Annotated in this window: 46 protein-coding genes and 1 pseudogene; 31 read left to right on the top strand and 16 right to left on the bottom strand. The window is 27.2% G+C overall.

Going from position 1 to position 45,705, the window contains the following annotated elements:
* The first annotated feature begins 63 nt into the window (after positions 1 to 63).
* Both BP769_RS01600 and ppk1 read left to right on the top strand, forming a co-directional pair.
* Complete coding sequence (locus BP769_RS01600; protein ID WP_409198822.1) at positions 64 to 966, top strand: phosphatase; 903 nt, start codon at positions 64 to 66, stop codon at positions 964 to 966.
* A 5-nt stretch (positions 967 to 971) separates the two neighbouring features.
* Complete coding sequence (gene ppk1 / locus BP769_RS01595; RefSeq protein WP_413861871.1) at positions 972 to 3,140, top strand: polyphosphate kinase 1; 2,169 nt, start codon at positions 972 to 974, stop codon at positions 3,138 to 3,140.
* Positions 3,141 to 3,182: 42 nt separating this feature from the next.
* On the opposite strand, the gene hemL is transcribed toward ppk1, so the two are convergent.
* From hemL to BP769_RS01575, 4 genes are all read right to left on the bottom strand, one after another.
* Positions 3,183 to 4,448 carry a glutamate-1-semialdehyde 2,1-aminomutase gene (gene hemL, locus BP769_RS01590; RefSeq protein WP_413861869.1) on the bottom strand — a complete coding sequence of 422 codons (1,266 nt, stop codon included), beginning with the start codon at positions 4,446 to 4,448 and terminating at the stop codon, positions 3,183 to 3,185.
* A gap of 28 nt (positions 4,449 to 4,476) precedes the next feature.
* Positions 4,477 to 5,112, bottom strand: a complete 636-nt coding sequence (locus BP769_RS01585) for a cobalt-precorrin-8 methylmutase (RefSeq protein WP_413825780.1) — start codon at positions 5,110 to 5,112, stop codon at positions 4,477 to 4,479.
* 90 nt (positions 5,113 to 5,202) lie between these two features.
* Entirely contained in the window at positions 5,203 to 5,349 is a 147-nt protein-coding gene (locus BP769_RS01580) for a hypothetical protein (RefSeq protein ID WP_409198826.1), read from the bottom strand.
* A gap of 72 nt (positions 5,350 to 5,421) precedes the next feature.
* Positions 5,422 to 6,690: an NAD(P)/FAD-dependent oxidoreductase gene (locus BP769_RS01575; protein WP_413861867.1), complete on the bottom strand. Its 1,269-nt coding sequence runs from the start codon at positions 6,688 to 6,690 to the stop codon at positions 5,422 to 5,424.
* Between the two features lie 141 nt (positions 6,691 to 6,831).
* Between BP769_RS01575 and BP769_RS01570 the strand changes: the two genes are divergently transcribed.
* Positions 6,832 to 7,212 (top strand): hypothetical protein, encoded by a 381-nt coding sequence (locus BP769_RS01570; RefSeq protein WP_409198828.1) that lies wholly within the window; start codon positions 6,832 to 6,834, stop codon positions 7,210 to 7,212.
* 271 nt (positions 7,213 to 7,483) lie between these two features.
* On the opposite strand, the gene aspS is transcribed toward BP769_RS01570, so the two are convergent.
* The gene (gene aspS / locus BP769_RS01565; RefSeq protein ID WP_409198829.1) at positions 7,484 to 8,803 is read right to left on the bottom strand and encodes an aspartate--tRNA(Asn) ligase; all 1,320 of its coding nucleotides are present in this window, start codon (positions 8,801 to 8,803) and stop codon (positions 7,484 to 7,486) included.
* A 240-nt stretch (positions 8,804 to 9,043) separates the two neighbouring features.
* Positions 9,044 to 10,321, bottom strand: a complete 1,278-nt coding sequence (gene hisD, locus BP769_RS01560; RefSeq protein WP_413825778.1) for a histidinol dehydrogenase — start codon at positions 10,319 to 10,321, stop codon at positions 9,044 to 9,046.
* 392 nt (positions 10,322 to 10,713) lie between these two features.
* Between hisD and BP769_RS01555 the strand changes: the two genes are divergently transcribed.
* From BP769_RS01555 to BP769_RS01535, 5 genes are all read left to right on the top strand, one after another.
* Entirely contained in the window at positions 10,714 to 11,013 is a 300-nt protein-coding gene (locus BP769_RS01555) for a UPF0058 family protein (RefSeq protein ID WP_409198831.1), read from the top strand.
* 204 nt (positions 11,014 to 11,217) lie between these two features.
* Positions 11,218 to 12,594, top strand: coding sequence for a 2,3-diphosphoglycerate synthetase (locus BP769_RS01550; RefSeq protein WP_409198832.1), 1,377 nt, complete (start codon positions 11,218 to 11,220; stop codon positions 12,592 to 12,594).
* A gap of 27 nt (positions 12,595 to 12,621) precedes the next feature.
* The gene (locus BP769_RS01545) at positions 12,622 to 13,743 is read left to right on the top strand and encodes a sensor histidine kinase (protein ID WP_409198833.1); all 1,122 of its coding nucleotides are present in this window, start codon (positions 12,622 to 12,624) and stop codon (positions 13,741 to 13,743) included.
* A 52-nt stretch (positions 13,744 to 13,795) separates the two neighbouring features.
* A complete protein-coding gene (locus tag BP769_RS01540) occupies positions 13,796 to 14,383 on the top strand; it encodes a TetR/AcrR family transcriptional regulator (RefSeq protein WP_409198834.1) in 588 nt (195 codons plus the stop codon).
* Between the two features lie 59 nt (positions 14,384 to 14,442).
* Complete coding sequence (locus tag BP769_RS01535) at positions 14,443 to 15,705, top strand: YhgE/Pip domain-containing protein (RefSeq protein WP_413861865.1); 1,263 nt, start codon at positions 14,443 to 14,445, stop codon at positions 15,703 to 15,705.
* 29 nt (positions 15,706 to 15,734) lie between these two features.
* Here BP769_RS01535 and BP769_RS01530 read toward each other — a convergent pair whose 3' ends face one another.
* The gene (locus tag BP769_RS01530) at positions 15,735 to 16,172 is read right to left on the bottom strand and encodes a molybdenum cofactor biosynthesis protein MoaE (protein WP_409198836.1); all 438 of its coding nucleotides are present in this window, start codon (positions 16,170 to 16,172) and stop codon (positions 15,735 to 15,737) included.
* A gap of 123 nt (positions 16,173 to 16,295) precedes the next feature.
* Positions 16,296 to 16,841, bottom strand: coding sequence for a nicotinamide-nucleotide adenylyltransferase (locus BP769_RS01525; RefSeq protein WP_409199076.1), 546 nt, complete (start codon positions 16,839 to 16,841; stop codon positions 16,296 to 16,298).
* 136 nt (positions 16,842 to 16,977) lie between these two features.
* Between BP769_RS01525 and cofH the strand changes: the two genes are divergently transcribed.
* From cofH to BP769_RS01470, 11 genes are all read left to right on the top strand, one after another.
* Positions 16,978 to 18,102, top strand: a complete 1,125-nt coding sequence (gene cofH, locus BP769_RS01520) for a 5-amino-6-(D-ribitylamino)uracil--L-tyrosine 4-hydroxyphenyl transferase CofH (RefSeq protein WP_413825773.1) — start codon at positions 16,978 to 16,980, stop codon at positions 18,100 to 18,102.
* Between the two features lie 24 nt (positions 18,103 to 18,126).
* Positions 18,127 to 18,384 (top strand): hypothetical protein, encoded by a 258-nt coding sequence (locus BP769_RS01515; protein WP_409198838.1) that lies wholly within the window; start codon positions 18,127 to 18,129, stop codon positions 18,382 to 18,384.
* A gap of 104 nt (positions 18,385 to 18,488) precedes the next feature.
* Complete coding sequence (locus BP769_RS01510; RefSeq protein WP_413825855.1) at positions 18,489 to 20,198, top strand: ATP-binding cassette domain-containing protein; 1,710 nt, start codon at positions 18,489 to 18,491, stop codon at positions 20,196 to 20,198.
* A 20-nt stretch (positions 20,199 to 20,218) separates the two neighbouring features.
* Entirely contained in the window at positions 20,219 to 20,629 is a 411-nt protein-coding gene (locus tag BP769_RS01505; protein WP_409198839.1) for a universal stress protein, read from the top strand.
* A gap of 245 nt (positions 20,630 to 20,874) precedes the next feature.
* The gene (locus BP769_RS01500) at positions 20,875 to 22,374 is read left to right on the top strand and encodes a DUF2193 domain-containing protein (RefSeq protein WP_409198840.1); all 1,500 of its coding nucleotides are present in this window, start codon (positions 20,875 to 20,877) and stop codon (positions 22,372 to 22,374) included.
* A 45-nt stretch (positions 22,375 to 22,419) separates the two neighbouring features.
* Positions 22,420 to 23,184 carry an MIP/aquaporin family protein gene (locus BP769_RS01495; protein ID WP_409198841.1) on the top strand — a complete coding sequence of 255 codons (765 nt, stop codon included), beginning with the start codon at positions 22,420 to 22,422 and terminating at the stop codon, positions 23,182 to 23,184.
* Between the two features lie 173 nt (positions 23,185 to 23,357).
* Positions 23,358 to 23,516 carry a rubredoxin gene (locus BP769_RS01490; protein ID WP_409198842.1) on the top strand — a complete coding sequence of 53 codons (159 nt, stop codon included), beginning with the start codon at positions 23,358 to 23,360 and terminating at the stop codon, positions 23,514 to 23,516.
* Positions 23,517 to 23,545: 29 nt separating this feature from the next.
* Complete coding sequence (gene rd / locus BP769_RS01485; protein ID WP_409198843.1) at positions 23,546 to 23,704, top strand: rubredoxin; 159 nt, start codon at positions 23,546 to 23,548, stop codon at positions 23,702 to 23,704.
* A gap of 64 nt (positions 23,705 to 23,768) precedes the next feature.
* Positions 23,769 to 23,930, top strand: coding sequence for a rubredoxin (locus tag BP769_RS01480; RefSeq protein WP_409198844.1), 162 nt, complete (start codon positions 23,769 to 23,771; stop codon positions 23,928 to 23,930).
* A 36-nt stretch (positions 23,931 to 23,966) separates the two neighbouring features.
* Complete coding sequence (gene rd, locus BP769_RS01475; RefSeq protein WP_409198845.1) at positions 23,967 to 24,125, top strand: rubredoxin; 159 nt, start codon at positions 23,967 to 23,969, stop codon at positions 24,123 to 24,125.
* 30 nt (positions 24,126 to 24,155) lie between these two features.
* Positions 24,156 to 24,668, top strand: a complete 513-nt coding sequence (locus BP769_RS01470; RefSeq protein WP_409198846.1) for a ferritin — start codon at positions 24,156 to 24,158, stop codon at positions 24,666 to 24,668.
* A gap of 415 nt (positions 24,669 to 25,083) precedes the next feature.
* Here BP769_RS01470 and BP769_RS01465 read toward each other — a convergent pair whose 3' ends face one another.
* Positions 25,084 to 25,629 carry a DUF6431 domain-containing protein gene (locus BP769_RS01465; RefSeq protein ID WP_409198847.1) on the bottom strand — a complete coding sequence of 182 codons (546 nt, stop codon included), beginning with the start codon at positions 25,627 to 25,629 and terminating at the stop codon, positions 25,084 to 25,086.
* Between the two features lie 217 nt (positions 25,630 to 25,846).
* Between BP769_RS01465 and aroD the strand changes: the two genes are divergently transcribed.
* Positions 25,847 to 26,539: a type I 3-dehydroquinate dehydratase gene (aroD, locus tag BP769_RS01460; RefSeq protein ID WP_413861863.1), complete on the top strand. Its 693-nt coding sequence runs from the start codon at positions 25,847 to 25,849 to the stop codon at positions 26,537 to 26,539.
* A 28-nt stretch (positions 26,540 to 26,567) separates the two neighbouring features.
* The gene (locus BP769_RS01455) at positions 26,568 to 27,200 is read left to right on the top strand and encodes a S24 family peptidase (RefSeq protein WP_409198849.1); all 633 of its coding nucleotides are present in this window, start codon (positions 26,568 to 26,570) and stop codon (positions 27,198 to 27,200) included.
* 82 nt (positions 27,201 to 27,282) lie between these two features.
* Here the strand turns inward: BP769_RS01455 and BP769_RS01450 are convergent, their stop codons facing one another.
* A complete protein-coding gene (locus BP769_RS01450) occupies positions 27,283 to 28,254 on the bottom strand; it encodes a zinc metalloprotease HtpX (RefSeq protein ID WP_409198850.1) in 972 nt (323 codons plus the stop codon).
* Positions 28,255 to 28,475: 221 nt separating this feature from the next.
* Here BP769_RS01450 and BP769_RS01445 point away from each other — a divergent pair, with 221 nt between their 5' ends.
* The 3 genes from BP769_RS01445 (at position 28,476) to BP769_RS01435 (ending at position 32,991) form a co-directional block, all read left to right on the top strand.
* Entirely contained in the window at positions 28,476 to 30,353 is a 1,878-nt protein-coding gene (locus tag BP769_RS01445) for a PAS domain-containing protein (RefSeq protein ID WP_409198851.1), read from the top strand.
* Between the two features lie 125 nt (positions 30,354 to 30,478).
* Positions 30,479 to 31,426, top strand: coding sequence for a replication factor C small subunit (locus BP769_RS01440; RefSeq protein ID WP_409198852.1), 948 nt, complete (start codon positions 30,479 to 30,481; stop codon positions 31,424 to 31,426).
* A gap of 35 nt (positions 31,427 to 31,461) precedes the next feature.
* Complete coding sequence (locus BP769_RS01435; protein WP_409198853.1) at positions 31,462 to 32,991, top strand: replication factor C large subunit; 1,530 nt, start codon at positions 31,462 to 31,464, stop codon at positions 32,989 to 32,991.
* A gap of 32 nt (positions 32,992 to 33,023) precedes the next feature.
* Here the strand turns inward: BP769_RS01435 and BP769_RS01430 are convergent, their stop codons facing one another.
* Positions 33,024 to 33,671 (bottom strand): ATPase, encoded by a 648-nt coding sequence (locus tag BP769_RS01430; RefSeq protein ID WP_409198854.1) that lies wholly within the window; start codon positions 33,669 to 33,671, stop codon positions 33,024 to 33,026.
* A 65-nt stretch (positions 33,672 to 33,736) separates the two neighbouring features.
* Positions 33,737 to 34,609 carry a shikimate dehydrogenase gene (gene aroE, locus BP769_RS01425; protein ID WP_413861873.1) on the bottom strand — a complete coding sequence of 291 codons (873 nt, stop codon included), beginning with the start codon at positions 34,607 to 34,609 and terminating at the stop codon, positions 33,737 to 33,739.
* Between the two features lie 280 nt (positions 34,610 to 34,889).
* Between aroE and hisS the strand changes: the two genes are divergently transcribed.
* From hisS to BP769_RS01390, 7 genes are all read left to right on the top strand, one after another.
* A complete protein-coding gene (gene hisS, locus BP769_RS01420) occupies positions 34,890 to 36,176 on the top strand; it encodes a histidine--tRNA ligase (RefSeq protein WP_413861861.1) in 1,287 nt (428 codons plus the stop codon).
* 29 nt (positions 36,177 to 36,205) lie between these two features.
* Positions 36,206 to 36,619 carry a phosphoribosyl-AMP cyclohydrolase gene (gene hisI, locus BP769_RS01415; protein WP_409198856.1) on the top strand — a complete coding sequence of 138 codons (414 nt, stop codon included), beginning with the start codon at positions 36,206 to 36,208 and terminating at the stop codon, positions 36,617 to 36,619.
* 32 nt (positions 36,620 to 36,651) lie between these two features.
* Positions 36,652 to 38,523: a PINc/VapC family ATPase gene (locus BP769_RS01410; protein ID WP_413861859.1), complete on the top strand. Its 1,872-nt coding sequence runs from the start codon at positions 36,652 to 36,654 to the stop codon at positions 38,521 to 38,523.
* A 14-nt stretch (positions 38,524 to 38,537) separates the two neighbouring features.
* On the top strand, positions 38,538 to 39,284 hold the full coding sequence (locus BP769_RS01405; RefSeq protein WP_409198858.1) for a sugar phosphate isomerase/epimerase family protein: 747 nt from the start codon (positions 38,538 to 38,540) through the stop codon (positions 39,282 to 39,284).
* A 141-nt stretch (positions 39,285 to 39,425) separates the two neighbouring features.
* The gene (locus BP769_RS01400) at positions 39,426 to 40,514 is read left to right on the top strand and encodes a hypothetical protein (protein WP_413825764.1); all 1,089 of its coding nucleotides are present in this window, start codon (positions 39,426 to 39,428) and stop codon (positions 40,512 to 40,514) included.
* Positions 40,515 to 40,802: 288 nt separating this feature from the next.
* Complete coding sequence (locus BP769_RS01395; RefSeq protein WP_413861857.1) at positions 40,803 to 42,101, top strand: zinc-ribbon domain-containing protein; 1,299 nt, start codon at positions 40,803 to 40,805, stop codon at positions 42,099 to 42,101.
* 28 nt (positions 42,102 to 42,129) lie between these two features.
* The gene (locus BP769_RS01390; RefSeq protein WP_413861855.1) at positions 42,130 to 43,206 is read left to right on the top strand and encodes a hypothetical protein; all 1,077 of its coding nucleotides are present in this window, start codon (positions 42,130 to 42,132) and stop codon (positions 43,204 to 43,206) included.
* A 2-nt stretch (positions 43,207 to 43,208) separates the two neighbouring features.
* Here BP769_RS01390 and BP769_RS01385 read toward each other — a convergent pair whose 3' ends face one another.
* The 4 genes and pseudogenes from BP769_RS01385 to BP769_RS01370 all read right to left on the bottom strand — a co-directional run bounded on the left by BP769_RS01385 (position 43,209) and on the right by BP769_RS01370 (position 45,623).
* Positions 43,209 to 43,781 (bottom strand): glycosyl transferase, encoded by a 573-nt coding sequence (locus BP769_RS01385; RefSeq protein ID WP_413861853.1) that lies wholly within the window; start codon positions 43,779 to 43,781, stop codon positions 43,209 to 43,211.
* A gap of 291 nt (positions 43,782 to 44,072) precedes the next feature.
* Positions 44,073 to 44,375 (bottom strand): annotated as a pseudogene (locus tag BP769_RS01380) (transposase); the annotation flags it as partial.
* The gene (locus tag BP769_RS01375; protein WP_413861850.1) at positions 44,281 to 44,826 is read right to left on the bottom strand and encodes a transposase; all 546 of its coding nucleotides are present in this window, start codon (positions 44,824 to 44,826) and stop codon (positions 44,281 to 44,283) included. The pseudogene BP769_RS01380 and the gene BP769_RS01375, both read right to left, overlap by 95 nt.
* Before the next feature lie 26 nt (positions 44,827 to 44,852).
* Complete coding sequence (locus BP769_RS01370; protein ID WP_413861847.1) at positions 44,853 to 45,623, bottom strand: transposase; 771 nt, start codon at positions 45,621 to 45,623, stop codon at positions 44,853 to 44,855.
* Positions 45,624 to 45,705 lie beyond the last annotated feature (82 nt).

Here is a 45,705-nt window from a genome sequence, read left to right as displayed (position 1 = left end):
AAAATTTTTTGTAATTTTTAAATATAATATTGTACTATAATATTAATTATGATAGGTGAGAATTTGATTACTGGTATAGTTGATATAGGTTCTAATACTATACGTTTAAATGTTTATAATATAAATGAAGAAAATTTTGAATTAATGCTTTCAAAAAAGGTATCTGCAGGTTTAATTAATTATAAAAAAAACAAAATCCTCAATGAACAGGGGATTAAAATATTAATAAGTACTATTCAAGATTTTAAAAAAATTTTAGACTTTTTAAATATTAAAAATTATCATTTTTTTGCTACCGCATCTTTACGTAATATTAAAAATAAAGATAATGTTTTAAAACAAGTGAAAGATAAAACTGGAATTAGTATTGAATTAATTTCAGGTAAAGAAGAAGCGCAATTAAGTTTTCAAGGAGTTGTTTCATCTATTAAAGAGAAAGATGGAGTTTTAATAGATTTAGGTGGAGGCAGTACTGAAATTGTTATCTTTGAAGATTCCAAATCTAAATTAACTTTTAGTTTACCAATCGGTTCTTTAAGTCTTTTTAATAAATATGTAAATCATATGTTACCTACATATGAAGAAGCTGAAGATATTAGAGAAGAGGTATTTCATCAATTAAAAGTTTTAAAAGTCCCTCATTTAAAAATTAAGAATATGGTTGGTGTAGGTGGTACTATACGTGCTATAAAAAAATTATTAATATCTGAAGGTTTGCAAGATGAATCAAATAATTTAATATTTTCAAGTTTACTTAAAGAAGTAGAAAAAGACTTGAAACATAATGATAAAAAAACTTATATGAAAATTTTAAAAGTTAAAGCTTCACGTATACATACTTTAGTTCCTGGTTTAATTGTAATTGATGCAATATGTGATTATTTTGGTGTAAGGGAAATACAAGCTTGTAAATTTGGTGTTCGTGAAGGATATTTAAATTCTAAAATAATTAATGATAGTGAGTAATTTTAATGTCTAAAAAGAAGAATAAGAATAAAGGTTTTATTTGTTCATATACACAAAATCGTGAACTTTCCTGGTTGAAATTTGATCAAAGGGTTTTAGAAGAAGCAGAAGATCCGGATGTTCCTTTATTAGAAAAATTAAATTTTGTAAGTATTTTCACCAGTAATCTTGATGAATTTTATATGGTTAGATGTGGAACTCTTTATGATTTAACTTTAGTCAATGATCCTGATTATTATGATAATAAAACCGGGTGGGGTGCTCAAGAGCAATTAGATAAAATTTATGAAGAAACTGTAAAATTATACCAAAAACAAGATATAATTTATCATGATATACTAACAGATCTTAGTAAACACGGTATTGTAAATTTAAATTATAAAGATTTAACAAAAAAAGAAAAAACTTTTGTTGATAATTATTTCACTGAATTCATAATACCTGTACTCTCCCCATTGATGTTAGGTGATAATCAACCTTTCCCTCATTTAAAAAATAAAGCTTTAAATATTGTTTTAGAATTAAAGGATGAATATGGTATTTATCATGCGGTAGTTCCTATCCCTAATTCACTTCCTAGAGTAATTTATCCTGATGAGGGTATGAAAAATTTTGCTCCTGATAGAATTAGAAATCTTAAAAAAGCTCGTTTTATTTTACTTGAAAAAGTTATTTTAAAACATGTTGATGAGATTTTCAGTAATTATGAAGTAGCAGAAAAGGCAATAATTTCTGTAACACGTAATGCAGATATTAATTTATCTACTAAAAAATTAGATGATGATGAGGATTACAGACATCATATGAAAAGTATTCTTAAAAAAAGAAATCGTTTAGCACCTATACGTTTAGAAATTTATAAAAATGTTAATCCTTATCTTAGGTTAATGTTATGTAATTATTTGAATTTAAATTTAAATCAATCTTTTGTTTCAAACACTCCTCTTGAAATGTCTTATACTAAAGAAATTTTCAATAATGTTAGTCATGATTATTTTAAGGATTTATTTTATACTCCTTATACACAACGGATTACTAATGAGTTAACTGATGATCCAATTATTCCACAAATTAAAAAGAAAAATGTATTAATATTTTATCCTTATGAATCTATGGATACATTTTTAAAATTGCTTAAGGAAGCAGCAAGAGATCCTAAAGTTGTTAGTATTAAAATGACTATATATCGTTTAAGTAACACTAGTAAAGTTATAAAATACTTATTGGAAGCTGCAGATAATGGTAAAAAGATTACAGTTTTAATGGAACTTAAAGCACGTTTTGATGAACAAAACAATATTAGATATACTGAACTTTTAGAACAAGAAGGTTGTAATATTTTATATGGATTTGATCAATTTAAAGTCCACAGCAAAATTTGTCTTATTACAAGACGTGAAGATGATGGTAACTTTTCTTGTACTGCTCAAATTGGTACAGGTAATTATAATGAAAAAACTAGTAAAATTTATTCTGATTTTTGTTACATAACTTCTAATAAAGGTATTTGTGGAGATGCAGTTGAATTCTTTAAGAATATGGAAGCAGGTAATCTTAAAGGGGATTATAAAAATTTACTTGTTGCACCTTATGGTTTTCGTAAAGCAATGTTAAAAAATATTCGTAAAACTATTAAAAAAGCAGAAAATGGTGAAAAAGCAATTATTATAATGAAAATGAATAGTTTGACTGATAAAAAAGTTATAGATCAATTAGAAATTGCTTCTCAAGCGGGAGTTAAAATTAAATTGATTATTAGAGGAATTTGTACTCTTGTTCCAGGTATTCCTGGACATACGGATAATATTTCAGTTATTAGTGTTGTGGGTAGATTTTTAGAACATACAAGAATATATTGTTTTGGTAGTGAACCTGAAAATGATTCAAAAAAATCTCCAGAATCTTTACTTAAAATGTATATAAGTAGTGCAGATATGATGACACGTAATACACAAAAACGTGTAGAGATTGCTACTCCAATTAAGGATAAAAAAGTGAAAAAACAAATTTACCATATTCTTAATGTCTTTTTACATGATAATGTTAAAGCTCGTAAGTTAAATCGTGAAGGATTCTATGATAAAATTGCTGAAGGATCTAAAAAAGTTAATGCCCAAGCAACTTTCATGAAAGAGTATGCAAAAAAGGATAATAAAACTATAGAAGATTATTAATTAAATTTTTTATGGGAAGATTTTTTTTAATCTTCCTATAATTTACTTTTGATATATTGTTTTTAAACTTTTTTCTATAGCATAAGATGTTTTTTCAAGGTCTTCATCACTGTGTGCTCCACTTAGGAAGCAGCATTCAAATTGGCTTGGTGCTATGAATACTCCATTTTTAAGTAATTCATGGAAATAATCGGTGAATAAGTCACTGTCACTTTTTTTTGCTTCAGTATAATTTGTTACAGGTTCTGGGTTAAAATATATTTGAAACATACTTCCTATTCCATTTACTTGTAAGTTTAGACCTAAATCTTCAATATTGTCTTTTAATCTGAGTCTTAATAAGTTTCCTTTTTTGTTTAAAGTATCATAGAATGATTTGTCTAATTGTTCGAGTGCTGTTATACCTGCTCGTATAGATAAAGGGTTTCCACTGAATGTTCCTGCTTGGTACACTGGACCATTAGGTGCAAATAATTCCATTATTTTTTGTTTCCCCGCTATTGCTCCAATTGGTAAACCTCCTCCTAATATTTTTGCAAAAGTACAAATATCCGGAGTTACTCCGAAGTATTCTTGTGCTCCTCCTGATGATAATCTGAAACCTGTAATTACTTCATCGAATATTAATATTATCCCATAATCTATTGTTAATTTTCTTATGAAATCTAAGTATCCTTTTTTAGGTTTTATACATCCCACATTTCCCATTACTACTTCCATAATAATACATGCTATGTTGTTTCCTTCTTCTTCAATAAGTTCTTTTAATGCTTCCTCATCATTAAATGGTACACTCAAAGTGTTTTGTGTTGTAGATTCAGGTATTCCTTTACTATCTGGGTGTGTTGCTGCACCAGAACCTGATTTTACTAATACATAATCATGGGCACCATGATATGTTCCTTCAAACTTAACTATTTTATCTCTTCCAGTATACCCTCTAGCTAATCTAATTGCACTCATAGTTGCTTCAGTTCCACTATTACAGAATCTAACCATATCTGCACAGGGGACACGATTTATTATTTCTTGGGATAATTTAATTTCATTTTCAGTAGGTACTCCATATAATGTTCCTTTTTGGGCTTGATCTGTTATGGCTTCTACTATTTTTGGATTTGCATGGCCAAGTATTAATGGCCCATATCCAAGACAGTGGTCAATATATGTTTTACCATCAATGTCTGTAATTTTACTACCACTTGTTTGTTTTGCAAAAAATGGGTATGGTTTATATGCTCTTACAGGTGAACTAACTCCTCCGGGCATATTTTCTTTTGATATTTTAAATAGTTCTTCTGAATACATTATTTTTGAACTTCCTTTATTTTTGTAATTATTTTTTACTATTTTGGATTAATGAATTTGCACATGCAACTGCTATTGGTGTTCCGCCTTTTGGGCCGTTAGTTATTATATTTGGTATATCTGATTTTTGTAATACTTTTTTACTGTCTGCTGCTCCAACAAATCCTACTGGAACTCCTATTATACTTTTAACATTTAATTCTCCAGTTTCTTTTAATTCAATAGCTTTTAAAAGTGCAGTTGGAGCATTACCTATTACAATTATTCCTTCAAAGCCAGTTTCTGCTGCATATTGAATTGCAGCTGCTGCACGTGTAATAGGTTCTTTTTGGGATAATTTTTTAGTTATTTCTTTAACTTTTTCATCTTTAATATAACAGTAAACATCACCATCATATTGAGTTATTCCTGATTTAACCATGTTAATATCAGTTAAAATATCTTCATTGTTTTTCAAAGCTTTAATACTAACATTAACAAAATTAGGACTTATACTTACTAATTTAGCATATTCGGGATCAGCAGTTGAATGAACAATACGCTCAACAATATCTGTTTCTATAGGATTTAAATTTTTAACATCATCCTTAATAAGTTCTCTAATAATTTCCCGACTTTTTGTTGCAATATCCATTCCTTGATTGGTTGAAGCTCCCATAAACATTTTTATCACATTTCTTATTTATACTACTCTTTATTAATTAAAATTTTTCATATTTATTGTTCTAAAAAAATTGTTTAATTTAAAATTAATTTAATCGTAAACTTCTATACCTATACCTGCATAACCACAAATTGCACAATATTCATCTTCAACATTTCCATATTCATCAACTATTTGTACTATAGAATTCATTCCACATTCAGGACAATATCCGTCATGTTCTTCTCGATAACTCATATTATATTTCCCCTTAATATTTTTAATATATTATTAAATATTGATTGTTATAATCTAAAAAACTTATTATTTTTATTTTAAACTTTCACTTGCACTTTTTCCTGCAAGATAACCAGTACTAAAACATAATTGTAAATTATATCCTCCAGTAGGACCTGCAGGTTCTAAAATTTCACCTGCAAAATATAATCCTTCATTTAATTTTGATTCTAAAGTTTTATTATTAATTTCATCAATTTTTACTCCACCTATAGTAACTTTAGCATCTTCTTTAAAGATTCCAGAAACAATAAATGGGAAATGTTTTAAATTATTAACTATACGATTTTTATCTTTACGTGTAAGATTACTCATAGTTTTGTTACTACTAACTTGTGCTTGATTTAAAAAATATCCTATAAAACTGTTAGTCATTAATTTTTGCATATAATTCTTAACTTTAGTTTTTCCATGATTTGGCATATCTTTTGTTATTTTTTCTTTTAATTGGTTTTCTGTTAATTTAGGTTTTAAGTCAACACTTATTTTTATTTCATCTAAATCTGTTGCATTGTTTAATATGTCATAATTACTTTTTTTCATTATTTCATTACTTAAATCAATTATTGTTGGTCCAGTTAATCCTTTGTGAGATATTAGTATATCACCAGTTTTACTTATCTTCTTTTTCTTATCTTTAAATGAAACTGTAACATTACTTAACTGTACTCCTGCTAATTTGTGTAAGTGATTATCATCTATATTTAAACTTACAAGTCCTGGTTTAATTGGACTTATACTATGTGTTAAGGTTTCTGCGAATATGTATCCATCACCATTGCTTCCGGTATTTGGGTAAGCTATTCCACCTGTTGTAATTATTAATTTATCACATTGATATTCTTCATTATTTGTTTGAATTTGGAATTTAGAGTCTTTAAGATTAATTGACTTTACAGTTGTATTAACTATTAAGTTCACTTTAAAATTTTCAAGATACTCTTTTAATACTCCTTTTATAATATGAGCATCATCTGTAGTGGGAAATATTCTGCCGTTGTCTTCTGTTTTAAATGTAACTTCTTTATTTTCAAAAATTTCAAGTAAATCTGTATTTGTTAATGTATAAAATGAAGGTTTTAAAAAGTTTTTTTCTTCATATAATTTTAATTGGTCTTTAATTGGTTTTTCGTTTGTTATGTTGCAACGTCCACCACCAGTTAATAATAATTTTTGACCTAAATCATTATTCTTTTCTATAATTGCAATTGTTTTGCCATTATTTAAGTTTTTTGCTGCACTTAATCCTGCCATCATTCCAGAGGGTCCACCTCCGATAATGCATATTGAATATGTTTTCATAATTTTTTATTTCCTAAATTGTTTCTTTATTATTTAGTTATCTTTTTTATTTTTTCTAGTATTTTATTCTTTATTTTTTCTTAAATGGATTTTTTTTATAATAAAGTTTATTAATTATTTTTTGAATATGTTTTACATATTATGAAATTAGATTCTGATTATATTTTAGATCATTATATTGAAATTTATAAAAAAATTTTTTGTGAACCTGTAGTTATGCCAAGGTTAATTAATCAATGTATTGGTAATGAAAGTAATTCTTTAGGATATAAACTTATTTTATTGATGGAAGATGTTAAAATTCCTCCTGAAGTTTTAGAATTTAAAAATAGGAAACGTGAAGAGATTCGTCATTTTGAAGAGGATACTTTAAGTAATTATAATAATACTGAAGCTCAACGTCTTATTAATGAGTATCATGAAAAAGAGCTTATGAAATTTTTAGAGGATTATCCTGAGTTTAGTGGTGTTATTTTAAATAATAATTTATCCAAGCGGTTTTTAAATTTTTTACACAAATAATAATTTTTTCATTTTTAAGTGTATATATGCTTTTATCTTTTTTTGTTTTAAGAATAATACTTTAATTATTTTTGTTTTCCTTTTGTTTATTTTATACTTTGTATTGTTTTTTATATCTTATTTCATTGGTTTTTTTGTTTTAATTGATTTGATATTATGAGGTGTTTGTAAAAATAATTATGTAAGTATATTAACGAACTAATTATTTTTGTATAAAAAAAGAGAAGAAAAAAATATATTTTTTCTTCTCAAAAATTTATTACTAAAAAACTTAAGGAGTAAGTCGACGTCTATCTCTAGGGAAAAGAACAGTTTCACGAATGTTTTCAACACCAGTTAAAACCATATTTAAACGATCAGAACCTACACCCCAACCAGCATGAGGAGGCATACCATATCTAAATGCTTTTAAATAATCTGCAAATGCATCAACATTTAAACCTTTAGCTTCAAGTTGATTTTTAAGTAAATCATATTGATGTATACGTGTTGCACCTGATGAAATTTCTAAATCTTTATACATTAAATCGAAAGCATGACTAATTTCAGGACGATCTTCTTGAGGCATTACATAAAATGGTTTAATAGCAGTAGGCCATTCAGTTAAGAAATAAAATCCTTCTTGACTTTCACCTAAAGCCTTTTCACCAGCTCTACTTAAATCTTCACCCCATTCCATTTCAACACCTTTACTGTTAACAATATCTACAGCATCATCATATTTAACTTCAGGGAAAGGTCCTTCTGGTATATCTAATGTTTGATTTAAGATTTCTAATTGATCTTTACAATTTTCATTAGTGCTTCTTAATACACGAGAAATCATTTTATCTAATATTTCCATTGCATCTTTATCATCCATGAAACTAGCTTCCATATCTATACTTACAGCTTCATTTAAATGTCTTAAAGTATCATGTTCTTCTGCTCTGAAAATTTGACCAATTTCAAATACTTTATCGAATCCAGCACTCATCATCATTTGTTTATACAATTGAGGGGATTGACCAAGGAAAGCTTCACGTTCAAAGTAAGTGATAGGGAATAATTCAGTTCCTCCTTCTGTAGCACTAGCTACAAGTTTAGGTGTGTGAATTTCCATAATACCTTCTTCATCAAAGTATTCACGAACAGTTTTGAACATGTTATCTTTGATTTTGAAGATGCTACTAACATGAGCTACACGTAAATCAAGGAATCTAGAATCTAATCTTGTATCAATTTCAGCTTTAACTTTTTCAGTTGGATCCATTGGTAATGGTTGTTGTGCAAGGTTTAATACTTTAATTTCTTCAGGAATTATTTCTACACCATTAGGTGCTTTGTTAGAATCTTGTACTTTACCTTTAACTGCAATAACAGATTCTTTGCTTAATCCACGTAAATCTTCTAATATTTCTTTTGTAACTTTCTTACTTGGTGCTGTAACTTGTATCATACCTTCACGATCACGGACAAGTACAAATATGATTCCACCAAGGTCTCTTATTTCATGAACCCATCCCATTATAACTATTTCTTCACCAGTTATTGTGGGATTAACTTTATTAGTATAATGGGTTCTTCTCCAATCATTTAATAAGTATTCCATTATAATTCTCCTTATTCTGTTAATATAATAAAATAAAATTTAGTATTTTTTTAGTATTGTTATTAATTTAAACATACTATATTAATTTATAATCTTTTTAGTTTATAAAAGTATAAGACAAATTTTTTAAGAATATGGTGAAAACTTGTTTATTTAAAATGGTTTACATTATTTTTTATTCAGAAGTTTTATATTTAATTCTAAATCAATTGAATTTAAAAAATTTTTAAAAAAAGAATTTTATTTTTTATTAATTCTTACTTTAACACTGTCGCCGTGAGCAGCAAAACCTTCATAATCAGCTATTGGTAGGATTGTTTTACTTAATTCTTTTAAACCTTCAAGTGTTAATGTTTGTATTGTAGGTTTTTTAAGAAATGCTTCTGTGGATAAACCAGAATACATTCTTGCACCTTGGCCAGTAGGTAATACATGATTAGTTCCAGATCCATAATCTCCAGCTGCAACCGGGGAATATTTTCCAATAAATATACTTCCTGCATTGTTAATTTTACTTAATGTTTGTGTATCATTTTTAGTTGTTATTATTAAATGTTCAGGTGCATATTCATTTGTAAAATCAATTGCATCTTCTAAATTTTCAGTTAATAATATTTTTCCATATTTATTCAATGATTCTTTAATTATTTCACTTCTTACAGCTTCTTCTGCATATTTTTCAATTAATGGTTTAGTTTTTTCAGCCAATTCTTTACTTGGAGTTACAAAGAAACAAGAAGCATTAGGGTCGTGTTCTGCTTGTGATAGAATATCATATGCAATGTATTCTGGTATTGCAGTTTCATCTGCAAGTACTAATAATTCTGATGGTCCTGCAGGGAATTCTATATCTACTTCTCCATAGACTAATTTTTTTGCTGCAGTTACAAAAACATTTCCAGGTCCAACAATCTTTTCAACAGGTTTTATTGATTCTGTTCCATACGCCATTGCAGCTATTGCTTGTGCACCTCCTACTTTATAGATTTCATCTGCTCCTGCTATATCTGCTGCTACTAAAATAGCATCTAATATTTTACCTTCTTTATTAGGAGGTGTGCAACAAATTATTCTTTTAACTCCTGCAATTTTTGCAGGTATTACAGTCATTAGTATACTTGATGGATAAGCTGCTCTTCCACCGGGAATGTAACATCCTACACTATTTATAGGTCTTATTATTTGCCCTGCATTTATTCCAGGTTTAACTTCCATACTCCATTCTTTTGGAATTTGTGCAGTGTGAAATTTTTTTATATTTTCTGTTGCTGATTTTAATGAATTTATTAAATTTTCATCTAAATTTTCATATGCTTGTTTAATTTCATTTTCTGTAACTTTTAAATCTTCTACAAATACTCCATCAAATTTTTCAGTATATTCCTTCACAGATTTATCTTTATTAATTTTAACATTATTTATAATGTCTGTTACTGTTTTTAATACTTGATTTACATCAGATTGTGATCTTTTAGTTAAAATTTTCACATCTTTTTTATCATATTTTGTAATTTCCATAATATTTTCCAATCCCTATTTTTTTTTGATTGATTATTTGATTTTATTATAATAATTATATATTATTAATTATTTTTTATAGTATATTAATAAATATTTATCTTTAAATTAAGAATTTTTTTAAAAAATAACCTTCTAATATATATACTTTTACTATTAGTTTAATATGATAAGGTTTATATATGATATTGGAAACTTTTAAATATCATTTCTTATAAATCTAAAATAGATAAAAGATTTTGATTAGAATTTGAATATATTATTTATCAAAAAATTATTCTAAATAAATAAAAAATAATACTAAAATTAAAAGTTTTTAATCTTTTTAACTATAAAAAAGATGTTTCAAACTCAAAAATTTAAAGAAAAAATATTATAAAAGGGTTAAATGTATGTATAAAGATGAAATGATTCAATTACATCAATTTTTAGTATATGTATTAAAATATTTAGACACTGACGAAAGGGTTCATGAAAATTGTGCAGAATACCTTGCTCTTAAGATTAGTCCTCATCATATTCATAAAACTAAAGCAGAACATAAACATGCTATTTTTGTTTTATGTAACATAATAGGTGAAGTAATTTTAGAAAAAGATCCAGATACAATACCTCCAAATGTATCAAATGCACTTCAAGATCTTGTAAGAAGATCAAGAAAAGAGTTAATGGCTCAAGAATTAAGTAAATAATTTTTAATTATTATTTATTTATAAATCCTTTTTTTAAAATTTACTAAATTATTTATTATTAAATTAATATTTTTTCAGGTTAAAGAATATTATAAAAATCTTGTTTTTCAAATTTTTATATGAGTTATACAAAAATTTTAATAATTATATTGTTTATATAAATTATTATTTAAAAAAAAATTTTCTTTATGGATTTGATTGAAAATGTCTCTTAATAAAATGGTATGTTTAGTAGATGGAGAACATTACCTTCCAGTTACTAAATCTGCTATTGATACCCTAAACAATTTGGAACATATAGATGTAGTAGCCGTAATCTTTATTGGCGGAACAGAGAAACTTAAAACAGATAATGCTGATTTATACTCTGAAATGATGGGTTTACCGGTTCATTTTGGTGAAAATAAAAGTGAGATTCCATATAATTTGATAACTGAAATAATAAGAAAATATCATGCTGATTCTGTTATGGATTTAAGTGATGAACCTGTATTGGATTATACTAAACGTTTTAATATAGCTTCTAGAATTCTTGCTGAAGGAATACCTTATGAAGGTCCTGATTTTAAATTTGAACCTATAACACAATATGAAGTATGTGAAAAACCATGCCTTAAAATTTTAGGAACAGGTAAACGTATTGGTAAAACTGCAGTTTCAGGATATTTATCAAGGTTAATAGATAAATTAGGTTATGAACCATGTGTTGTTGCAATGGGTAGGGGAGGTCCTGAAGAACCAGAAGTTGTTCATGGGGATACATTTGAAATAACACCTGAATTTTTGATTGAACAATCAGAAAAGGGTGTTCATGCTGCAAGTGATCATTGGGAAGATGCTTTAATGAGTCGTATACTCACTATTGGTTGTCGCCGATGTGGTGGAGGTATGGCTGGAGAAGTATTCTTAACTAATATGAAAAAAGGTGCTCAAATAGCTAACAGTGTTGAGAATAAATTTGTTATTTTTGAGGGTAGTGGAGCAGCTATACCTCCTATAAAAACAAATAAGAACATTGTTCTTATTGGTGCTAATCAACCTTTAATGAATATTAAAAACTTTTTTGGTCCTTTCCGTATAAATTTAGCAGATTTAATTATTTTAACAATGTGTGAAGAACCTATGGCTTCACATGATAAAATTAAAGAAATAGAAAATTTCATTTCAGAAATTAATCCTAACTCTAAAATTATATCAACAGTATTTCGCCCTAAACCTTTAGGTGATATAAAAGGTAAAAAAGTACTATTTGCAACTACAGCTCCAAGTAGTGTTAAAGATGTTTTGGTTTCATATTTAGAAAAAGAATATTCTTGTGAAGTTGTTGCTACAACACCATATCTTTCAAATAGGCCCTTATTACAAAAGGATATTCAGAAAAATATAAATAATGTGGATGTTATGTTAACTGAGTTAAAAGCTGCCGCTGTTGATGTAGCAACTAAAGATTCATTAGATGCAGGTTTAGAAGTTATCTATTGTGATAATATTCCATTACCAATAAGTTCTAATTATCCAAATTTATCTGAAAGTATCATTGAAATTGTTGATGGTGCAATAGATGATTTTCATCAAAATTAATTTTAAATTTTAAGGAGATTCTAATTTTTGTTTGAAATAAAATGTAAACATATGGAGACTGGGGAAGTTAAAATTGTTACTTTTGATAAAATATCTGAGGTTATATCTGATTATGAACCTATATGTGAAATTCCTGAACCTAAGTTTTTGGAAATAAATAATTCTTTAGATTATAATTTTCTTCCATTAAAACTATTTGATAAATTAAATTTTCATATACATATTTTAGTACCTATTGATAATGATGAAGACTTTTTTTTCCAATATGTGGATAATGATGATTTTTCTAATGTTGTTAAAAACAAGGGCAGTTATTTAGGTTGTAAATTTTCAGATGTTTATCGTAATCTTAAAGATTTAGGTATTTTGGGAATTTTACAAAATGTTTATGAGGATGGTAAAACTAGGGAGACTCAGATTAAAGTTTATAAGGATAATCATTTGATTTTTTATTTAGAATCTGTATTTGTTATGTATGCTGATAAGATTTATAATTTTTCTCAACCTAAAACTGATGATTATTTAAATAGTATTCAGCTTGAAAAGACTGTTTCTGATAATGAGAGGCTTTTAAAAGAATTACAAGATAGAGTTCGTAATAATCTTCAATTAATTCGTAGTTTTATTGATCTTGAAATTATGAATAATCCAGGTTCTCCAGAAATGACTCTTAAAAAGACTAGTGCTCGTATTTCTGCTTTGAGTATTGTTCATCAAGAAATTTACAATAGTGACAATCCTCTTTATTTATCTAATGCTAATTTTATTGAGATTATATTAACTAATTTATTAAATGATTTTCAGTCTAGTAATATTTCATTGGATTTAGATTTTGCTAAGGTTATTTATGTTGGCATGGATCAAGCTATTTTGTTAAGTTTAATTGTTAATGAATTATGTACTAATACTATTAATCATGCTTATCCAAATGGTGAAACTGGTATTTTGCATGTTAAACTTTATAATGATGATTCTGATTCTATTGTTTTGGAATTTTTTGATGAAGGTGTTGGTTTACCTAGTGATGTTGATGTTGGTTCTTTTGATAATTTAGGTTTTACTATTGTTAAGAGTTTAGTTGGTCAATTGAATGGTAATGTTAATGTTATGGATTTAGATAAAGGTTTTGGGCTTTTTATTAAATTTTAATTTTTTTCTTTTTTTACAAACATTTATATGTTAGTAAGTACTTACTTACATTATGGAAGTTGATGATACATCACTAAAAATAATAGATGCTACAATTCAAGTCTTAAATGAAGAAGGATTAAGTGGCACAACAACAATGAAAATAGCTAAAAAAGCAAAAGTCAGTGAAGTAACTATCTTTAGAAAATTTAAAAACAAAAATAATTTAATTGCTAAATCTAAAGAAGCTTACCTTCAAAGATTCTTAGAAAAAACAGATAATCTATTTAGTATAGACCCAAACTTGGATTTAAGGGATTATATTAAACAGTTATGGATTGAATCCAAGAAAATGTTTGAAGACGAAATGAATCTTATAAAAATAAGTTTTGAAGAAATCAATGTTGAAGTATTACACCGAAAAGCATTAGCACAATTTTCTGAAAAAATAATTAATAATTTAACTAAAATATTCCAAAATCAAATAAACAAAGGAAAAATAAGAAAAATTAATCCTAAAATGGCTGCTGTAAATATTTATAGTGTAATGTTTGAATCATTAGTTTTATTGAAAGTTTATGGTGTTCATTTAGACCAATCTGAAGATAGTTATGTGGAAGACTTCCTAAATATATTCCTAAATGGGATTTCAATAAATTAAATTAACCTTAAATAAATTTCACAAATAAAAATAGTTTTTTAGGGGGAGTTAGTAGTAAAATGTTAAATAATATATGGAAAATCATAAAAAATGATGCAAAAAATTCATTAAAAAATCCTGTAATTATTATTGTTATAATTGCAATTATAATTTTACCTTCTCTTTATGCAGTATTAAACGTTCAAGCATGTTGGGATCCTTATGGTAAAACTGGTAATATGGATTTCGCTGTAGTAAACTTAGATGATGGTTCAACATATAATGGTATATCTCAAAATTTTGGGAATGATTTAGTAAATGAGTTAAAAGATAATAATCAATTTAATTGGCAATTTACTAATGAAACTGATGCAAGAGATGGTGTGACCAGTGGAAAGTATTATGCTGCGATAATTGTTCCAGATAATTTTACGGAGAGCGTTCTAAGTATCACTAGTCAAAATCCACAACCCTCTAGTTTAGAATATCTTGTTAATGAGAAAATTAGTCCTGTTGGTAGTCGTATGACTGATTCAGGTGCTAAGGAAATTCAAACAAATCTTAATAATATGATTAGTCAAACAGTAGGTAATCAAGCTTTAACACAAGTTGCTACAGTTGGTGCTAGTTTACCTGTCCAAACATCATTAAGTAAACTTTCAGCAGTTAATGAGTCTGGAGCAAATAATTATTTCTATAGTCCTGTGAGTATTGATAGAAAAGCAGTTTATCCAGTTGATAATTATGGTTCTAGTGTTGCCCCATTTTATATTTCTTTAGCTTTATGGCTTGGAGCAATTATGTCAGGTGTTATTCTTAAAACTAGATATAATGATTCAATATATAAACCAGTAGAAATGTACTTTGGACGGATGGTTTTATATATTGTAATAGGATTGTTACAAGCAATTGTAACTGCTTCCGGATGTCTATTAGTTGGAATGGAAGTTGCAAATCCGTTATTATTTGTTTTAACGGTTCTGTTTGGATCAATTGTTTGTACGACTATAGTTTATTCATTAATCAGTTTATTTGATAATGGAGGTAAAGCATTAGCTATTATTATATTAGTGCTCCAAATATCAGGTACTGGTGGTATGTACCCAATTCAAATTATGGCTTCATTCTTTGGAATGGCACATAATTATTTACCTATGACTTATTGTATTGATGCAATAAGAGAGGTCATGCTTGGTATGTATTGGCCTAACTTTACAGCTGCAATGCTTAAATTAATTGTTTATCCACTTATAACATTTATTGTTAGTGTTTTAATTAAATTTAAGTTTGATGGTACAGTAAAAGGATTTGTAGATAAACTTCATGATAGTGGATTAGCTTAAATCCACTATTTTTAATTTTTTTAATTTTTTTATCCGCCTGCAAGGATTATTTTTTTCCCTTGGCTGCTTATTTCTTCTTTTTTAAAGCCTAAGTCATGTTTTACTTTTTCTATTACTTCACTCATAGCTTTTAATGTTTCACCTCTATGAGGTCCAAGTACTGCAACTAAAAATAATGGATCGCCGGTGTAAAATTCTCCTATATAATGCACGAGGTTTATTTGGAATACTCCATATTTAATTTTTGCAGCTTCTGCTATTTGTTCCATTTCTTTTTCTGCTTTTTGTTTATCTTGAATTGTTTGTATGAGTTTTTCAACAGTTTTATTTTCTTCATTACCCCTTACAAATCCTTCAAATGTGAATATTGCTCCACTATCATCTACTTTTGGGTTTTTCTTTAAATCATCTACTAAATCTTTTGTTTCAATGTAATCGTCATCTTTTGGGATTATTTTTATTATCATAATTTTCACCATATTATATATTAATATAATTTTTATTAACTATTGTTATATATTTTTGTTTTTTATAACTACATTTAAACTTATTTGAAAAAAATTTATAAACTTAGAAAAAATATGTTAAATTTATTCTCTTTTTTTAAGATCACTAACTTCTTTTTTAGAAAGATCTTTTAATCGTTGGATACCATCAACTTCAGACACAATATCTACAGTGGCTTGAGGCACTAAACTTTCCCAATTTTCATCATGTAACATTCGATATCTAACTTCAGTTCCAGATAATTCTTCACGGTTAAACAAAGGTGGACGAGTAACATCATAACCTTCCTCTCTGAATAACCTATCAACTAAAGGATTACCTGTAAAAACTTTACTAAAAGGAGGAGTCATCATTTTAACATGAGCCGGCCAAACAGCATTTAATTGAATATCTTCCATAGGTATAATATAATAATGTCTATGTTTAATACTATTTTCAGATAATGCTTGAGTAAGCATCATAACACGTTCACCAGCAGTAAATGGATCTTTAAGAGTATGGGATAATTGAGCACTACCAATACCAATAATAATTTCATCTACATCTTTTAAAGTTTCTTTAATTACTTGTATATGGCCATTATGAACGGGTTGCATACGACCAATAAGTAACCCTCTTTTCTTTTCTATCATTACTATTTATTCTTATAAAAACATCTTATTAAATTTAACTAAAAAAAATAATTTTTTAAATCATTTTAAAAAATATTCAAACACATACTTATAATAGAAAGCTTTTTATTAAAGATTATTTATAATCCTAAATATGAAATTTGATTTAGAACTTAATGATAAGACTAAAAAAATATTGGACAATGCTATAGATGAACCAATTAGTGTTGATGAAGCTAACTATTTAATTAATGTTCAGGGTCAAGATTTATTTGGATTATTAGCCGCAGCAGATAAAGTTCGTGAAAATGTTGTAGGAAATAAAGTTACTTTTATAAATAATTGTAATTTAAATTTTACAAATGTTTGTAAAGTACTGTGTGGTTTCTGTGCCTTTGGAAAAAGTAGAAACGATCCAGAAGCATATATTTTAACAGATGAAGAAATAATTCAAAAAGCAGATAGTGCTGTTAAAACTGGAGCTCATGAATTCACATTAATGGGGGGAGTTCTTCCAGAAGCAGATATAGATTATTATGAACATCTACTAAAACTATTAAAAGATCATTATCCTAATACTATGATTCATGGATTTTCACCTACAATGATTTATGATGCTGCACAAGTATCTGAAATGGATATTAAAGAAGCATTTCAAGTTCTTAAAAAAGCGGGTTTAGATTCATTACCTGGAACTGCTGCAGAAATTTTAACTGATCGTGCACGTAAAATAATTTGTCCGAAAAAGGTAACTACTCAACAATGGATAGATATTGTTGAAACTGCTCAAAAAGTTGGAATACCCGGTTCTGCAACTATGATGTATGGACATATTGAAACAATTGAAGAACGTGTTAAAACCATGGATATCTTAAGACAAATACAATCTAAAACTCATGGATTTACTGAATTTATTCCAATGACTTTTATGTATGAACATTCTCCAATCTTCCTTGAAGGACAAGAAAATTTAGGAGCTACTGGAACTGAAGATTTGAAATTATATGCAGTTTCCCGTTTAATGTATCATGATTTAATACCTAATATTCAAGTAAGTTGGGTTAAAATGGGTTTTCGTTTTGCACAAGTATCTTTAATGGCAGGAGCCAATGATTTAGGTGGAACATTAGGTGGAGATGAATTATCTGCTGCTAGTGGAGCACCTGACGGTGTTGAAACAAATATTCAAAATCTTGAAAGGTTAGCTAAAAATATTGGTAGAGATCCTGTTGAGAGAAACACAAAATATACTGAGTTTTATCCAATAAATTCAGAATAAAACATTTTTTTTTAAACTTTTTTTATGTTGCAAAAACAATTTTTATCAAAATTAAGTTCTATATTACAAGCACAACCTAAAGTTTGTGCTCATCCTTTAGCTCCTGTTAGATATAAAATTATTGAGGATTATGCATTAATCATTAATAATATAAAAATTAATGAGTTTGATACATTTTTCATTGATAATTATTATGATATTCATTTTTTAAGGAAAGATATGGAAGTTGATGTTCTAAATTTATATGATGTTGTTGAAGTATCATATCAAAAAATTGATTAAATTTATAACTTATAGTTTATATTATAAGATACATAATATAATAACTAAATGTAATAAAAATATTTTTTTATAATAATCTAATACTTTTGGAGAGTAAAATCGTGATGCTTAAAGTAGATAATCTTAGTAAAACATTTGAATTAGATAATGGGGAAAAAGTAAAAGCTTTAGATGGTATATCATTTGAAGTAGAAGAAGGTGAAATACTTGGAATAATCGGTCGAAGTGGGTCTGGAAAAACTACATTACTTAGAACATTAAGAGGAGTGGAACCAGTTGAAGAAGGTGAAATACAACTAGAACGTTTACATATAACACCGGACACTACACCACATTATTATCATGAATTAAAAAAAATTACTGCTATACATTTGCAAAGAAATTTTGGTATATGGCCTGAAACACCTTATAATAATGTTTTACGTAAATTATATGCAAATACATATGGTGATGAGTCCATGTGTGATTTTAAATTAGCTGAACAACTTTACGGTGATGAAGCATTAAAACTTTTAAAACTTGTAGGTTTGTATGATAAAAAAGATCATTTAGGTACTGTACTTAGTGGTGGGGAAAAACAAAGACTTATTATGGCTAGGGAACTAGCTAAAAAACCTAAATTGTTATTATTAGATGAACCTGCTACAATGGCATGTCCTAAAACTAAACAAGAAACATTAGATGCTATTAAGAATATTAATAAAGAATTAGGTATTACTATTGTCTTAGTATCTCATTTACCTGAAATTCATGAATATTTATCTGATCGTTTAATTCATATTGAAAATGGTAAAATAGTTGATGAAGGGGAAGTGGAACCAGTAATTCAAAATTTCCTTAAAGACATGGAACCTGTAAATGATATAAATATTGAAAGTACTGATGAATGTATAATAAATGTAAAAGATTTATTTAAGCGTTTCTTCCTATTAACTGGGGGGGATGTGTTAAATATGGAAGATATTAATCTTGAAGTATATAAACAGGATATTCTTTCACTTATAGGTCCAAGTGGTGCAGGTAAAACTATTTTACTTAGAATGTTAGGTGGATTAGAGGTACCTGATAAAGGCGAAATATTATATAAATTAGTTAAAGAGGATGATTCTGTTGAATGGGTTAATATTGGAAATGCAAGTATTAGTCGTTTAGATATTCGTCGTAAATCAACATTTATGCATCAAGAGTTTGCATTAACTCATTATTCTACTGTTCGTGAACAATTAGCAACAAAATTAGGTTATAAAAATCGTAAATTAATGGATAAAGCTAAATCACGTGCTAAGGAAATTAATTTAAGTGATGAATTGTTAGATGCAATTTACTTACTTACAGATTTACCTGCAAATGAAGCATCTGATCGTTTAATGAAAGTTGGTTTGCCTCATGGCATATTAGATGAATTATTCCCTAAATTCCCATCTAGTGATGTGGAATCAGAAGTTAAAGAGATTTTTGAAGATTTAAATTTATCTATGGATATTCTTGATAGAAAATCTTATGAATTATCTGGAGGTCAAAAGGTTCGGGTAATGTTAGCTTTACAATTAATTAGTAAACCTGAAATATTATTACTTGATGAACCATTTGGGGATTTAGATCCAATTACTTTACGTACAGTTACTAATAGTTTAAAAACTTTAGCAAAACGTTTAAAATTCTCAGTAGTTATGGTTTCACATAATACTGATTTTGTTAAAGAGTTTGCAAACAGAGCAGTCTTTATGGATGATGGGAAATTATTAGATGATGGAAAACCTGATAAATTAGTGGATGATTTTATTAAGTATTGTCATGCTGATTATTTAATGTAAAAATTACTGAGGATTTTTTTATGTTTGATGTTATAACAGTTCCTATAGATGAATCAGAATATGCGGATAAAGCTATTGATATAGCAATTGATTTAGCTAGTAAGTATAATTCTAAAATTGCAGCAGTTCATGTGTTAGATGAAGGGTCATTATTTAGTTATGATGCTCTTGAAGATGAAGGTGATAATCTTTTATCTAAAATCACTAATAAGGCTAAAGAGTATGATATTGAAGTTGTGGAGCATTTAATTACAGGGGATGCTTTACGTGATATTGAGGTAATTATTCGTAAAACTTGTGCTGATTTAGTAGTTTTACCTGCTTATGGTAATCATTCTTTTATTCGTGGTGTTGATAAAACTAATTTTATTGGTAGTGTAGCTGAACGTTTAATTAAAACAAGTAAAGTTCCAGTTTTATTAGTTAAATAAATCTTTTTATTTTTTCCTTTTTCTATTTATTCTATTTTTCTTGTCGTTAATAATTGAATATTCTTTTATTTTTTTTATAATTAACTTAATTTTTATTTAAAAAAATTTATTAATAACTATTTACTTATATTTACATGTTTTTAATTATGTTCCTTTATTTAATTTTTTATAAATAATATTTTAGGCATATAATTAAAATATTTAGTTGAATTTATTGTTAAATTTAATAAAAAAAGTGATATAAGATGAAAGAATTATACCAAAAAATGATTGATGAAGCATTGGCTGCTCAAAAGGCTGATGTTTCTGTAATCAAAGAAAAACGTGGTGGAAATTTTAAAATTCAAGATGCAAAGCCCTATATGGATGCAGCATCTAATATGAAACCAATTGGAGAGCAAGCACAATCTGTTTTTGATTTACATACAAATAGTGTTAAAACTCATTTTAAGATGTTGAATCAATTAACTGATACTGTTCGCCCTGAAGATGATCCAATGGTTGAACACTATCAAACACCTCCTGTTTTAGAAATTGTTAAAGAAGAAGATCCTGACTTTAGTGAAAGTGTGGATAAATTTGTTCAGTCTATTGCTGATCATGAAGCAATAGTTGGAAAAGAATCTATAAGAAGATATGGTGGATTTTATGGGCCAACTTGTGTAGTTGATTTTGCATTGATTCCGGGAAGTACTAGTAATATTGTAAATCAAATTCTACAAAAAACTGATATTCCAGTAGCACATAAACAAGCCATTCTTGCAAGTAAATCTTGGGGTATGAATACTTCTTATGGTGTAGGGGATAAATTTGCACAAGAAATTGAAGCGGGGGCAACACCTGCTGAGGCAACTGAAGCTGAAGTTAAACAATTCCAAAAGTTATATTCTTCACCTATTGAAGCTCAATGTGAATTGATGGCTGCTGCAGGTGAATCTAGTTTTGATGTACGTAAATATATGAATGGATATAAGGATGATATGCGTAAGTATGTTAAAGCTGCAATGGATGATGATGTTCATTATGGTAATATTGTAACTGTTCCTGCATATTGTGTAGGGGATATTGCTCATCATATTAGTCAATCTACATATAATATGTGTAAAGATGATGTGGTAATGGCAATTATTGAAGCAGCTACAAAAGTTATGGATGATTCTTTAAACAGTAATATTGATAATTTCAAATCTGAATTTGAAGTTTTATCATTAGCTACAGGTTCTGCAGCATGTGCTGTAGAATATATGCTTGAATTAGATGGTTTTAATGCTGTAATGATTGTTGACTTATTAACTAAACGTTATCATAATTTTGTACAACAATTCCCTACTCGGGGGGCAGCTTCTGAATTACATAATTGTGACTTTATGGATATGATTTATCGGGGTTATGGTTATCTTGATAAAGCTCGTAAAGCAAGAAGTGCAGAACCTGAAGAACTTAAACCTATTGTTGGGGGAAAAATAGTTGATTTATCTAGTATTAAAGATAATGAAGTTATTATGAATCCTCAAAGATACACTTATCCTTCCTGTGCAATTAGTGTAAGATTCAGTAGTCTTATGAGACTTGCAGACTATCCATGTTTACTTACAAGTGAACCTGTAACTGCTACAATGATGACTAATGTAATTGCTTTACATAAAGAAGATCCTGCAAGTCCTGTTCGTGGATGTAAGAATTGTGCAAGTGCTTCTTTAATTGACTTTAGACATGATTATTGTCAATGGAGAGAAAGTATTTAAATTTAATATAAATTTTTAATTTTTTTTTAAGTGAGGTATTTTTTTATGGAGTGTGGAATTGAAAAAAAGATGATTGCTGAAGCTTTAGGGACTTTTTTCTTAGTTTTCTTCGGTACAGGTGCTGCAGTAATGACACTTATTATTGCTCATAGTGTTAGTCCTGCTGCAACTATTGGTACTCTTGGAGGATTTGCCGATTGGTTAGCTATTGGTTTAGCATTTGGTTTAGCTGGAATGGTTAGTATTTATATATTTGGTAAGATTTCTGGGGCTCATATGAATCCTGCAGTAACACTTGGTTTATGGATAAGTAAAAATATTTCAGGTAAAGATTCAGTATTGTATATTATAGCTCAATGTATAGGTGCTGTACTTGCAAGTATATGTTTATATATTATCTTAGGACCTCAAGCAATAACTATTGGTTCTTTAGGTGCAACTGTACCTGCTGCTGGTATAAATTACTTCCAAGCTATGTTTGTTGAATTTATAGGTACTTTCTTCTTAGTTCTCACTGTTATGGGTGTGGCTGTTGATAAAAAAGCAGAACCTGCAGTTGGAGGTTTTGCTATAGGTATGGCTATTGCAACTGCTATTTTCCTTCTTGGTGGAATTACTGGAGGATGTATTAATCCTGCACGAGGTTTCGGACCATATCTCATTGACTTTTTACTTGGTGGTGTAAATCTTTGGAATTACTTCCCAATTTACATAATTGGACCTATAGTTGGAGGTCTTCTTGCTGGATTTATATATCAAAAAATCGCTGAAGGTACTGATGTTTGTGATTTACCAAATCTTTATGATTAAAACTAAATAATTTATTTTTTTATTTTTTTATTTTTTTGCTTATTTTTTTTGTTTTACTCAATATTAAATGTTTTATAAGGATAAAACAATAAACTTTTATATGTGGAAAAATAATATTTCAATTGTTATTAATTATATTATATAAAAATTAATTTTAAAGGAGAATAAGAAATATGGCACAATATAAATGTAAAGTCTGTGGATATGTATATGATGAAGAAAAAGGAGAAGCTCGTAAAGACATAGCACCTGGAACATTATGGGCAGATGTACCAGAAGGTTTTAAATGTCCTTCATGTGGAGCTCCAAAGAGAATGTTTAAGGAAATTTAAATAAAATTTAATATAGAAGATGTTTAACTATGGTAAAATATATTTGTGATGCATGTGGATATGAATATGTTCCAGAAAATGGTGATCCAGATAATGGTATAGCACCAGGAACAGCTTTTGAGGATTTACCTGATGATTGGGTATGTCCAATTTGTGGACTTGAAAAATCAATTTTTGTAGAAGAATAAAAAAACATTTCATTGTGAAATGATTTTTAATACCAAAAAATGTTTATTGAGATGAAATTACGAAATGACAAGATATTTCTGTAAACTATGCGATTATGAATACTTGCCGGAACAAGGAGATCCCCATTTTAATATAAAACCTGGGACTTCTTTTGAGGATTTACCTGATGAATGGGAATGTCCTTTATGTGGAATAAAAAAATCATTCTTTGAAAAAGAAGATTAATATAAAATTTAAAATAATTTAAAAGGATTTAAGATTATGGCAAAATATATTTGCAGCACATGTGGATATGTCTATAATGAAGAAGACGGTGACCCTGATAATGGTATAGCACCAGGAACTTCTTTTGAGGATTTACCTGATGATTGGACATGTCCAATGTGTGGTGTTGGTAAAAAGATGTTCATAAAAAGATAAAAAAAATAATTTTTGGAGGAAATGATTAAAATGATAGATGAAAAAGTATTAGAAGCTTTAAATAAACAAGTAAATGCAGAATTATACTCCTCATATTTATACATGGCTATGTCTGCATTTCTTGAAGATAAAGGATTACCTGGATTTGCAAACCTTGAAATGGTAAATGCTAAAGAAGAATTAGATCATGCAATGAAATTCTATGATTTCATCATAAGAAGAGGTGGAAAAGTAGAAATTGAAGCAATTGAAAAACCAACTACAGATTGGGAAAACCCTGTTGCAGTGCTTGAAAATGTAGTATCTCATGAAGAAAAAGTAACAGGACTTATTAATGATTTAGTTTCATTAGCTATAGAACAAAAAGATTTTGCAACAAACCAATTCCTTCAATGGTTTGTAGATGAACAAGTTGAAGAAGAAGAAACTGCTAATGATGATTTAAATAGTCTTAATTTAGCAATGGATTCTGGCAATGGATTATACTTACTAGATCAACAATTTGCTGCACGTGTTTACACACCACCTGCAACCAATGAATAAATTTAATTATTATATTAAATTTATTCCACAACTTTTTTTAAAATTTTTTTAATTACTTACTTATCCTATGAAAATTAAATAGGAAACTTTTTTCTTTTTATTTTTGTTGTTTTTAGGTCCAAAGATTTGATAATATTGAAAATTTTCTGTTTAAAATTTTCACATATTTAATATCATTAAAAGTTAAGTTGTTTGTTTTAAGTAATCATTTTTGTCTCTGTTTATTTTTTGTTTAGTGTGGCACATAAAAATTTGATGTTTAAAAACTAATTTTTGGAAAGGTTGAAGATTTCTATGTTTTAAATCGGTCACAATAAGATTTTAATTGTGAGTGTAATTAGACTCAAAATTGATAAACACATTTTTAACTTAAAAGAGAATAATCATAATGAATACAATAATATTACTTTTTAAGTCAAAAATCCTCTTTTAATTCATTTTCAAAGTCTACTAAAATGTTTTCAATACTCTGATAAGAAATATCAACGTTATAGATTTCTTTTAACATGTACCTGATTTTGCGGATACTATCATTACAAATACTATCACCACTAATATTATAAGATTTAATGATAAAGTCAATCACAGGCTTAGTAATTTTTTTATTAACTTCAACTAAAGAGGATAAATCAGTATTAAATATGTTATTGCATTTGCTGCATTTATATCTTTGAATTTTACAAATTTGGGTTCCTAAGTCCATGAAAATCAATTCACGTTCTATTTTATCACCTTTAATATTATGTTTAGACCCACACACTGGACAAACAGCAATATTATTGTTAAATATTATTTCACCATTTTTTTCAAGACGAATTAAATTAGGACTCATGTCTTGACATCCAATCAACTTTTTTGACACATCAGATCTAAAATCCGAAAACTCTTCATAAAAATCGTAAAGTTTAAATTGTATTGGTTCTCTAATAGGATGTGGAGGTTTTATTTTTTTATTAGGCATATAAATGTGTTACTTTCACTTAATATATTAACTTTACTATTTTTAATTCATTATTAACAACATAATATACTTTAAAAAAAATTATGAATTATTATATTACAAAAAATAAAATTAACTAAGTTTTAGACAGAGTCCGAAAATTAAATAGGAAACTTTTTTTATACATATTTTAATATATTTATTTAATAATAAAATTTAGGTAAAGATGAGGTAAGGTATGTATTCTCAAACAAAAATTGCTGTACCAATTTTTAAAAAAGATAAAAAATCAATAATTGAAGAAGCTCAATATTGTATTCAAAAAGGAGCAGATTTAATAGAATTTAGAATAGATGGTATGGATAATCCTAAACCTCAAATTGTACGTGAGATTATTGAAGAAATTAATTTTCCCACAATAGCTACAAATCGAGTGAAAACTGAAGGTGGATTATTTAAAGGTACTGAAGAACAACGTGTAAATATTCTTCTTGAAACAGTTGATGTTGCAGAATTTGTAGATATTGAGTTACAAACAAATGATAATTTAATTAAACAAATAACAGAAACAAATGTTAAAACTATAATAAGTTATCATGATTTTAAAAAAACACCACCTTTAAATGAATTATTAAATATTGTTTTTAAGGAAAAAAATTTAGGCAATATTGCTAAAGTAGCTTTAATGCCAAATGATTTAGAGGATACTTTAACAGTTCTAGCTATTTTAAGTCATTGTGAAGATACCATAGCAATTAGTATGGGGGATATTGGTTCATATACTCGTGTTATATGTACTAAATTTAATGCACCTATAACATTTGCAGTAAGTAGTGATGTTACAGCTCCTGGTCAAATTGATATTGAAACAATGAAACAATTATTAAATTTGGATATAATGGATATTGATGATTTAAATTCTTCTTATTAATCAAAAAAGTTGCTTGGAGATGATTTTTTTGAAAAAGATTTATTTTTTGATATTATTTTTATTACTTTTAAGTATTAGTTTTGCTAGTGTTTATGCTGATTCTAATATTAATATTAATGTAATAATTAATGGTCAGCAAGTATCTATAACTGATTCTTCATTAAACTTTTTAGATTCTAATAGAGCCAATATGGATAATGAAATTATAAATTTCACTGCAAATCAAGTAGTAGATATGTATGCTAGCACGGAATCTTACAAGCAAGGGGTATCTGATATTGCAAAAACTTATGGGTATGATGTTGTTACTGTGAATATTGATTCAGATTTAAATGATGGATCTCTTCCTTTGGTTTCAGCTGTCAAGGGTACTAGCATGACTCCAACTTTGCATAGTGGGGATATTATTATAATTAATCGTACTCAAGAAATTAAAACTGGAGATGTGGTTGTTTGTAATGATACTGAGTATGGTTTGATTGTTAAAAGAGTAGGTGAAGTTAATGGGGCTAATGTTTATTTACAAAGTGATAATAAATCTAAAGAGTTAATTAATGATGGGGGATTATTTTATGTTGAGGAAGGTTTACATAAATGGGTTACTCTTGATAGAATTTATGGTGTAGTTAAATATGATTTAACTGAAAATTCTACTAGTTGAATTTAATATTTTTATTTAAAATTAGAAAAAATATTATATGTGGAGAATTTTTAATTTTTCTCCATAAATTAAAGTTTTTGTTTTATTCTTTTCCTGTTTGGATGTCACTTAATCTTTTTACTCTTTTTAACATGTCTGGGTGGGTGCTGAATAGTTCCATGATTTTGCTACCAGTGCTGATTTTAACATTTTCGGTTTGTAATTTTTCTAGTTCATCTGCTCCAAGGATTCCGTCACGGTTGAAATCTACTTGTGAGAATTCTGAAATATCTCTTTGTGTATTACTTACATCATTTAAGAAAAATGCTTTACTTCCTTCTACATCTTTAATTTCTTGGGGGTTACATTGTGCTGCACCATATACTAGTTTGTATAATGCGCTTGCAAGGTATTGTGGTTGGTTTCCAAATTCTACACTTGCTTGGTCTGCATAATATTCACGTGTCCGGCTGATAAATAAAACGATTAATTGTCCTAAAGCATAACATACCATTGCTATTAAACCAAGTATTATACCTGCTCCATTGTCATTGTCTCCTTGGAACATTGTGCTTAATGCAACATAATAACATATCATAGGGATAGCACTTACAAGAGTGGTTATTACCATATCATTATGTTTTAAATGTCCCATTTCGTGTCCAAGCACTGCTTTTAATTCGTCACGGTTAACTACTCCAAGAATTCCTCTTGTTACACAAATATGTCCACTACGTCTAGTTCGGCCATATGCAAAAGCATTTGGTATGTTTGTTTCACTAATACCTATTTTTGGCATTGGTACATCTGCAGCTAGTGCTAATTCTTCAACCATTTGGTAAATGTTTGGTGCTTCTTCACGAGTAACATGTTTAACACCCATACTCATTTCAACAAGTTTAGGTCCCATTAAGTATTGTATAAATATTAATAGTAACCCTATGAGGGCATAAGCACTCACTCCTAAGTTTATACCAAGTATTCCTAAAACTAAGAATAATATGATATATACCATTGCAAATAATGCTATCATGGCTAAAGTTAATCTGATTCTTAATTTCCATGTTCCTTTCAATTTATTTACTCCTTAAATTTTTTTATGATAATTAGTTAATTTTATAAGTATATAAATACTTTCAATATATTCTTATAAATTAAATTTCAATTTTATAAACAATTAATAAAACTATTTAGAATACATTTGATAATGGGGAATATGTTATTATCTTTAACTTTAAAAAAGTATATTAATGTTAATAATTATAATTTAATTAAGAATTTAAATAATGATGCAAAATGTATACGCTAACACATATTGACTTGGATAATAATACTAAAAAGAATGTAACTCTTAGAGATTTGAAAGAATATCACCATTTTTCAGATAAAATTCATGATGTTAAAGAATTAGAACACTCTCCCATTGCTAATAATATTGATTTCAGTATTGGTGTTTTAGAACCCTTGGATGGTGCTGAAGACTTTGTTTATGTATATTTAAATCGGCCAGTTGTTAAATTTGGTGATAAAACTGATAATATTATAGGAAGATCCTATAAAGACTTATTTTCAAATGTTAAGGAATTTAATTCTTTTGATTGTTTAATGCGAGCTTGGAATGAAAATCGTAGGATTAACACAATAGTTTTAATTTATAAAGATAATAATTTATTGTTTGCTTTAAACATTTATTATGTTCGTGAAGATGACTATTTAATAATTTATAGTAAAGATATTACAGATTATGCTAAACTTAAACAAGAACATGAAAAACTATTTTATAATTCTAAAGATGGGTTTTTAATCATGAATTATAAAGGGGAGGTTTTGCATACTAATAATAAGTTTTTTGAAATTTTAGGTTATTCTATTGAAGATTTTATGCAAGTTAACCCTTTATCTTGGATTTTAAAAAATGTTGAAGTCATTTCTTTAACTGATGAAGAATATGGAAATATGTTAGAATTATTAGATGAAGTTATTAGTCATAGAATTAAAAATACTACTTTTGATGTTAAATACCCATTGAAAAATGGTAAATATGGTTATCTTCATGTTTTTGCAGTTCCTACTAAATATGAAAATCAGGATGTAGCTCAAATTAGTATTACAGATATTACTAAATCTAAGAAAAAAGAAATTGAAGCATTAAGATTACATAAAAATCTTAATACTATTCAAGGTATGGCAAAAATTGCTATTTCTTCATATAATTTTAAGAATATTCAATGGACTACTGAAATTTTTAATATTCTTGATATGGATCCTTCAAAACATGATTATGAAAATATTAATACTTATTTAGATTTGATTCTTGATGAGGATCGTAGTATTTTTGATGATGCAATTTCTAAGTTAAATCCTGATAATCCTCAAATTTCATTAACTGTTCGTGTTAAAACTTTTAATGGTAAAATTAAGTATATCGCTCAACTTAATAAAGCATTTTATGATGATGATGGTAATTGTAAAGTTGTTATTGGTTTTATTCAAGATGTTACTCAACAAAAAGTTTATGAAGATAAATTACGTAATGCTTTATCTGAGAAAAATGAATATGCTGATGATTTAGAACTTATTTTGGATGAGAAGGATGTTCTTATTAATGAGGTTCATGATCGTGTTAAGAATAATCTTCAAATTATTCAAAGTATATTCGATTTAGAAATGCATTTTAATCCAGATAATCCTTCAGCTACTGTTCGTAAGACTTATAATCGTGTTAAATCTATGGCTTTTGCGCATGAACAAGTTTATGATGATTTGGATTCTAATCGTGTTATTGATGCTTCTGTTTATATTAGACAAACAGTTTTAACATTGTTTTCTTATTATAATACTAAAATCCGTCCAGTTTTTGAATTAGATAATATAACTTTACCTTTAAATATTGTTATTCCGTTAGGTTTAATTTTAAATGAGTTATGTATTAATACTATTCAACACGCTTTTGATAAAGGTAATGAAGGTGTATTTTCAGTTGTTCTTAAAAAGGGTTCTGAAAATGTTGTTCTTATTGTTAAAGATAATGGTCATGGAGCGCCAACTGATTTTTCACCAGTTTCAGATAGTAATTTAGGAATAAATATTATAAATAATTTAGTTAGTCAAATAGATGGTAAAGTTGAATATTTAAGTGAAAGTACTGGGTTTTCAGTTTTAATCACTTTTTAATAAACTTTTTTTCATGATAAATTTTATTATATATGAAAATCTTATAAATGTATTAGATAACTTATTTTAATAAATATTATTTAAAATGATTTTTTTAAAGAATTAAATAATTGGTGATTAATAAAATGATTGGTCCATGGGTAGAAAAATATAGACCTCAAAGTTTAGATGATATTGTAGGTCAAACACAAATTATAAACAGACTTGAAAAGTATGTTAATGAAGAAAGTATGCCTAATCTTATGTTTACTGGCCCTGCAGGTGTTGGTAAAACAACTACTGCTTTAAGTTTAGCTAAAGCTGTTCTTGGAGATTATTGGAAACAAAATTTTTTAGAGTTAAATGCTTCTGATGCTAGAGGAATTGATACTGTACGAAATAATATTAAAAACTTTTGCCGTTTAAAACCTGTTGGTGCTCCATTTCGTATAATTTTCCTTGATGAAGTTGATAATATGACTAAAGATGCTCAACATGCTCTTCGTCGTGAAATGGAAATGTATACTAAGACTGCTAGTTTCATTTTAAGTTGTAATTATTCAAGTAAAATCATAGACCCTATCCAATCTCGTTGTGCTATTTTCAGATTCGCACCACTTAAAGGTGAAGATATTAATAAACGATTGGAATATATTGCAAGCTCTGAGGGTTTTGAATTTGATGAAGAAGCTATCAAAACAATTGTTTATTTTGCTGAAGGGGATATGCGTAAATCTGTTAATATGTTACAATCTGCAGCTTCTGAAGGGGAAGTTATTTCTGAAAATGCAGTATATGATGTTGTAAGTAAAGCTAGACCTGAAGATATTAATAATTTAGTTACAAAAGCCCTTACTGGTGATTTTATGGGTGCTAGGAATATTTTACGTGAAACAATGGTTTTACATGGTACTAGTGGTGAAGATATGATTAATCAAATCTATCAAGAAGTTAGTAGACGTGTTATGGATGATAAAATGGAAGGTAAAGTGTATATGGATTTAATTGAAGGTATTGCTGATACAGATTTCCGTATACGTGAAGGGGCCAATCCTAGAATACAATTAGAAGCGTTACTCGCTAAATTCTTATAAATATGAATTAAAATATTAAAAGGACTTTACATAACATGTTATGGACAGATAAATACCGACCACAAACCTTTAAAGAATTATTAGGTAATGGTAAAAGTAAAAAACAAATAGAACATTGGGTTAATGAGTGGAAAAAAGGTAATCCTCAAAAACCATTACTTTTAGTTGGACCTGCAGGTATAGGTAAAACATCTTTAGCTTATATAATAGCTAAAGAATTCTCTGAACATATAGAATTAAATGCCAGTGATAAAAGATCTTATGATATATTAATGAGTACTATTGGAGAATCCTCTAGTACACATTCTCTTTTTGGTGAATCATATAAACTTCTTATCTTAGATGAAGTAGATGGTATTAATGGTAATGATGATCGTGGAGGATCACGTGCTATTAATAAAATTATTAAAGAATCTAAACAACCTATGATTATGATGGCTAATGATTTTTATAGTAAACGATTAACCACTATTAAAACTAAATGTCTTGTAATTAAAATGACTAAAGTTCACACTAACTCTGTAGGTGCTGCATTAAAAAAAATCTGCAGAAAAGAAGGAATAGATTTTGATCCTGAAGCTATAAAAGTTTTAGCTAAAAACAGTAATGGAGATATGCGTGCAGCAATCAATACTTTACAAGCTGCAAGTGAAGACGGTGAAAAATTTGAATTATCAAATTTAGATAATATTTCACAAAAAGATAACACTAATAATATTTTTGACACTGTACGTACAGTTCTTAAAAGTAGAACAGTTAATCATATTAAACCAGATATGATGATTGATGAAGATCCTACTCTTGTAATGGAATATATTGCAGAAAATATTCCCCATGAATATGAAAAACCATCTGAAATAAAAAATGCATATGAAAATATTGCTAAAGCTGATTTGTACTTTGGAAGAGCAAGAGCTACAAGGGATTATACTTACTGGAGATATGCATCTGATTTTATGGGGCCAGGTGTTGCTTTAAGTAAAAAAGAAACTTATCGTAAATTTACAAGATTAACAGGAGCTCAAGCTTTTCGTTTAATGGGTCAAACACGGGGTAAACGAGCTTTACGTGATCGTATTGCTGAAAAAATGGAAAATAAAATGCACGTTTCATTAGAAGTAGCATATACTATGTTTCCTTCATTTGAAATTATTTTCCAAAATGATGAAATGGCTTATGAAATCAGTAGCTTTTTAGAATTAGAAGATGATGAGATTAAACGCTTCCGTAAAAGAAAAATTCCAAAAAAAGTCATTAAGAAAATGGAAAAAGAAATTAATGAAGCTAAACGTTTAGAACGTGAAGAACTTAATAAGAATATAAAAACAGGAATTTATCGGGAATCTACTAAAAAAACTTTAAATAAAGTAAAAGAAAATGCAGAAGAAAAAGTTAAGGATTCTAAATCTGATGATGATTCTAATGTAATTAGTAATGAAAATCCTGAAAAAGAAAATTTTAAACCAGAAGAGAAAGAATCTAAACCTAAAAAGTCTAAAAAACCTAAAAAAGAAAAAGAATCTGAAAAGTTAGATAAGGGACAAACTAGTTTATTTAGTTTTTAAAATTATCCTTTTTAAAATCTTTTTCCCTTTTTTTAATGATTTTTTTCAATAAATTTTTTAGATTTAAGAATATTTTCTTTATATTGAGGTATGATTTCTGATATGAAATCCATAAAGCTTAAACTTAATTTTCCATAAGTTCTTGCAGGATAATCTGTTTTATTATTGTTATCTAAAAAGCTGTTTATCCATTCATTAGAAACATTAATAAAAGGATAAATAATTGGAACATTTTCATTATTGTTATGTCTTTTGAAATTAATACCTTCACCTGTGAAGATATCGGATAATATATTATATGCTTCAATATTTAAGGTTAAACTACTAATTTTTTTATTTATTTTAAAATTATCTTTATCCTTGTATTCAACGAAATTTATTCCGTATTTTCTACTATAAGGTTCCAGTATAATTATTATTAATTCATCAGTTGAATCTTTAATTTCTGGAAGTAAAACAGTGTCTTTTGGTTTTAGTTGGTGGGATAAAATTTTACTTGCATGATTACAAATTTTTTGAAGTAAACTACTTCTTAATATTTTTATTTCAGGATAATATTTATTGAAAGTTTGCTCTCGTTTTCTACTGAATTTACTGAAACGTAAATTATTTATGTAGATAATTTCAGGTGTGTAACTGATAAAGCGAGTATCTACTCCTATAATTTTTAAAAGTTTCAATACTTCTTTTTTGTTGGTGGATGTCATAATTTTTAGAATTTAAAAAGAAAGAATAATATTGGGATTTATATTTTCTTTTCTTCTATGTTTGTGTTTAAAATTTCTCTTAATTTATTTTCCATTATGTCTTTTGGTGCTTCTTCACCAGTCCATATTTTTATTGCTTCTGCAGCTTGATAAATTAACATTTTTATACCATTTACTGTTTTTGCTCCTGCTTCTTTTGCTTCTTTAATTAAGTTTGTTTCAATTGGATTGTATACTATATCATTTACAATTATGTCTTCAGGTATTTCATCAGCATGTAATATAGGGTTTTGGTCAGGATATCCTTTCATTCCAAGGGGTGTTGTGTTTATTAAGATATCTGTTTGTTGTGCTTGAAGTATTAAATTATCCATATTGTCATATTTTAAATCTGATAGTATTCCAGTATTTTTAATATTGCTTGTTAATTCCTCTGCTTTAGCTAAATCCCGATTTATCACTGTTAATGAGTTTATACCTGAATGTGCTAATTGGTGACATATTGCTCTACTTGCTCCACCAGCACCAACTACAAGTATGTCTTTATTTGTTACACTTGTTTTATTTTCTAAGGCATGTAAACATCCTATTCCATCTGTATTGTAACCAATAGCTTCATTATTCTCGAATTTTATAGTGTTAACTGCTCCAATTTCTTTAGCTATAGGATCTAAGTGATTTAAAGTTACAAGTACATTTTTTTTATGAGGTATAGTTACATTTAACCCTTTAATATTTAATTTGTTAGCTCCTCCAATAGCGGATCCAAGATTTTCACTTAATACATGAAAAGGTAAATAAACATAATTTAAGTTTAAATATTCAAATGCAGCATTATTTATTATTGGACTAAAACTATGTTCTATAGGATCTCCAATAACTCCAATAATATTTGTTGTTCCATCAATAATCATTTTTTAATTTCACCTTTATGGATAAATTTAATTTTAAAATATTTTATTATTATAAATAAAAATCAGTATTTAATATATTTATTATTATTTTTTATCTTATAAATATATTAAAGGATTAAGAAAGTTTTTATTATAGTATTATTTATTTTGAATTCATATTTTTATTAAATATTTTTAATAAGCATAACAACTAATATTTAATTAATAATAAATTTTTAACATTAATAAATTATAATTATATTAATAAAAAAATTATTTTCATGGAGATAAACAATTTATGGAATTTAATAGACCTAGAGGAACAAGAGATTTCCTATTTGATGAAATGAGAGAAAGAAAAAGAGTAGAAAATATATTACGTGATGTTTTTCAATCATATGCTTTTCAAGAAATAAAAACACCAATGTTTGAAGAATTAGAATTATTCACAACAAAATCTGGTGAAGAAATAGTGGATCAATTGTATAATTTTAAGGATAAAAGTAATCGTGAAATTACCTTACGTCCAGAAATCACAGCACCAGTTGCTAGATTATATTTAAATGAATTAACAAAAACAGCAAAACCAATTAAATTATATTATTATGGTAGTTGTTTTAGATATGAAAGACCTCAAAAAGGCAGATTTAGACAATTTTGGCAATTTGGATGTGAACTCATAGGAGCAAGAAGTCCGGATGGTGAAGCAGAAGTATTAAGTATGTGTAATACTTCCTTAGAAAGATTAGGTATAAAAACTGCAGAGATACATATTAACCATCTTGGAATTATAAGAGGATTATTCAAACACTTTGATATAGATTCTGATACTCAAAGAGAATTAATGATAATAATAGATAAAGGGGATAAAGATTTATTAAAAGAATCTCTTATTGGGGAAAAACCATTAATAGATAATCCTGAATTAAATGCAGTACTCATTGACTTAATTGATATGGTGGGGAATAAAAATATTATTAAAAATATTGAAGATTTAGTTGGGGATTATGAAGAAACTGTAGATAGTATAGATGAATTAAAAGATTTAATAAAAGCTTTAGATAGTTATAATCTTGAAAATTATAAACTAAATTTAGGTGTAGCAAGAGGTTTAGATTATTATACTGGAATAGTTTTTGAAGTATACATTCCTGAACTTGGAGCACAAAAACAAGTTTGTGGGGGAGGAACTTATAGTCTTATAAAAATATTTGGTGGTGATGAAGTAGAATCTACAGGTTTTGCTTTTGGATTTGATAGATTGATGAATGCAATTAAAGAACCAGAAGTTTTAACTCCTTATATTGATGCTTATGTTTTACCTATAAATGAAGAAACACACTTTGAATCATTTACTATAGCGACAAAACTTAGAAATCAAGGAGTAAAAACTGAAGTGGATTTATCTACTCGAAAATTTAAAAAAGCATTAAAACATGCTAATAAATTGAAAGTTCCTTATGTTGTGATGGTAGGTAAAAGAGATTTAGATCAAGGTTCAGTAACACTTAAAAATATGTATAGTGGAGAACAAGAAATTGTTAGTGTTAATGTACTTGCTGATACTATTAAAAAACATTTATAATTAAAATTATTTAAAGGAGGAATAAATTAATGGAAATGAATTTTCGATTAGAAAAAAATGGTGAAAATCTTATAATTGCTGTAGCACAAGATTATCAAACAAATGAAGTTTTAATGGTAGCATTTATGAATGAAGAAGCGTTACAAGATACATTAAAAACTGGTAAAGCACATTATTATAGTACATCTCGTGGAAAACAATGGATGAAAGGAGAAAGTAGTGGAAACACACAACAAGTCCATGAGATATTATTTGATTGTGATGCAGATGCAATAATTTTAAAAATAGATCAAAAAGGAGCTGCTTGTCATTTAGGATATAGAAGTTGTTTCTTTAGACAATTAGATTTAAAAACAAAAGATATTACTAATATATCTGATGATGAAATAAAAACAATTAGTGAAAGATTATTTAATCCAGAAGAAGTTTATGGAAAACAATAATTATTAAAAAAAACAAGTATGAGGATTTTTAAATGGATTACGATATAACTGAAGAAGATGAAGAAAAACGATTCGTCCCAGATACAAGTGCAATAATTGAAGGAACAATAAAAAAAATCCTCGACAATGATGATTTAATTTATCCAGAAATAATTATTCCTGAAGCTGTAATAGCGGAATTAGAACACCAAGCAAACAATAGTAGACCAACAGGATTCACAGGATTAAATAATTTAAAAGAATTACAAAAATTAGCTCAAAATCAATATTTAAATATTCATTTTACAGGAAGAAGACCTAATACTTCTGAAATTATAGATGCCAGAAAAGGGGAAGTTGATGCACTTATAAGGGATGTTGCACGTGATGAAAATGCAATACTTGTTACAAGTGATAAAGTTCAAGCCGAAACTGCAGAAGCACAAGGTTTAAATGTAATTTATAATGCTCAAAAATATCATGGAGATAAAGATCTTAAAATTATGGAATTTTTCACTGCAGATACAATGAGTGTTCATTTAAAAGAAAATGTTCCTGCTTTTGCTAAGAAAGGAACACCTGGACATATTGAACTTGTACAAATTTCAGAAAATAAGATTTCATATAATGATTTAGAAAACTTTGCTGAAGAAATTCTTGAAAAGGCAAGTAATGATAAAAGAACATATTTAGAAGCTGATTTGAAGGGAGCTATTGTAGTTCAATCTAAAGATTTAAGAATTAGTATCACTCGCCCACCTTTCAGTGAAGCAATGGAAATAACTGCTGTTAGACCTGTTGCTGAAGTATCACTTGAAGATTATAATATAAGTGAAGATTTACTTAATCGTATTAGTCAAGGTGATCATGGTATTTTAATTAGTGGGTCTCCAGGTGCAGGTAAAAGTACTTTTGCACAAGCTTTAGCTACTTATTTTAGTCAGAATATGAGTAAAGTTGTTAAAACTATGGAATCTCCTCGTGATTTACAAGTTCCCGATGAAATTACTCAATATTCTCCTTTAGAGGGGGATATGGAGAAAACAGCTGATATTCTTTTACTTGTACGTCCTGATGTAACAATATATGATGAGTTACGTAAAAGTTATGATTTTCAAATTTTTGCAGATATGAGACTTGCAGGTGTGGGGATGGTTGGTGTGGTTCATGCTACTAAACCTATAGATGCTATTCAAAGAATAACTAATCGTGTTGAATTAGGTGTTATTCCAAGTATTGTTGATACAACTATTTTTATAGATGAAGGCCATATTAGTAGTGTTTATGAAACTCGAATGACTGTTAAAGTACCAAGTGGTATGCAAGAACAAGATTTAGCTAGACCAGTTATAGAAGTTAGAGATTTATTAACTGGTGATTTAAAGAATGAGATTTATACTTATGGGGAACAAACTATTGTTATAGATGTGGAACAAGTAGGTAAAAAAGGTTCTGAGGAAGATGAATCTAGTAGTGTTGAACGTATAGCTGAAAAACAAATTATTAGGGATGTTAAAAAGGTTATTCCAGGAGCACAAATTGAAGCTAAAATTATTTCACCTAATAGGGTAAGAGTTTCAGTTCCGAATGAGTATCGTCCTAAAATTATTGGACGTGGCGGTAAACGTATTGATGAATTAGAACGTAAAATCGGTATTGGTATAAGTATTGAAATTTTAAATGAAGGTCCTGATGATGATTTAAGAATACCTTGTCAAGTTAATAAGAAAGGTGTTAATTTAGAATTCCCAAAAGATAGTACTGGTTCTAGTTTTGATATTTTTGTAGGTGATGACTATTTATTCACTGCTACTGTTGGTAAAAGTGGTTTAATACGTTTACGTCGTGGTTTGGAGTTAACAGATATCTTATTAGATGCTATTGATGAGAATATTGGAATTTTTGCAAGAAGAAGAAATGATTAAATAAAGGTTTTATTATGAATATTGGAGCATCAACTTTAGCAAGCACTGATTTAGAAAAGTTTTTGGATTATTGTGTGGATTTAGATTTGGACTTTGTGGAGCTTGTTAAATCTTATCCTAATCATGATTTGGATTTTGATTTATTAAACTCTTATGATTTTACTTATAGTGTTCATAGTCCCCTTATTGATATGAATATTTGCAGTTTAACACGCAGTATTAGAGAAGCTAGTATGCAGGAATTAAAAGATAGTATTGATGATGCTGCTCGTTTAGGTGCTAGAAATGTTGTTATTCATCCAGGTAAGGTTTCTTTTTTGGGTCAACCTTATGAAGATCATATTTATGATATTTGTGTTGATTCTTTTAAAGAAATTCATTATTATAGTTCTGGTACTGGGGTTATGCCTTTAATTGAGAATATGCCCCTTATTCCTGGTTTTATGTATACTGATATTAATAGGTTAAATTCTACACTTGATAATTTAGATATGTTTATGACTTTTGATATTGGTCATGCTTACACTGCAGGTTTTAGTGAAAATGAAATGTATTTTCCAAGAATTAAACACATACATTTGCATGATAATAATGGTGATGATGATTCACACTTGCCATTAGGTGAAGGCAGTATAGATTTAAAACAGGTATTATATCTTCTTGATGAAAAAAATTATAAGGGCACCTACATTATAGAAGCAAATAATCCTGAATCATTAAAGATTAGTTTAGAATACTTAAAAAATAATAATTTCATTTAATCTATATTCTTTTTTTATAAATCTTTTTTTATTTTTCAAATGCTCTTGGAAAATTCATATTTAAATAATAATTTAATATTATTAATTAGACCTGGAAAACAAAAATTTAAAATTATTTTTTTAAGGAGGTAAAATCAAAACATGATTCAAAATAAAACATTCCGCAATGATATTAATATTGAAATAGATCCAGTAATAATAAACACCCAAATAGAAGAAATCAAAGAATTAAATGAAGATTTCTATAAAGAATATAGTGAAATATATAATGAATACACTGGATTAATAATAAAATTAGATGAATCAAGTAATGATTTAACAGATTTCATTAATAATCAAATCCTTCAAAACTTAGAAAAATCACTAGATATTTGTGAATTATCAATAAAAATCTTACAACATAAATCTCATGATACTTACATAAGTGTAGCAAATATTATAAAAAATTATAATTTAAAAATTCCAGGTAATGAAAATGAAACACTATGTGAAACAATAGCGAATTTTATTTCCTTTAAAAACGATTTAAATTACTATAATAATCAACTCATCATATGGAATGATACATTAAATAATCCCACAAGTAAAGAAGAAAATAGTGAAGTGAAAAAATTAAGGAAAAAAGTAAACTATCATTTCACAAATCAAATTTTATTTAATAAAGAGTACTTATCAAACATTTTGCTCTTTTTTGATGAAATATTAAGTATGAGTGAAAAAAATAATAAATTATTAAATTCTGCTATTGATTGTAAATCATTAAAATCTTACTTAAAATATACTAATATTCAAATTACAAATAAGCAGAAAAACTTATTCAGTGGATTTGATGACTTATCTGATTATATAAATAATATGGAAAATGAATCTAATCCTGAAGATGCCCTAGATTATATTGTTGATATTATAAAAAACAATATTGATTGGCCTTTCATATTCCAATTCATGATAAGTAAAATTAATTCAACAATAAACAAGCATGGTTTTGATTACTTAAATGAAAATTTTAATAATTTTTCTAACAATCAAATAGCATACTTAAACCAAATATTAAACCGTTTCATAATTCCTCATCAAGATGAAATAAGTAGAATTTTAAAATCATTAACAAAAAATTCACAAGCTAATCAAAAACATAAATCTGAAATAATATCATTAATAGATATTTATAATGACAGATTGGATAATATTGTATTTGATATTAAGCGTTTCATAATGAAATATCAATAAATCATATATCATGCTTATGGGAAGGTTTTAAATTTAAAAAAATTTTTTAATTCTCACATACCAAACCAAATCCAATAAAATTTTAATAAAAATTTTAAGGAATTAAAAAATAATTTTTAAACCTTCCCATATTACTAACCTATTTATTAAAACTTTTTTTAACATAATCTAACTAAATTTAAAAAATATTTTAACACATTACATTATAAAAATCTTTTTTTATGGATAAATATTTATATTAATTCTAATATTATAATAAATAATTATAAATTATTGGGTATGTATTTTATGGTTGATTATTGTTTCACATTTTTAAAAGATAAGTTTCCTGAAATCGAAAAAATGACAAAGGAGCTTGAATTTAATTTGTATAATCAAAATAGTATGAGTGTTCTTACTATGGGGGGATCTATTGCAGAAAATATTATCAATAAAGTCTGTGAATATGAAGATGTTCTTATTAGTGATTTAACTACTCAAGAATCTCGCATAGATTATTTATTTGATAAAAAAGTTTTATCTTCTCGTTTAACAAAGGATTTTCATGAAATCCGACATCTTCGTAATATGGTAGTTCATCAAGCATATCAAGGTGATATTGATGAAGCATACACAGTACATCATATAATTTATAATATTATAGAATGGTTTTATAAGAAATATGAAGATCCAGAATATGAAATCCCTGGATATAGTGCAATGTTATATGAAGATAAAAAATATATTCAACAATTATATGATGAAGCTTTAGCAGGTGATAAAAAAATTACACCTCCATTATTATGTCCTACTTGTGGATTTGAAGTATCAAAAGAAAATAGGTATTGTCCGGAATGTGGTGAAAGATTAAAAAATTTGGATATTAATCAGGATGTAGCTAAAAAGATTGAAAATTTCCCTATTACTGAAGAGTTATACTCTGATGAATTAGAAAAATATCAACTTCAAAAGGAATTAGAAACAAAAAACACTAGATTAATAGATTATCAAAGACGTCGGGATGATCAAATTCATGATTTGAAAAAAAAGCATAAAAGACAATTAGATGAATTATATGCTGCTTTAAATAATGTGAATTTAGATTTAACTGATATTACAAAGAAAATTAAATCTTTAGAAAATAAATCTTTTTTAACTCAGCAGGAGAAAGTTGACTTAAAAGATGCTAATGAAGAGAAAGATTATTTGTTAAATGAACGTAAAATTATTAATAAACGTAAAACTCTTTTGTTTGAGAAACAACCTTGTGAAATGCAAGATTTAATTGATGATTTGAATTTTGAAAGAGAAACTATTGATCAAATGAATTATCGAGAACAAGAGGAAATATTAAATGATATTGCAATTGAAAAGCGCAGATTGCGTAGGGTTCAAAGAAATATTGAAAATGGTTATAAAAGGGAGAAATTTATTATTTGCCCACATTGTGGTGAAAGAAATACTTTAGATACTGTTTATTGTATTAATTGTGGTAGTATTATTAAACCTAATTTGAAGCCAAATCATAAGGTTTATTGTACTCAGTGTGGACTTTTGCTTTATTCAGATTATGATTATTGTACTTCTTGTGGGCATTGGATGCATTAAATAGGTTAAGGTGGAGTGTGTTATTTTTTTGATTCAAAATAATGATTTAGATTCTGAAACTAGTGATGAATTTATGGATGAGTATAAAAGTGTACATCAAGATTTTTATGATAATTATTTACAAATTATTGAATCTTTTGATGATGATTTAATTTATTCCTTAGAAGAAGCTTTTGAAGAAAACGATTTAAAAAGGGTAGACAGTATACATGAAATTTTATTAAATACTTTAAAAGAATTAAGCAATTATTTAAATAAAAGTGGGCCTTTATTAAATGAGGAGAATAATAAATTATATGAAAATTTTAACAAGGTATTTCAAATTATTAACATTGAAAACCCTAACACTTCAGAGTTCAATAGTTTCATTGCAGAAGTATTTCTCTTACCTGAAGTATACTTATCTACAATTGAATTAATAAGTCACAGTCAATATAACATATTTAACAAGATAATATTATTACCTGTAATAAATGAAAATATAGAAAAACAGTCTGTTGAATTATTAACATCTTATGAAAAATTCCAAAAAATTTTAAATAGATTCTTAGAAAAAATGGTTACAATTAAAAATCAAACACAAACATTAATTAAAAACACAAATAATAAAACTTTACAAATTACCATAGATTCAACACACTTAATAAGTAATCTAGAAAATATAGAAGACTATCTTGATGATTATTTCATTACTATAAAAGAAAAAGTGAATGAAATACCAAAATATGATTCAAAAATAAGTTATGGATTAAATCTTGATTATATTTTAATAAAAGACAATGTTTTAAAAGAATATATAATAGATAACAATGAATGGATAGAAGATTATAAAAATTTTTTAGAGGAGTATACTAATTATAAAGAAAATTATTCACAATTACTCATAATTGAAAGTATAGGGTATGATTTTATACCACGGATCAATTTTTGGATAAATGATAAAAATAAGCACATAATTGAATATTGTGAAATTTTAGAAAAATATGAAAAGAATATAAAAAAATTTTATCAACAAAGCAAGGAAAAAGAAGAATTAACTGAAATTAGTTTAAATAAACACTTAAAAAATTTAAATTATTTAATAAAGGATATAAATAATGATTAATATTATTTTTCAAATTTATCAATTATTTTCCTATAATTCTCATTTTGAAGTTCTAAACTAATCATATTTGTCTTATTAGCTTTAATAATGTGTTCTTTACTTTCAATTAACTCTTTTATATTTTCATCTTGTTTATTAATAATCTTATCCTTTTGCTCAAGAAGCCCTTCATAAGTTTTACTAATCTTTCGTAATTGAGTTTCTAAATTAACAGTATTATTTTCTATTTGGACCTTATAATCATCAATTAAACTTCTTAAATATTTAACTTGATCTTGTTTATCCTCAATAATTTCAACTTTTTCATTAATCTTAACTTGTAAATCATCTAACTCTTTAAGTTTAGCTTTCTCATTATTCACTTCACTACTTAATTTTAATTCCATTTTTTGTTTTTCAAATTTAAACTTAGCAATATGGGACTTCAAAGCACTAATCTTATCATCTTTTTGACTTAGATTCATATTTAACTCATCTATTTCCCCATCTTTCAATTCAATAATACCTTCTAAGTCTTGAATCTTCTTTTTATTATAATTATTTTTGTTATGATTCTGATTACTTGGTTTACTCATACTTTTAATCCCTAAAATAATATTTACTATTAAAACTTTTATTTTTATATAACTACTAATTATTATTTTTTCAATATAATAATAATTTTTCCCTAATGTTTTTATATTTAATTGGTCTTTTATTTTCCTATTTTTTGGTTAAAATTTTTTATAAAAATTTATATATTCTTATAAAAAAAGTATAATTACTATAAAATTTTTGAGGTTGGGTCATAAAAATTTTTAATTTTTTTCTTAGCTTTGATTTTTTTTGTTTTTCTTTTATTTGTTTCTAGTTTTCAATGCATTTTTTTAGTTATTTTCTTGGTTTTTTGTTGTTTTATTTAGTTCGTTGTATAGTCTTTTGAGGTTGTGTCCTATTGCATGTAGTTTTATTTCTGTATTTACCATTTCTATACCTGTGTAGTTGAATTCTATCATTTTTATGTTGCGTTTTAGGTGTCCGAATGGCCATTCTACTGTTTTTGATCGTTGTGCGTATATTTCTTGTGCCCATTTTTCATCCATTTTGTGTTGCATTCTGATTTTGGATGGGTTTCCGTAATCTGTTATGGTTCTGTAATGGTTTTTGGTTGTGCATATTTCTTTTACTTGGCAATCGTGGCATTTTTTGGTCCAGTAAAACTGTTTTTGTGTACTGTTTTTTGTTTTTGTATGTTCCTTTTAGATTCATTATTTGTCCTAATGGGCAAATGTATTCGTTTTTTTCATGATTGTAAGTGAAATTGTCTTTTGAATATGGATTTTCTTTTATATTGTATTTTTTTAGGATTCTTGAGAGTTTTCGTGTTGATATGTATCCATCTAATTGTTTATGTTCTAAGTATTCTGCGTTTTCGTCTGTTGAGTATCCATTATCAGTGGATATTTGTGTTCCGGGATGTAATGGTCCGAAAATGTGTTCCACATTTTCGATTGCAGGTATTAACATTTTATGATCTGTAGGGTTTTGATAAACTTCGGCTGAGAGTATGAATCCTTTGTAATCGTCGACTGCTATTTGGTAGTTGTAATTAAATTCCCATTTGCCTTTTTTATTCAGCATCCAACGTGATTCTGGGTCGTTGACACTTATGACACTTTTTGGCTTTTATTTAGTTCCGTGTTGATGTGGTTGATTTTTTTTAAAACTTTTTGTGCAGATTCTGGATTTTTACTTGCTTGTTTGATAAGTCTTTTACTGGATAATCTGAGTTTATCTTGGTTTCTATCACCTTTAGACTCTTTTTTAACCATGTCATATATCTTATCAAATGTTTCTTTATCAGTTAAGTCTATTGGTACTTTATTACCAGATTCATCAGTTAATTGTTCGTCTTCGTCTTCGTCAAGTTTTATACTTTTTTCTATGATTTTTTTAAGTAGTTCTAATTGTTTTTTATCAGTTAAAATATTAATGGATGTTTTTGCTTTAATTTTAGTCCCATCAATCGCAATGTGATTTATTTTAATTAAATCCTTTTTTTCAGCAACTAAAATTGTAGTTTCAAATGCCTTATCAATTAATTCTTTATTATCCTTTTTAAACCGATTAATTGTGCGAAAATCAGGTTTTTGCATACCTGCAAGATACATATAACTCAAATCTGTATGAGTTTTGCCATCAATTTCCCTACCTGATAAGCCTCCATCAAATGTAGCCATTAAAACCAAACGTAACAACATTTTCCGAGAATAAGCACGAGCACCCGCAGTATAACGATACTGATTATCAATTTCATCAAAACTAATTCTATCAACTATGTTCTCAACCAAGTAACATGGATGATCCTTCGGAATTATCTCTCTTAAATCCGTAGGAATCAACATCTTCTGACCAATAGTGTCATCTCTTAAAACCATAAAAAAATACACCTACAATAATATTATCGTTAATAATACATTGTACAGCCTAATATATAAAATTAACTAAAAAATAAGCAAG

The organism is Methanobrevibacter sp. UBA417, from assembly GCF_002508845.1.
In the GTDB taxonomy this organism is placed as follows: Archaea; Methanobacteriota; Methanobacteria; order Methanobacteriales; family Methanobacteriaceae; genus Methanobrevibacter_A; species Methanobrevibacter_A acididurans.
The sequence above is the reverse complement of the archived record's forward strand: the minus strand, read 5'-3'. Positions and strand labels throughout refer to the sequence as shown.

Coding starts and splice junctions, on each gene's coding strand:
- BP769_RS01375 (WP_413861850.1), bottom strand. CDS start 44,826: ATGCTGAATAAAAAAGGCAAATGGGAATTTAATTACAACTACCAAATA.
- BP769_RS01555 (WP_409198831.1), top strand. CDS start 10,714: ATGTATAAAGATGAAATGATTCAATTACATCAATTTTTAGTATATGTA.
- BP769_RS01530 (WP_409198836.1), bottom strand. CDS start 16,172: ATGATAATAAAAATAATCCCAAAAGATGACGATTACATTGAAACAAAA.
- BP769_RS01445 (WP_409198851.1), top strand. CDS start 28,476: ATGTATACGCTAACACATATTGACTTGGATAATAATACTAAAAAGAAT.
- BP769_RS01405 (WP_409198858.1), top strand. CDS start 38,538: ATGAATATTGGAGCATCAACTTTAGCAAGCACTGATTTAGAAAAGTTT.
- aspS (WP_409198829.1), bottom strand. CDS start 8,803: ATGGAATACTTATTAAATGATTGGAGAAGAACCCATTATACTAATAAA.
- cofH (WP_413825773.1), top strand. CDS start 16,978: ATGAAATTTGATTTAGAACTTAATGATAAGACTAAAAAAATATTGGAC.
- hisD (WP_413825778.1), bottom strand. CDS start 10,321: ATGGAAATTACAAAATATGATAAAAAAGATGTGAAAATTTTAACTAAA.
- hisS (WP_413861861.1), top strand. CDS start 34,890: ATGGAATTTAATAGACCTAGAGGAACAAGAGATTTCCTATTTGATGAA.
- BP769_RS01570 (WP_409198828.1), top strand. CDS start 6,832: ATGAAATTAGATTCTGATTATATTTTAGATCATTATATTGAAATTTAT.
- BP769_RS01550 (WP_409198832.1), top strand. CDS start 11,218: ATGTCTCTTAATAAAATGGTATGTTTAGTAGATGGAGAACATTACCTT.
- BP769_RS01585 (WP_413825780.1), bottom strand. CDS start 5,112: ATGTTTATGGGAGCTTCAACCAATCAAGGAATGGATATTGCAACAAAA.
- BP769_RS01385 (WP_413861853.1), bottom strand. CDS start 43,781: ATGAGTAAACCAAGTAATCAGAATCATAACAAAAATAATTATAATAAA.
- BP769_RS01515 (WP_409198838.1), top strand. CDS start 18,127: ATGTTGCAAAAACAATTTTTATCAAAATTAAGTTCTATATTACAAGCA.
- BP769_RS01370 (WP_413861847.1), bottom strand. CDS start 45,623: ATGGTTTTAAGAGATGACACTATTGGTCAGAAGATGTTGATTCCTACG.
- BP769_RS01410 (WP_413861859.1), top strand. CDS start 36,652: ATGGATTACGATATAACTGAAGAAGATGAAGAAAAACGATTCGTCCCA.
- BP769_RS01400 (WP_413825764.1), top strand. CDS start 39,426: ATGATTCAAAATAAAACATTCCGCAATGATATTAATATTGAAATAGAT.
- BP769_RS01535 (WP_413861865.1), top strand. CDS start 14,443: ATGTTAAATAATATATGGAAAATCATAAAAAATGATGCAAAAAATTCA.
- ppk1 (WP_413861871.1), top strand. CDS start 972: ATGTCTAAAAAGAAGAATAAGAATAAAGGTTTTATTTGTTCATATACA.
- BP769_RS01505 (WP_409198839.1), top strand. CDS start 20,219: ATGTTTGATGTTATAACAGTTCCTATAGATGAATCAGAATATGCGGAT.
- BP769_RS01490 (WP_409198842.1), top strand. CDS start 23,358: ATGGCACAATATAAATGTAAAGTCTGTGGATATGTATATGATGAAGAA.
- BP769_RS01465 (WP_409198847.1), bottom strand. CDS start 25,629: ATGCCTAATAAAAAAATAAAACCTCCACATCCTATTAGAGAACCAATA.
- rd (WP_409198845.1), top strand. CDS start 23,967: ATGGCAAAATATATTTGCAGCACATGTGGATATGTCTATAATGAAGAA.
- BP769_RS01510 (WP_413825855.1), top strand. CDS start 18,489: ATGCTTAAAGTAGATAATCTTAGTAAAACATTTGAATTAGATAATGGG.
- BP769_RS01495 (WP_409198841.1), top strand. CDS start 22,420: ATGGAGTGTGGAATTGAAAAAAAGATGATTGCTGAAGCTTTAGGGACT.
- BP769_RS01395 (WP_413861857.1), top strand. CDS start 40,803: ATGGTTGATTATTGTTTCACATTTTTAAAAGATAAGTTTCCTGAAATC.
- rd (WP_409198843.1), top strand. CDS start 23,546: ATGGTAAAATATATTTGTGATGCATGTGGATATGAATATGTTCCAGAA.
- BP769_RS01500 (WP_409198840.1), top strand. CDS start 20,875: ATGAAAGAATTATACCAAAAAATGATTGATGAAGCATTGGCTGCTCAA.
- hisI (WP_409198856.1), top strand. CDS start 36,206: ATGGAAATGAATTTTCGATTAGAAAAAAATGGTGAAAATCTTATAATT.
- hemL (WP_413861869.1), bottom strand. CDS start 4,448: ATGTATTCAGAAGAACTATTTAAAATATCAAAAGAAAATATGCCCGGA.
- BP769_RS01540 (WP_409198834.1), top strand. CDS start 13,796: ATGGAAGTTGATGATACATCACTAAAAATAATAGATGCTACAATTCAA.
- BP769_RS01575 (WP_413861867.1), bottom strand. CDS start 6,690: ATGAAAACATATTCAATATGCATTATCGGAGGTGGACCCTCTGGAATG.
- BP769_RS01480 (WP_409198844.1), top strand. CDS start 23,769: ATGACAAGATATTTCTGTAAACTATGCGATTATGAATACTTGCCGGAA.
- BP769_RS01580 (WP_409198826.1), bottom strand. CDS start 5,349: ATGAGTTATCGAGAAGAACATGACGGATATTGTCCTGAATGTGGAATG.
- BP769_RS01440 (WP_409198852.1), top strand. CDS start 30,479: ATGATTGGTCCATGGGTAGAAAAATATAGACCTCAAAGTTTAGATGAT.
- BP769_RS01435 (WP_409198853.1), top strand. CDS start 31,462: ATGTTATGGACAGATAAATACCGACCACAAACCTTTAAAGAATTATTA.
- aroD (WP_413861863.1), top strand. CDS start 25,847: ATGTATTCTCAAACAAAAATTGCTGTACCAATTTTTAAAAAAGATAAA.
- BP769_RS01470 (WP_409198846.1), top strand. CDS start 24,156: ATGATAGATGAAAAAGTATTAGAAGCTTTAAATAAACAAGTAAATGCA.